We start from the raw sequence: 57,307 nt of genomic DNA, 5'->3' as shown, positions 1-57,307 counted from the left end.
TGACCGCGCGTCCTACGCCTTTGCGCTGGTGTCGGTGGCCGCAGTCGTCACGCTTGACAAGGGGCGTTTCAGCCAGGCGGCACTGGCCTTCGGCGGGCTTGGCGCCCGCCCCTGGCGCGACCCCGCGGTCGACGCCCTGCTTGTTGGCGAGACCCCGTCGGACGCCCTGTTCGCGGAGGCCGGCAAGCATCTGTTGCGCAACGCCGCACCCCGCGAAGGCACGGAATTCAAGCTGCCGCTGGCCCGGCGTGTGCTGAGCGCAGTCCTGAAGGAGGCGACGCAATGACCCTGGACCTGAAGATCGACAACGCCGACCATGAAAACCGCGCCGATGATCTGGCGCAGAACGTGCTGGGTCAGGACAACGCCCGGCCCGACGGGCTGGACAAGGCCACGGGCCGCGCGCTTTACGCTGCCGAAGCCCGCCCAGATGGCCTGTTGCACGGCTTTCTGGTGCGCGCGCCCGCCATCGGCGCGGTCGCCTGTCCCGATATCGACACAATCCGCAAAATGGCAGGAGTCCGTACGGTGCTGCGCGACGCCCGCATGATCCGCAACGCGGCACAGGGTGCCGCGAACGAGGCCCCGATCCAGGGTGTCGATAAGGCCGAATACGTCGGCCAGCCGATTGCCCTGGTCGTGGCCGATACCTTCGAACAGGCCCGCCATGCCGCGCAATCCCTGACGGTCGAGATCCAGCCCAAAGAAGTGCCGGTAAACCCGCAGGACGTGTCCCCGGAAGACCCCGATGACAAGCAAAGCGCCCAGGGCGATCTGGACGCGGCGATGCGCGATGCCGCCATCACGGTGGACGAAACCTACACGACCTCGTCGATGACCTCCGGCGCGATGGAGCCCCATGCCGCGACGGCCGATTGGGACGGCACCACCCTGACCCTGCGGGGCAGCTTGCAGATGCTGAAGTTCAACCGCAACGAACTGGCGGACAGCGTCGGACTGAACCCAGAAAACGTCCGCATCCTTGCCCCCTTCGTCGGCGGCGGCTTCGGGTCCAAGCTGGGGATCTCGGCGGATTGCGTGTCTGCCGCCCTTGCCGCGATGGAGCTTGGCCAGCCGGTCCGCGTGGTCCAGCACCGCCGCCATGTCTTCGAGGTCAACACCCGCCGCTCCGAGACCCGCCAGCACATCCGCCTTGCCGCCGACAGCGACGGCCGCCTGACGGGGCTGGGACATGAGGCGCTGGTGTCCAACATCACCGGCGAAGTCTTTGCCGAACCTGTCGTTCAGGCGAGCCATTTCGCCTATGCCGCAGCCAATCGCTGCCTTGGCCTGCGCATCGCGCGGATCAACCGCCCGGCTGCGGGGTCGGTCCGGGCACCGGGCGAAGCGGTCGGCGTCACCGCCTTCGAGGTCGCCATGGACGAGCTGGCCTGCAAGGCCGGCATCGACCCTGTCGACCTGCGCCTGCGCAACATCCCCGACAAGGACCCGGAAAGTGGGGTGCCATTTTCGTCCCATCGCCTCGAAAGCGCGTTGACAGAAGGCGCGGAGCGCTTCGGCTGGGCCGACCGCCCCGCTGCCCGCCGCCAGCGGCGCGAGGGCGAATGGTGGATCGGCACCGGCATGGCTGCCGCCTTCCGCGTCAACATGGTGATCGAGGCCGAGGCCCGCATCCGCCTTGAGGGCAACCGCGCCGTGGTGGAAAGCGACATGACCGATATCGGCACCGGCAGCTACGCGATCTTTTCCCAGATCGCGGGTGAACTGCTGGGCCTGCCGCTGGACCAGGTGACGGTCCGGCTGGGCGATACGGATCTGCCGCCCGGTTCCGGCTCTGGCGGCTCCTTCGGGGCCGCGTCGACCGGGACGGCCGTCTGGATGGCCGGGATGGACCTGCGCCGGCAAATCGCGGCACGCCTCAACTGTGACGAGGCCGCGCTGACCCTGAAGGACGGCATGGCAATCCACAACAATCAACGACACCCCCTGAGCGAAGTCCTCGGCGGCGAAGACCTGAGTGGGCACGGCCATGTCCAGCCCGGCGAGGCCGCCGAAAAGGTCCGCCAGGCGACCTTTGGCGCTCATTTCGCCGAGGTCGCGGTCAACGACGTGACCGGTGAGGTGCGGATGCGCCGGATGTTGGGCAGTTTCGCCTGCGGTCGGGTGCTGAACCCGCGCACGGCCCGTTCGCAGTGTCACGGCGGCCAGACCTGGGGCATCGGCATGGCACTGACCGAGGCGATGACCCATGACCGGCGTGATGGGCACATCGTGAACCGCGACTTTGCCGAATATCACCTGCCGGTAAACGCCGATGTGCCACCGCTCGAGGTCCACTTCGTGGAAGAACGCGATCCCTGGGCCGGTCCCATGCAGGCCAAGGGCATCGGGGAACTGGGCATTTGCGGCGCGGGCGGGGCGATCCTGAACGCGATCCACCACGCCTGCGGGGCGCGAATGCGAGACTTTCCGGCAACGCCCGACAGGGTCCTTGCCGCGATGGAGGGGATACCTGGCTGAATGACGACGACAGAAACCTCCGATACCGCAGATACGCCCGATACCTCCTCCCACGCTCTGAGCGAGGTGCTGGACGAACTGGAATCTGCCCTGCACGACGACGAGATCCGCTTTGAGGAGGTCGTCGACACCCTCGGGCGGACCTCTTTCGCCTCGTTGATGCTGGTGTTTTCGCTGATTGCCGCCTCCCCGGCCAGCGCCATACCCGGTGTTACCGCCTTTGTTGCGGTGCTGGTCTTTATCCTGGTCGCGCAGATGATGCTGGGCCGCCAAAGCCTCTGGCTTCCGAAATGGCTGACCAGGCGACGGCTGGGCACCGAAAAGCTAGGCAAGGGCATCGCCTGGCTGCGCAAACCCGTCCATTTTGTGGAGCGGTTCCTGAAGCCACGCCTGACCTTCCTGTTTCATCGTCCCTGGCTGTGGCTGCCGATGATCCTGATCATGGCCTTGACGCTGTTCATGCCCTTCATGGAACTCGTGCCGGCCTCCGGCTCCATCGCATCGGCCATCATCGCGCTGTTCGCCGCCAGCCTTCTGACCCGCGACGGGGGGCTTGCCATCGTGTCGCTGGGGCTTCTGGCGCTGCTGCCGGTCGGCATCTTCCTCTGGCTGGGCTGAGCCCATCGATCTGGCCGATGCCGGGGGTCCTGCAGCGGGTGAAACCCCGCCGTGGCCGGTCCTTTCCATCCCCATCAAGGGAACGGAAAAGGCCCTGTGTCGTTGGTCATCCAGACAGCCACGAAGGAATATGTCACATGAGCACCAAGGCAAAGGACGAACCCCGCAACGCCGCGCAATTGCGCGAGCAGATCGATCGCGGGGGTGCGGCGGACAAGGTCGCCTTCTCTGATCCGGCTGCCGCGCCGCTTGGCACGGATGACGAAGCGGCAGGCCACCCGCCGTCCCGCGAACAGGTGGCCCATGCGGCCCGCGCCGAAACCGGGCGCGCCGACCCGGCCGAGGAAAAGAAGGATCAGGCGGATCTTCTGCAAGGCAGCGGACCCGGAAAAGGCACCCTGATCGCGCTTTGCCTTGCGGTTGCGGCCATCGTCGTGGTGATGGTGATCCTGATCTGACGGCCCGCGCCCTCTCTCAGGAGGCCTCGGTCAACAGGCGCACGGGCGCGCCCTTGTAGGCCGGGGTCTGCGAATTCTTTTCGTGATAGGACAGCGGCACCAGGGGGTTGAGCTCGGGGTAATAACCCGCGATGCAGCTGTTGGGCAGGTCATAGGGAACGACCTTCAGGCCCGGCACCCGGCGCGTGATTCCGTCCTCGATCGCGGAAATCAGCGTCACGCGATCCCCTTCCTTCAGCCCCAGGCGCGCGATCTCTTCCGCGTTCAGGAGCACGATGTCGCGCTCTCCTTCCAACCCGCGCAGCCGGTCGGACATGCCGTAGATCGTCGTGTTGAACTGATCGTTGGACCTCATGGTGATCAGGGTCAGCACATCCTCGCCCGCCGGGGCCGCGCCAAGGGCGCTCAGGCAGTCGGGCGCCGTGAACTGGGCCTTGCCGCTTTCGGTCTTCCAGATCCGGTCGCGCACGGGATTGCCGCGGTAAAAGCCGCCCGGCTCGAACATGCGGGCATTGAAATCGGCGAAATCGTCGGGGTAGGTGCGGGCGATCAGATCGCGGATCAGGGCATAATCATCAATCCAGGCACCCCATTCCAGATGCGGGTTCGCCGGCAGGGTTTCCTGCGCAATCCCGGCGATGATCGCCACTTCGGAACGAACCGCGTCGCCCGGTGGTGTCGCCTCTCCCACAGAGCCATAGACGTGGGACAGCGACCCTTCCATTGAGACGGCCTGCGCACCGCCGGCCTGCATGTCCTTGTCGAGGCGCCCTAGGCAGGGCAGCAGATAGCCCGTCTGCCCCGGAAACAGATGCGACCGGTTGAGCTTGGTCGCGATGTTGACGGTCAGGCCAAGCTGCGGCCAGGCGGCTTCCATCCGTTCGCGGTCGGGCAGCGCGCGCAACAGGTTGCCGCCGAGCGACAGCATCGCCTTCACCCGCCCTTCAAGGATGGCTTCACAGGCATGAACCGCGTTCAGCCCGTTCCGCGTCGGTGCCTCGATCCCGAAAAGTTCCTTCAGCTTGTCCGCCGGCATATGAGCCGATTTCTCGCCGATGCCGACCGTGCGCTGGCCCTGCACGTTGGAATGTCCGCGAACCGGGGAAATCCCCGCGCCCGGCCGCCCCATGTTGCCGCGCAACATCAGCAGATTCACCAACATGCCCAGGTTCAGCCAGCCGTTCACGTGCTGCGTCAGGCCCATCCCGTAGATGCCGATGACGTTCTTGGCGTTCAGGTAGACCTCTGACGCGTCCTCGATCATCGCGCGGGTCAGGCCGGATTGCTCTTCGATCTCTGGCCAGCCATAGCTTTCGACCTGAGCGATGGTCTCGCGGTACCCCAGGGTTTCCGTCGCGATGAAATCCTGATCCAGCACGGTGCCCGGCGCGTCCCGTTCCGCAGCCAGGACAGATTTCATCATGCCGACCAGCACTGCGATGTCCCCACCGGGGCGCACCTGGTAAAATTGTTCCGAGATCTCCGTGCCATGCCCGGTCAGCATCTGGCCGACATTCTGCGGATCGACGAATTCCACCAACCCGCGTTCCCGCACCGGGTTGAAGGTCACGATGCGACAGCCCCGGTCGACGGCGTCTTTCAGCGTGTGCAGGAAGCGTGGGCTGTTCGATCCGGTGTTCTGGCCAAAGAAGAAGATCGCATCACAGTGGTCGAAATCTTCAAGCGTGCAGGTGCCGACCGGCGTACCGATGAAGGTCTGCAAGTTGACCGAGGTCGTCTCGTGGCACATGTTCGAGGACTGCGGCAAGTTCTGGTGCCCCATGGCCCGCGCGAAAAGCGCATACAGATAGGCCGCTTCGAGCCCCGCGTGACCAGAGGCATAAAAGACCGCGTCTTCGGGTTGGTCGAGCGCCTTGAGCCGGGCGCCGATATCCGCGTAGGCCTCTTGCCAGGTGACGGGCACATAGTGGTCCGTCTGCGGATCATAGCGCAGCGGGTCGGTCAGCCGCCCGGCCTTCTCCAGATCGGTATCATGCCAGTGGCGCAGATCGGTCAGGCTGTGGGTGGCAAAGAATTCGGCATTGGCGCGTCGCTTGTCGAGCTCCCACAGAGTGGCCTTGGCGCCGTTTTCACAAAACTCCGCCGGATGCGGCTTTCCGGGTTTGGCCCAGGCACAGGCGGTGCACATGACCCCGCCGGGCTTGTTCTGTCGGTAGAGGGTGCGCAATGCCTCGGCCGAAGGTTCGGATTGCCCGATGATCCTGGCAATTCCCTTCAGCGACCCCCAGCCCCCTGCCGCGATGCCGGTCGCCTGGTTCCCCCTGTCATCATCAGCCGCATCATGGGTTACGGGATCGTCGTCCTTTGCAGACATGGGGCACCTCTGAGTCCGGGGGAGTGTCCTTGTAAACGAAAAGGTTCCTGCCCCGGTTCCATGGAAGACGCCGCGCGCCGTTTCTTGTGATCGACGCGGCGCGCGGGTCAGGTCACAGCTTTGCCAACTCCGCCCCGAGGGACGAGGTGTTTTGACCGTGTCGTTTCTGCAAGGCACCCAGAACGCTGGTGATCCGGCGCCTTTCCCGACGGGAGCGGATCTGACGGGCATCGACGCTACAGGGTGTGACGTAGAAGGTGCCCTCCTCTGCCTCGACCTCGAATTCGCGGACCGCAGCGGCGATGTTGCGGGCCTGGTTGGTTGCCGCCACCGCAACCAGCTTCAACCCGCTGCCGGGATCGACCTCTCGCCCCAGATGCCCGCGCGCGCGGTCGATGACGTCCTGGAAACTGCCGATATCAACAAAGCCACCTGATGGGATCGGCCCCTGCCCGGTCAGTTCGGCGGGGGTCGTCACCTCCTCCCGTCGCAATTCGTTGCGATCGACAACGCTGGCCACCACCGGCCCGTCCTGCCCGTCGAGGGACACCAGTACGTCCAGCAGATATGCGGGCTCGGCACCCATGTTGCTGATCAGGCAGCGGGCTTCCGTGGTTTCCCCGCCGCCCCGATTGATCAGCAGGCTGGAGCGGCGCTGCTGGATATAGCCCTGCAGAAAGATATTCAGATAGACCAGCCAGACGAATGTCGTCGCCAGGCTGGCCAGGATCTGAAACAGCTCTGCATTGTCCTTGACGGTTTCCAGCATTGCGCGCCTCCCAGCAGGTCCGTCAGGACCGGTCCCAGAAGCGCAGCGCGGCGCAGGCCCTCAGGAAGGCATCCGGACCCGATGCGCCATCGCCGGAGGTGCCATCGAGGAACATGCCCGCGTCAGGGTCCTTCGGCAGACCGGCGGCCTGCAACAGCGGCATGGCCGGGGCGTTGGCCCAGAGGAACTTCTTGTGGGCAAAGGCATCCGCGACCCAGGTCTTGGCCGCATGCATCTGCGCAAGCGTCTCGGCCCCCTCGGACGAGGTCAGCACCGCAACCGCATCGAACAGCACCGACGGACCGCCATCGGTCTTTTCCTGCGCCGGGATGATCGAACCGTCCTTGGCCTTGGCGCCACCGATCCTTGGGGCAACCACGACGACCTTGGCACCGGCCTTTTCGGCGGCCTTCTTCAGGGCATCGACCTCTGCCGCATCGACCCCGTCACTGACCAGAATGCCGAGGATGCGCCCGGCAAAACTTTTCGGGCCGTTCTTCAGGATGCTGAGCGCCGGAGAGGGTTCGAGCCCGGTCAAGGGCTCCCGCGCGGCATCTGCCTTGTCGGGCAACTCCATACCGAGCGCGTCGGCAAGGCTGGTGGCCAGATCCATGTCGACATGCTGAAGGTGGCTCAGCACGCGGGACCGGATCGCCGGGGTTTCGACCTTGGACAGTTCAAAGGCAAAGGCATCCCGGATATGCGTCTGCTCGGTTTCCGTCTGGCTGATGTAGAACTGCCGCGCCTGGCTGTAGTGATCCGCGAAGGTTTCCGACCGCTCGCGTACCTTGGGAGCCGAGACCTCTTCGGGGTAGCTGGTAAAGCCCTTGGCGGGGTTTTCACGGGGTCCGGCGGCCTCGCCCGACCAGGAATTCGGCTCGTAGTTCGCGCGCCCCTTGGGATTGTGCATCGCCATGTGACCGTCCTGCTGGAAGCTGTGGAAGGGGCATTTGGGCGCGTTGATCGGCAGGTGGGTGAAGTTGGGGCTCCCAAGACGTTTCAGCTGCGTATCGAGGTAGGAGAAATTTCGCCCCTGCAACAGCGGGTCGTCGGTGAAATCCACACCCGGCGGCACGTTGGCGGTGTGGAAGGCGACCTGTTCAGTCTCGGCAAAGAAGTTGTCGACCATGCGGTTCAGCACCAGACGACCGACGATCTGCACCGGCACCAGTTCCTCGGGGATCAGCTTGGTCGCGTCGAGGATGTCGAAATCGAAACTGTCGGCGAAATCTTCGTCAAAGACCTGCAGGCCCAGCTCCCATTCCGGATAATCGCCGGACTGGATCGCGTTCCACATGTCTCGGCGGTGGAAATCCGGGTCCGCGCCGTTGATCTTCACCGCCTCGTCCCAGGTCACAGACTGCAGACCCTGCTTGGGCTTCCAGTGGAATTTCACGAAATGCGACTTGCCCTCGGCGTTGACCATCCGGAAGGTATGGACGCCAAAGCCTTCCATGAAACGGAAGGAGCGGGGGATGGCGCGATCCGACATGGCCCACATCAGCATGTGGACGGATTCGGGGCTGAGCGAGGCGAAATCCCAGAAATTGTCATGCGCGGTCTGCGCCTGCGGGAAGGCCCGGTCGGGTTCTTCTTTCGCCGCGTGGATCAGATCGGGGAACTTCATCGCGTCCTGAATGAAGAAGACGGGGATGTTGTTGCCCACGATGTCCCAGTTGCCCTCCTGGGTATACAGCTTGACGGCAAAGCCGCGCACGTCGCGGGCCAGATCGGCGGAACCCTTGTTGCCCGCCACGGTCGAGAACCGCACGAAGGCCGGGGTCCTTTCGCCCTTGCGCTGGAAGATGTCGGCCGAGGTCAGGTCGGTCAGTGGTTCGTAGGTTTCAAAGAACCCATGCGCGCCATAGCCACGGGCATGCACGACCCGCTCGGGGATGCGTTCGTGGTCGAAGTGGAACATTTTCTCGCGAAAGTGGAAATCTTCCATCAACGCCGGGCCGCGCGCGCCTTGGCGCAGCGTATTCTGGTCATCGGACACCGGAATGCCCTGAGCGGTGGTCATCGTGGGACGGTCGCCCCCGGCCACCTGACGTGTCTCGCCACCCGTGCCGGTAAAATCTTCGGTCTGGGATGCTGTATCCGTCTTGCTGGTCAGTTTCGCCATGCTGTCCTCCGGGTCCTGGATTGGGTCTGCGCCACCCGTGTCGATCGGGGCGGGCAGGTTGGTCTGCCTGTGTCGGCACCAGCCAGTTTCCTCACGATGCGCACCGCGCGCGCCACTCCGCACGAAGGGGGTGCAAAATCCCTTCGGCTCCGGATCGCATGAGCGACCGGCGACGTACCTGCGTGATGGTGAAACTGTCCGGCGTCTGGTGGGTCAACGGCAGAAAACCGGATCGGTTCCCAAGTTTGTCCGACCAACGTCATATCATGAAACGAATATATTTGCCGCCCGGCCCGCACGCGCATCCCACGGGGCGACAGGACCCGAAAACGCCCAATGGCTGGAGTGCTCGGATCCGGGTCAGCCCTGCAACGGAACGGTCATGTCGATCGTCAGCCAGCCGTCTGCATGGTGCCGGGTCTTTTCGGCCCCAAGCTGCTGCGTCGAGGCCTGTAGCAACCGGGACCCAAAACCTCTGGCCGAGCTGTCGTCGTAGGATGCGACCTCTTCGCGCCAACGGATATGCACCGCGTGACCCAGGTTCTGCCAATCCACCCTTACCGCACCGTCATGGCGCAGGGCGCCGTACTTTGCGGAATTCGTCATCCATTCGTGGATGATGAGAACCAGAGGGGTCAGAATTGACGTGGGAATCAGGACCTCGTCCCCGTCCAGATGCACCGCCTGGCAGCCCATGGCCGGGGCCAGGATCTGGTCGAACAGATGCTGCAACGACACCGGTTCGCTGGCATCCGTACCAAGCATCAGCGCGTGACCCCGGCTGAGCGCATCGATGCGCCCGCGCAGGTTCTCGACGAAATCCTCGCGGCTTTCGCTTTCCCGGTCGGCGCTGGACACGATGGCCGAGACCAGCGCGAAGAGGTTCTTCACCCTGTGGTTCATCTCTGCCAGATGCATTTCGCGTTCCAGCAGAAGCGTCTGTTCGGCGGTCGCATCCATGCTGACACCGACCATCCGACTGCGGCCCGGCTGGTCTATCCGCCGCCCGAGGCTGCGGATCCAGGCGTAGCTGCCATTGGCCCGACGCACCCGGAACAGCAGGCGAAAGCCTTCGTCTTCCGCGGAAAACTGCGTCAGCTTGTCCCTGAGCGCCTGGTGATCTTCGGGGTGGATGATATTCAGGATCTCGATGAAGGATCCGGCCTGCGCGGCGGAAAGGCCCAACAGACCAAGGCAGTTGTCGTCCAGGAATGTCTCGCCCGTTTCGGGGTCGTATTCCCAACGACCCAATCCCGCGACACCCACGGCAAGGTCCAGATTCTCGCGGTCAAACCTCATCTCTCGCCCGTCGCCACCCTGACTGGGGCACGAAACAACCGGTTCGTGCAATACTGCCAAATCACCGCGAAGCTGACCGCCCCCGGCCTGTCCAGATGTTAGCAGTATTAACCCGAAGTCAAGTTCTCAGGTTAGTTTCAGCGGCCCCTGCCCGTAAAGGTAAGCCGGATCGAAGGCACCGATCCGCTTCAATGCGGCCTTGTCCAGGATCATGACCTGCCCGCGCGAAATATCGGCCACGCCGGTTTCGCGCAGCTTGCGCACCACGCGGTTCATGTGGATCGCGGTGGTGCCGCAGGCATCGGCCAGCTCCTGCTGAGTGAGGGGCAGGGAAAAACCGTTCTCTCCGGCAAGACCGACGAAGGCCAGCCGCTCCCACATCTCGGCGATCAGATGGGCCAGGCGTCCGTCCGCGCTCAGATGTTCAAGCTTCATGATCCATTCCCGATGCATTGCGGCATCAAGCAGCGTCGAATACCAGAACATCCGCGCCAGGTTGGGCTCTGTCGTCAGCAGTTCGTTGATCTTCTCGTGCGCGGCATAGCCGATCTGGACCGCGCCGATCGACACGATGTCGTGGTCCAGGCGCTTCAGGGCGAAGGCATGCAGATCGATGAAATCGCCCGGCACATGCAGGGCCAGGATGTGCCGCTTGCCGCCTTCATGAATGACACGGGCCACCGTTCCTTCGATAAGAAAGGTGCTGCGGTCCAGGATATCACCCCGACGCAGGATCGTATGGGGGGCGGTAAAGTTCTCGACCCCTTCGATCAGGCCTTCCAGAATGGCCTTTTCATGCGCACTCAAAGCCTCTCGCGAGCGGCCTTGCAGGAACCGGCGTGTGTATCTGTAATTCGGCGCGTTCATTCTGAAGCCCTGATCCCCTGGTCCTGCGGCCCTCCGCGGCGAAACACTTAACATATATTAGTGCGCTTACATCGAACTACTGCGATGTTTCAACACAACGGGCAGGCAGGCCGCATCGTTCCCTGTCGGACGCATTTGGGTTCCGAATGATCTGCGCCGGTCATCGGCCCCCTGAATCCCGCCCCGAATGCCCCCGTGCACAGGCCCGCGGCAGGCCTGTACCGCGCCACCGGGCCGAGCGGCATGGGCGGTCAGCCGCTTGCACACGCCGGAACATTTACCGGCTGGTTTCGTTGAGGGCTCATGATCAGATGAAAGGCTTGAACATGGCTGACGATCCCAAGACCATCATACCGACCGAAGTCCAGCGCCACGAAGGCCGGACGATCAACCAGACGGCCCGGCAGATCGACCCTGCCAGCCGGCACCGGGTCGACGTGAATGCCAATGCGCAGGGCAGCATGAAGCAACCCGGTGATCCGTTGGACCTGACGAATGCCGATCAGGCGCACGGGGCCGATGAACCGGGCCAGGAGGCTTCGGTCAAGCAGCAGCCCGAGGCGCTGGAGGAGTCCGAGCCGCGCGACGACAAGAAGTCCGACTACATCCGACCCGCCGGTCCCAAGGAAATGGAGAACCCTCCGAAACGCTGGACGGAAACCGACGAGGAAGTCGACCAATCCTTCCCCGCCAGCGATCCCCCCGCAAATTATTGACGTGCCTGCCTTCGAAGGATGCCGCCCCCCTTGCGACGCTGCTGCAGGGCCGCGGTCTCCTTCGAAGACTTCCCTTATCGACATGTGCCGCCGTCGCTGCTATTCAGACGTATAGTAATTTCCCGGTGCGAAACGCCGCTTGCCGACCAGTGTGATCCTCGTTCACCGGCACAGGCCCTGACCCCCGGTGACACTTCACGTCGACAGGATGACAGCGATGAAAACAACTGCGATCACCCGCCGTTTGAGCGGCCTTGGCGGCGCCAAGTGGAGCGTGCATTTCAAGGCCGTGCAGCGCATTGCCGAAGGCCATGACGTCATACAGCTGACGATCGGCGAACCCGACATCCCCACATCCCCCAACCTGATCGAGGCCGCCTGCGACGCCATGCGTCAGGGCCGCACGACCTATTCCAAGGGCGAAGGCGAAGACGGTCTGCGCGATGCGCTGGCCGAACGTTACGGCGCCCGCATCGGACGCCCGGTATCGCGCGCGCAGATCATGTGCTTTCCCGGCACGCAGACCGCCCTTTTCACCGTGTTGATGGGCGTCGCCGAAGCGGGGGACGAGGTTCTGGTGGGCGATCCGATGTATGCGACCTACGAAGGGGTCGTGCGGGCCTCAGGGGCGGACCTCGTGCCTGTGCCCCTGCGCCCCGAGAACGGTTTCCGCATTCAGGCCACAGATATCGCTGCCCGGATCACCCCGCGGACGAGGGCCATCCTGCTCAACACCCCCCACAATCCCACCGGCGCGATCCTGACAGGCGAAGACATCGACGCCCTCGGCGCGCTGGCGCTGGAACATGATCTCTGGATCATCTCGGACGAGGTCTATGACGAGCTGATCTATGATCAGACGAAATTCGTCTCGCCGCTGTCGAGCGCGGCTCTGGCGGATCGGACGATCGTGGTTTCCTCGATCTCGAAATCCCATGCCGCACCCGGGTTCCGCAGTGGCTGGTGCGTCGGTCCCGAAGACTTCACCGCCGCGCTGCTGCCCCTGTCCGAGACCATGCTGTTCGGCAACCAGCCCTTCATCGCCGACATGACCGAACTGGCCATTCGCGACGGTTCGGACGTGGCACCGGGGATGCGGGAACGCTTTGCCGCGCGCGCGCGCTATCTCGCGGACCGTCTGGACCGGGAAAGCGACCTGAAGCTGCTGCCGCCCAGTGCCGGGATGTTCGCGATGATCAACGTGGCCGCGACCGGGATGGACGGCGATGCCTATGCCGAGCACCTGCTGGAGCACGCCAATGTCGCGGTAATGCCGGGCAGTTCCTTCGGCAGCACGCTGACCGATTGGGTCCGCCTTGCGCTGACCGTGCCGGATGCGGATATCGCCAAGGCCTGCGACCGGATCCTCGCCCATGCAAGCCAGTTGGCGCAGAAAAGCGCCTGACCCCCGAACAACGACAAGAAGACGCGGCGCTCATCGGAGGCCGCGTTTTTCTTATTGAGGCACTTCTTACTGTGGCACCTGGCGTTCGACCCAGGCGAACAATTGTCCGATGATCATCGCGATCACGATATAGACGACCGCCAACAGCAAGAGCGGCTCGTAAACGATAAAGGTATCCGATCGCACCCGCGAAGAGACCGCGTAGATGTCGATGACGGTGATCGTCGCGACCAGCGGCGTCGCCTTCAGTTGCAAGATCGTCTCGCCCCCAAGGGTCGGCAGCACGTTGCGGATCGCCTGGGGCAACCAGATCCGGCGAAAGATCGTGCGACGGGGCATGCCAAAGGCGCGCGCCGCCTCAAGCTGGCCCTTGGCCACGCCCGAAAAGGCGCCGCGCAGGATCTCGCCTTCGTATCCCGCATAGGACAGGGTCAGCGCGGTCAGCGCATAGGGCCAGGCCTGCCGCAGATAGGGCCAAAGCTCGGACGAGCGGATCCAGGGGAATTGCGGAAACAGCGAGCCGAGCCCGTAGTAAAGCAGCCAGATCTGCAACAGCAGCGGGGTGCCCCGAATGACGGTGCAGAACACCCGAGCCGGCCAGGCAAGATACCTTGGTCCGACCGCCTGGGCGAGCCCCAGCGGCACCGCCAGCGCAAAGCCCAGCACCACCGAAGCCACCAGCAGCCAGAGCGTGGTCCACAGCCCCTGAATGGCCAGAGGCATGTAGGCGGGGATCCAATCCCACCGCAGGCTTAGCGCGCACCACAGGACGAAGGCCGCGAATAGCACCATCATGACGATGCGATGCGGCTGGAAAAGATCCTTGAGGGGTATCATTGCGTGCCCTCTTTCAGGGACGGCCGCCCACGCCGCGCCCATTTTTCAAGCCGTGTGAAAAGCACACCGGACAGAAGCGTTACGGCAAGGTACAGCACCCCCGCGGCGATGAAGAAGGTGAAATAAGCCCGTGTGCTGCTGGCCGCCTGCCGGGTTTCAAGCGTCAATTCGTTGAACCCGACCACGGCCAATAGCGCGGTGTCCTTGGTGGCGATCAGCCAGAGGTTGGCCAGACCGGGCACCGCAAAGGCCATCATCGCGGGGATCGTGATACGGCGGATAGTGGTCAGGGCGGGCATGCCGAAGGCGCGCGCCGCTTCCAGTTGCCCCGTGGGTACGGCCTGAATAGCCCCGCGCAGGACCTCGGTCGAATAGGCGCCCTGTACGACACCCAGCACCCAGATGCCCGCCGCGACACCGCTGATTTCCACCACACCACCGCCCAGGGATTCCGAGACGCGGTTCACGATATCGGTGCCGACATAGTAAAGGATAAGGATCAGGACCAGTTCGGGAACGGCCCTGATCACCGTTGTGTAGATGGCAAGAAGGTCACGGATGACCTTCCCGCCGTAAAGCTTGCCATAGGCACCGAACAACCCGATCACCAGGCCAAGGACAAAGGCGCCAAGCGCAATCTGCAAGGATTTCGACAATCCCGTCAGAAGGTTGCGTCCCCAGCCCGGAGGCGACAGCGACAGCAGCTCTGCGGCTTGCGACAGGCCCAGTGCGTCAAGAAGTTCGGTCACGTATCGCTACCTCAGAAAATATCTTCTCCGAAGTATTCGATCGTGATCTTCGTGCGCGTGCCATCAGCGATGACGGCCGCGACGCCCATGTTCAGAGCCTCAAGAAGCTCGGGTTCCCCCTTGCGCACGCCGGCACCGACACCCAGGCCAAGGATCGCCGGGTCGTCCATCACCGAGCCCTTGATCTCGCAGCAGCCGGAGCCTTCGACGAAATCGGCCATCGCCATGGCATCCGCCTGGGTCGCGTCGATACGGCCGGAAATCAGGTCCTGGTTGGCTTCATCCTGGGTCTGGTAGACGCGGATTTCGGCATCGGTGAAATACTTCTGCGCATAGGCCTGGTGCACGGTCGAGGCCTGAACGCCGAGGATCTTGCCCGAAAGAGATTCCGGCGTCGGTTCGATGTCCATCGAGGAATCCGCGACGATCACGGTCGGGGTGTTGTAGTAGGGATCGCTGAAATCGATGGTCTTCATGCGGTCTTCGGTGATCGACATGGAGGCCATGATCGCATCGATCTGCTTGCTGTTCAGCGACGGGATGATGCCGTCCCAGGCCACCGGAGTGATCACGCATTCCAGTTCGGCCGCGGCGCAAACGGCATCGATCATCTCGATTTCCCAGCCAACCCAGTTGCCCGAGGAATCCGGCGACGAGAACGGCGGATAGGGTTCGGCCGCAACGCCGATCTTGACGGGATCCGCGACGGCCGTGCCGGCCATCAGGGTCAGAGCGACCACGCTAAGGGACTTGATCGGTTTCATGTTTTTCTCCGTGTTGGGGGTCTTGGTCATTGTTGTTTGGCGGTATCTGGGATCAGCCCACCGAGCTCAGGAACTGCTTCAGGCGGTCGGACTGCGGGTTGCCGAAGACCTCGGCAGGCGGGCCCTGCTCTTCTATCCGGCCCTGGTAAAGATAGACCACGTGGCTGGCGACCTCGCGGGCGAATTTCATTTCGTGGGTGACCAGCAGCATGGTGCGCCCTTCGGCAGCCAGGTCGCGGATCACGCCCAGGACCTCGCCCACCAATTCGGGATCCAGCGCCGAGGTCGGCTCGTCGAACAGCATCGCCTGGGGGTTTACCGCAAGGGCACGCGCGATGGCCGCCCGCTGTTGCTGACCGCCCGACAGGTAGGCAGGAAAGGCATCCGCCTTGTCGCCCAGACCGACGCGTTCCAGCAGTTCATGGGCCCGCGCGATGGCTTCGGCCTTTGGCGTCTTCAGGACATGCACCGGCACTTCGATGATGTTTTCCAGCAATGTCCGGTGGGTCCACAGGTTGAACTGCTGAAAGACCATGGCCAGCCGTGTGCGGATGCGTTCGATCTGCTTGCGGTCGGCCGGGCTGCCGTCATCCCGCCGCCGGATCTCTTCGCCGTCGATGACGATCTTGCCGGCGGTCGGCGTCTCCAGATAGTTGATGCAGCGCAGCATCGTCGACTTGCCCGAACCCGAACCGCCAACGATTGCAACAACATCACCCTTTTGTGCGCGCAGAGAGACACCTTTGAGAACTTCGAAGTCTCCAAAGCTCTTGAACAGACTTTCCACGCGGATCGCTTCGGACATCGACAGGACCCTTCGTTTCGCTTCAAGACAGGAAGATGACGGAAACACCCCTAACTATTCAACCGTATAATTCTGGCGCTGGTATTCCGTGGCCACCACGACACATGAACGCCCAAATGTTAGGCGAAGATATGTCGCGGCGCCAGAAGGCATGTCGCTTTGACGGCCTTTCCTCGGGTCAATCCAGGTCGCGCGGAACGCTGTCCTGAAAATCACGCAGGAAAATCCGCGAGCTGCCCTCGAAAGCCTCCAGCCGGGTTGAAAGGCGGAACGCCTGCTGATCCGTCTCGAAGACCGCCGTGACGCGGGTCGATACCTCGAAATCATCGCGACGCATGGTCCTGTCCCAGGTGATCTCCGCGCGGGCGCGGGCGACGTCTGTGGGCCTGATCGACCATGTTTCCTCAAGGGTGCAATCGTGGACCAAGCCGTGGCCGGAGTTCTCGTAGGCGCCGAAGTCGGATCGGATGCGTTGCACCACCCAGCCATCGCTTTCAAAGCGCTCGACATCCTCCGCCTCTGGCCGGTGCTCCAGCAAGGGAGACGGCGGCAGCGGGGCCGGTTCGGCGAACTGCCAAGGCGCGACATCGGCGGCCTCGGACAGTTGCGGAATGGCCAGATGACCCGCCGCAACACTCAGGGTGACCTGCCCCTGTGCGGGCCAGATGAAGGGCCAATAGGACGGTGAGAGCGCCAACCGCAGCCTGTGCCCGGGGGGGACCTTGTAGGCGGCCTGATCCAGCGTCACCACCGCATCCACGGCCTGCCCGGGCGTCAGGGCCTGCGCCGCGCCGAAACCATCCCGGAACCGCAGATCCAGCATACCCAGAGAGATCAGCGTCGATTGCCCGTCGGGCGCGACATCGCACAGCCGCGCGACAAGCTGGCCATAGGCCTGATCACTGGCCAGCCGCAGATGCAGTTCCGGCGCGCCGAGGATCGTCAGCGGTGCCTGCAACGGCGCGCCGTCGAAGCAGGTCGACCGCGCGTCATCGCCCTGCTGATCGCCGGGCAGTTCGATCGCCCCGAACCCATAGGGAAAATACTTGCCGCAGGCCGCGCCGCAAAGCGCATCCGTCCTGACCGGCACCTCGTCCCGCATCGGGCCCTGACCCAGGGTGCCTCGACCCAGCACAAGGGGTTGTGGCTGCACCTGCGGGCAGGGCCAATCCGGCAGGGCCAGCCATTTGCCGGGTCGGCTTGCGTAGTCGCGGGCCGGTGCGATCCCGTCCATGACATAGGCCCGGTAGGCCGGATCGTCCTCGACACCCGTCTCCGCCCCTTTCAGCCAGTGGTCCCACCAGCGCAGCGCCTCGCCCAGAAAATCGATGCGCGGGCCCGGCGCGGCCATATGCGGGTACTTGTGGTTCCACGGTCCGACGATGGCCTTGACGACACCGCTGGTGCCCCCTTCCAGCAGGCGCGCAGGCGTGTTGCGGTAGCCGTCGTGCCAGCCGCCGATGGACAGGACTGACGCCTCGATCTGCGAGAAATCTTCGCAGACGGAACCGTGGCGCCAATAGGCATCACGTTGCTGGTGGCGGGTCCATTCGGCGGCAAGGAAGGGGATGTTTTCCAGACGGTCCTGCCAGATCTCGCGCCAGGCCGCGCCCGATTGTGCCGGATCGGGGGGCAGGGAAAACCACGACATGACCGAGCTTGCCCAGCCGAGGTTCTCGGCCAGCTGGCAGCCGCCCTTGTAATGGATGTCATCGGCGAAACGGTCGACGGTCGAGCTTTGGGTGATGACCGCTTTCAGGGCCGGGGGCCGGCGCGCCGCGACCTGCAGGCCGTTGAACCCGCCCCAGGAGATCCCCATGATCCCCACCGCGCCCGTGCACCACGCCTGCGCCGCGACCCAGGCGATCACGTCCTCGATGTCGCAAAGCTCCTGTTCGGAATATTCATCGTCGAACAGGCCGCCGGATTCACCGCAGCCGCGCAGATCGACCCGCAGGCAGGCGTAGCCATGGGCGGCGAAAACGCTGTGCGTCGTCTCGTCCCGCGCCTCGGTGCCGTCGCGCTTGCGATAGGGCAGCAATTCAAGGATCGCGGAGGTCTTTTCGTCACTGACGGGCCGCCAGATGCGCGCCGACAGGTGGCAGCCGTCGCGCATGGGGATGTCTTCGCAGGGCCATTCCCGGATATCGTTCAGCTGATTTGCACACATGATCTTTTGCCCCGTTGACCGGCGCATTGGCAGCACCGCTTTCAATCGCCGGACAGTAAGGCCCGGCATTCAAGCGTTTTCTGGCGGCAATCCAGGGGATCGTCAAACGCTTGGCGGAACCTGCGCCCGCCGGACCGTGTTTGCCCGGCGATTGGAGAGCAGGGTTGCCCGGCGGCATGCAAAAAGGCGCAGAAGGCAAACCCTCTGCGCCTCTTGTCATCGCGGGTCGGGATCAGGCCGCGCCGGGCAGCGTGAAGAAGCTGGCCGGGGTCAGGATCGTGTTGACCTGTGCCACCAGGAAACCCGCATCGGCGCTGATCTTCAGATAGGCCTGCCATTCCGGATCCGCGGCCAGGGCAGCGCGCTTTTCGGCGCGATCCTGGGCGGACTCGTAGCACCAGACATGGACGTAGGAATTGACATCCCCGGTCTCGACCGCGCCGTACAGCACCGGCGCGCCCAGGTGGAACGACTGGGTCTTCCAGCCGTGGTCTGCGTACAGCTTCATGTGCTTCTTGATGGTGCCGGGGCGGCAGGTATAGGTGCGGTGGTCAAAGATCATGTGGTCAGCTCCTGCTGTGGTTTTTGGGGAAGCACCAGGCACACCAGCTCGGCCAGGGAATAGGCCAGCATGATGGCGCCGGAGATCGGGATGGCGGCGTAGAACAGCGATGTCGGAAGCTGCAGGATCGGCGTCATGGCCCGCGCGCTGCGCGTCAGGCTGAGCCCGTACCAGGTCATCGCCATCAGGAAGCAGATCGACAGCAAGGCGATGAGGATCAGCAACAGGCGGCGACCCACCGGGTTCAGGGCGACAGACAGCCAGTCGACCTGAAAGTGGTCCTTGTCCCGCCACAGTGCGGCGGCACCGGCGAAGACCATCCAGGCAAAGAGGCCCTGCACCACTTCGTCGAACCAGGGGAAACTGGCCAGGCTGAAGCTGCGCGCCACCACGTTGATGAACAGCAGCACGAAAAGGGCCGACAGGCAGAAGATCGGCACCGCCCGCAGGACCTGGCCAAAGCGGTATTCGAGTTTGCTCAGCATCGTCATTCTCCCAGGACCAGAGCGGGCAGCCATGTCGAGACGGCGGGCACGCAGACCACCAGCAACAGCACGAAACAGAGGCCGATCAGATAGGGCGCCAGCGCACGCGACAGCCGCGCTACACTGAGGTTGGCAATCGAGGACACCGCGAACAGGACCATGCCGACGGGCGGGGTCAGAAGGCCCACCATCGAGCACATGATCATGATGACGCCGAACTGGATCGGATCGACGCCGATGCCGGTGATGACCGGCAGGAACAGCGGCACGGTTAGGACGATAACCGCGATCCCTTCCAGGAACATGCCCAGCACCAGCAGCACGGCGACGACGATGGCCATGATGATCACCGGGTTTTCAGAGAAGCCCAGCATCGAGGCGACAAGCTGATTGGGGACATGCTGGTGGACCAGCAGCCAGCCGAAGAACCCGGCGGCGGCAATGACGAACATGACGCGGATCGTATGTTGCAGCGTGTCCCAGATGATCGCCGGCAGATCACGCGGCTTGATCTCGCGGTAGACCACCATCGACAGGAACAACGCATAGGCGCTCGCCGCGACGCCGGCTTCGGTCGGGGTGAAAAAGCCACCGAAGATGCCGTAGATGATGATGACAGGCGTCATAAGCGACAGAAAGGATTCCCGGAATCCCGACCAGATCGCGCCCCAGTCGATATGATCGCGGTGCGGCATCTTGTGCAGGCGCGCCATGATCCAGACCGCCACCATCAGCGCCAGCGCCATAAGCAGCCCCGGCACGACCCCGGCCAGGAACAGCTTGGCCACCGACACGCCGGTGATCGAGGAATAGAGGACAAAGGGGATCGAGGGCGGAAAGACCGGACCGATGGTCGAAGAGGCCGCCGTGATCGCGGCGGAAAAGTCATCGTCATAGCCCTTGTCGGCCATCGCCTTCAGCTCGACCTGGCCAAGACCGGCGGCATCGGCGACCGCGGCCCCGGACATGCCGGAAAACAGCAGTGAGGCCAGCACGTTGACCTGGCCCAGGCCGCCACGGATATGGCCAACACAGGCATCGGCAAAGCGGAAGATGCGGTTGGTGATCCCGCCGGTATTCATCAGGTTACCGGCAAGGATGAAGAACGGGATGGCCAGCAGCGTGAACCCGGTCGTCGCCGAGAACATGCGTTGTGGCAGCATGGCAAGGATGCGGAAATCACCCTGCAAAGCATAGAAGCCGACCGCCGTCAGCCCCAGCGACACCGCGATTGGCAGGCCGAGGGCAATGAACAGCAGGAGGACGGCGAGGATCAGGAAAGTTATCATGCGCGATGCGGCTCCGGTGGTGGGGCCACGCCATGATCCGGCGCGGCCCCCTTGAGGGATCAGGAAGGTGTCAGCTTCGAAGTCAGTCGAGGAAGCTGAGGAAGGTTTCCATGTTCTCCTTGCCGGAGTATTCCGCCACGCGTTCGCGGGCCGGACCCATCAGGGCGACGAAGGGTGCCAGATCGGGGCGGGTGACTTCCATGCCCGCGTCCTGCAGGGCCTGGATGTCTTCTTCTTCCTGGGCCACGACGGCGGCGCGCATCATGTTGCCGGCCTTGACGCTTTCTTCGCGCAGGATCAGCTGCTGTTCCTCGGTCAGGCCGTCGAAGACGTCCTTGTTGATGACATGCACCATCGAATTGTAGACGTGCTGGGTCAGCGCCAGGTACTGCTGAAAGTCATTCAGCTTGTTGTGGTAGATCACGCCGATCGGGTTTTCCTGACCGTCCACGACACCCTGGTTCAGCGCATTGGGCAGCTCGGGGAAGGCGATCTGCGTGGTTGCGGCCCCCAGCCCTTCGAGCGCAGCGACGATCTGCAGTTCCGGCGGCGTGCGCAGGCGCAGGCCTTCCACATCGGCGGGCGTGTTGATCGGGTGCTTGGAGTTGGTGATGTTGCGGAACCCGTATTCCCAGTTCGACAGGATCACGAGGCCCTCCTCCTCGATCTGCGGGCCGACCCATTCCATGAAGGGCCCGTCCAGAACCTCATGCGCTTCGTCGTAGCTGGCGAAGGCGAAGGGGGTCATGACGGTGCCGAAGGCCTTGACGTACTTGTCCAGCCCGCCCTGCGTCGGCAGGTTCATGTCGACCGCGCCGAGGATGGTCTGTTCCAATTGCTCGGGCGGTGAGCCGAGTTCGTTGGCCGGGTAAAGATCGACCGCAATCGCGCCATCGGTGCGCTCTGCGACATTGGCGGCGAATTGTTCAGCCGCGGCCTGGGCCGGGTGGGTATCGGCGGCGAAATGCGCCATCCGCAATGTGATGTCCTGCGCGCTGGCGCTGACGGTCATGAGAGCGACGGCAGCGCCTGTCGCGAGAAGTTTGGTGAGCATCGTGGTCTCCTCCCTGGATGCAGAATATGGACGCGGTCGTACCGACCGGCGGCGTCCCGCGCCGGGTCTCATCTTGGGCCTTCGGTCAGGCGGATTCGGTATCCGGCAGCTGTGCGATGACGCCCGAAAGGTCTTCGTAGGCCTTGATGACGGCCGTGCAGCCCTCTTCGCCGTGCCCCAGGATCGAGGCCAGCGCATAGGTCTGGTGCACCGATTGCGCCATGAACCCCGGCAGCCCCGCGCGCTCCAGCCATTCAGCGTAATAGCGCACGTCCTTCTGGGCATTGGCGAGGGACATATGCGGGGTGAAATCACGGCGCAGGGTCAGTTCGCCGTACAGATCCATCATGCCCGACTTGCCCCCGGCGGCGGAAATGATCCCGATCACCTTGGTCATGTCCAAACCCTCTTTCGCCGCCAGGGCAAAGCCTTCGCAGAAGGCCGCCACATTGGCGAAGGAGATGAAGTTGTGGATCAGTTTCAGACGGATGGCATGACCCGCCGGCCCGACGTGAAAGATGTTTTCCGCATAGGCGTCAAAGACCGGGCGCAGCCGTTCCAGCAGGGTCTCGCTGCCACCGAAAAGCACGTTGACCTCGCCCCGGTCTGCATGGGCAGGGGTGCGGGTCATCGGCGCCTCGGCATAATCGATGCCGGCCTCTTCGCAGGCGGCGCGCATGATGTCGACATGTTCAGCCGACACCGTGGTGTGATCCAGCAGGACCGAACCCGGCCGCATCGCCGCCAGCGCCCCGCCCTTGCCCAGGACGATGGATTGCTCGGCCTCGGCGGTTGTGACGCAGATCGCCAGCACATCGACCTGCGCCGCCATCTCGGCGGCATTGGCGCATTCCACCGCGCCGCGCTCGACTGCAATCGCGACCTTGGCCGGATCAAGGTCCGACACCAGCAACCTGGCTCCGTTCAGCAGAAGGTTCTTGGCCAGACCCTGACCCATGCCACCCAAACCGATCAGGCCGATAGTTTCCGAAATCATCTATGTCTCCTCGCATTTGCCTCAACAGTAATCATATGTCGGGTTGTCTGACAACATATTTCCTGATATTGTTTTCCAATCGCGGCAAGGACCCTTATGTTAAGGGGGCTGCAACCGCCCGAGGGACATCACATGCCAGACGCCGCCCCACTTTTTGAGCGTATCGACCGCCCGCGCCGCCTGCCGGACGAAGTGGCGACATCCATCATCGACGCCATCGAGAACCGGCAGCTCAAGACCGGCGACCGCCTGCCCACCGAGGCGGAATTGTCCAAACGGTTCGGCGTCGCCCGCACCGTGGTCCGAGAGGCGATTTCCCTGCTGCGCTATGACGGGATCGTGGATTCGCGCCGTGGGGTCGGGGCCTTCATCGCCGATCCGGCGCATAAATCGACCTTCCGGATCAGCCCCGCCTGCTTCGAAAAGCGCAAGCGCATCGTGCAGCTGCTGCAATTGCGCACGGGCGTTCAGGCCGGGGCCAGCGCGCTGGCCGCCGAGACCCGCAGCGACGATCAGATGCAGGAAATCCGCCGGATCTTTGCCGAAGTTGAAGCCGCCGACAATCTTGGCCCCGATGTGGCCCTGGAACTGCGGGTGGACAATGAATTGCTGCTTTACCGGCGCATCGCAGAGGCTTCGGGCAACGAATATTATATCGAAGTCACGATGATGATCGAAACCAATATCCAGAATAACCTGCGGTCGGCGTTTCTGAAGAACGCGGCGGCCTCCGAATTCGGGCCGGCGGTCATCGCGGAACACCGGGCCGTGGTTCAGGCGCTTGAGAACCGCGAAGCCGAAGCCGCGCGTCTTGCGACCCGGGCCCGTTTCGAAAAGGCCGCCAACGGTCTGGCACAACGCGAAGATTTTCTCTGATCGCACAGGATTTCGAAGCGACAGAGAGTGGGAGAGAAGACATGAAAGATACGGTACCAACAATGCATGGCGGCGCCCTGCTGGTGAACTGCCTTGCCGAACAGGGCGTCAAACGGGTGTTCTGCATCCCCGGCGAAAGCTTTCTTGCCGCGCTGGACGGGTTGCACGACAGCGGCATCGAAACCGTCGTCGCCCGCCAGGAAGGCGGGGCGGCCATGATGGCTGAAGCCGCCGGCAAGATGACCGGCGCGCCCGGCGTGGCCTTCGTCACCCGTGGACCCGGCGCAACCAACGCCAGTGCCGGCGTCCATGTCGCCTTCCAGGACAGCACGCCCATGGTCCTGTTTGTCGGTCAGGTCGCCAGCGATCAGCGGGATCGCGAAGCCTTTCAGGAGGTCGACTACCGCCAGATGTTCGCGCCGCTCGCCAAATGGGTCGCGGAAATCGACCGCGCCGACCGTATCCCGGAATATGTCAGCCACGCCTTCCATGTCGCGCAGAACGGCCGCCCCGGCCCCGTCGTGCTGGCCCTGCCCGAGGACATGCTGTCCGGCCCGGCCAGCGGAACGCCCCTTGCCCCCGCCGTTCTGACATCCGGCAAAGCCGCCGAAGACGACATTGCCGCCGTGCTCGACCGCCTTGAGGCCGCCGAGCGCCCGCTGGTCATCGTGGGCGGTGGCGGCTGGTCTGCCGAAGCCGCGGTGGCGATCGGCAATTTTGCTGAAACCATGGGGCTACCGGTCGGCGCCTCGTTCCGCTGCCAGGACTACCTTGACAATCGCCACCCGAATTACGTCGGGGACGTGGGTATCGGCATCAACCCGGCGCTGTCGCAACGGGTGCGGGACGCCGATGTTATCTTGTCGCTTGGGGCCCGGCTGGGGGAAATGACGACCTCCGGCTATACCCTGCTCGAGGTGCCGCAGCCGAAACAGGCCCTGCTGCATGTCCATGCCGATCCTGACGAGTTGGGCCGCGTCTACCGCCCCGAACTGGCCGTGGCCGCCCGCCCCGGCCCCTTCGCGATCCAGTTGGCCGCCGCCGCACGCGCGCGCAATGGCGGCGACTGGCTGACCGGCGCAAGGGCCGATTACACAGATTGGCAGGTCCCGCAGGAAACCCCCGGCACCCTGAAGATGGAGAACGTCATCACCTGCCTGAACGAGATGCTCGGCGATGATGCGGTGCTGACCAATGGTGCCGGGAATTACTCCGCCTGGCTGCATCGCTACTATCGTTATCGCGGCTGGCGCACGCAGCTTGCCCCGACCAGCGGGACCATGGGCTATGGCCTGCCTGCCGCCATCGCCGCCAAGCTGGAAAACTCGCAGGCAGAGTCGATCTGTCTGGCAGGGGATGGCTGTTTCCAGATGGTCAGCCAGGAATTCGGCACCGCCTGCGAACAGGGCGCGAATGTGATCGTGCTGCTGTGCGACAACGGCATGTACGGAACGATCCGGATGCACCAGCAACGACATTATCCGCAGCGCCCCTCTGGGACCTCGATGAAGAACCCCGACTTCGCGGCCCTGGCGCGCAGCTATGGCGGCTTCGGCGCGACGGTCACAACGGATGCCGAATTCGCCCCCGCACTGAAGGCCGCCCGCGCCGCCAATCTGCCCGCGATCCTGCACCTGAAGACGGACCCCAGGGCGCTGTCGCCGAAAATGCTTCTGGAATAGGGTCAGACGCCTCGGAAGATCCTGAAACGCGGGCCGGCATCCCAACCGGCCCGTTTCTTTGCCTCAGGCCCCGACCGGAAGCGGCGGCAAGGTGCTGCGCTGATAGGCAAAGTGCTTTTCCGCCATGCCCCGGTAGGCACGCCAGCCATCCGCGGTGTTCTGAGCCACCGCATCCGACAGTACCGCAAGCGGCGCGCCGGTGGACCGGGCCAGGATCAGGGTCTGCGCGGCTTTTTCGAAAAAATAGAGATCCTCGAAGGCATCCGCGACCGTTTCTCCGACGATGGTGACGCCGTGGTTCCCCATCACCAGCACGGATTTGTCGCCGATCGCATCGGCAATCCGCTCGCCCTCTTCCTCGGCATCGGCAATGCCGCCGAAGGCCAGGTCATAGGCGACCCGCCCGTGGAAACGCGCGGTATTGTTGTCGATTGGAACCATGGCGGGATCGGCAAGACAGGCCAGCGCCGTCGCATAGGGCGAATGGGCATGCAGGATGACCCGCGCCTCGGGCAGCCGGCGGTGCAGCGTGCCATGCACACACCAGGCCGAGGCATCCGGCGCGCCGGGCCGGTCCAGAACCGACTTGTCGCGGCTGTCGAGCAGCAGCAGATCCTCGGGCGCGATGGTCGCGAAATGCTGCCAGCAGGCGTTCAGAAGGAACTGCTGGCCATCCGCCGAAACGGCTGCGCTGAAATGGTTGCCGACGCTCTCGCTCCAGCCAAGGGCATGGCAGATGCGAAAGGCATCCGACAGATCCTGGCGCAGGGAAAGATCGGCATCGGGGAGGCTGGAAACGGGCGCGTTCATTCCTTGAACCGCCCTTCGCTGACCAGGGCACGATAGGTCGACCGCATCTCGCTGCGATCCACATAGCAGCCTCGCAGGTAGCGGTCCCCGCTGGTCGCGGAATAGGCGGCGCGCCCATGCACGATGCGGTGATTGTCAAAGACCATGCATTCACCGCCCTTCATAAGGAAATGCATCACGTATTTCTCTTCCTGCAACATCCGCCCGAAGCGGCAGAAGGCCGGATAATAATCGTCGAGCACCTTCTGGTCGAGGTCGAAGATATCCGCCATGTGCTGGCTGATCGTCAGACCTGAAACCGCCCCGTGCTGATCCAGCTCGATCACCGTCTGGCGCGACCGGGCATCATAGGTGTCATGTTCGCAGAAGAAGGGGATCTCGGTCTCCGACAGCAGCTTGAAGCCTTCCGGGTCGCGGGTGCGGAAGTCGTTCGCCACGGCGACACCATCGGCATAAAGGCTCTCTCCGCCCTCCACCGTGTTGGCGCGGCAATGCAGGAACTGGATGCCCGGCGCGAATTCCTCGGCGGGGGTGTCGGTGTGCAGCTCCAGCGCGCCGGCAGTATAGGCGGTGTTGGTCGGCTTGATATGGGTGCGCACGTCGAAATAGGTGCCAAAGAAGGTCGGGCGCACGAAACCGATCAGCTCGGCGGTCTGGGTCAGACCTTCGTCGCTGTCGGGCATGTCGCTGACAATGGCAAAGCCGTGCACCAGCAGGGATTCGATCCATGCCGCGCGGGCCTTGGGGTCCGCAACCAACTGGGGCTGCGAGAAGCGCGGCACCGACGGGTAGTGATCGCTGAACCAGGCCACGCGCTCCATGTCGGCCGGGTCGCGGCGCGGTTTGCCCGTGCCATAGGTGGACAGCCATTCGACCGGGGTCTGCGTGACCTCGTCTTCGTCCTGCCAGCTGACGACCAGCATGTCGCCCTGAACCTCGGCATGGGTCGCGCGGGGCGCGGTGTCGAGATGGAAGATGTCGAAGCTGCGTTCGCGCGTCACCGTGCTGAAGGAGCCAAGGCAATTGTCGCGCAGCCAATAGTAATTGAAGTAGTACGACTGACCGTCGGACAGGAGGATATCCAGGCCTTTTTCACCTAGCGAGGTAACGGTCGACGCAATCATCGACGGGCTGAGATCGTTCATTTGCTGTTCTCTCGGCGTTTCTGGATGTAAGGGGGAGAAGAGGGTTTCATTGCCCCGAGCATCCCACGAGATACGGATTGACGACAGATCGGTTCGTATGAAGACAATATAAGTCGCAGCTTAAGCTGGAGCCCATGGACCGCCTGCCCCCCCTTCGCCTTCTCGTGACCTTCGAAGCCCTGTCGCGGCATGGCTCGATGCGCGATGCCGCCGCCCGGCTGAACGTGACCCAACCCGCGGTCAGCCAGGCGCTCCGCGCGCTTGAGGAACACGTGGGGGTCGCGTTGATCGATAGGTCGGTGCGCCCCGCCCGGCTGACCGAAGCGGGCGAGATGCTGGCCCGGGCCGTGCGCGAAGGGCTGGCGCGGATCTCGGCCACGCTAGAAGATATCCGGGCGCTCAATACCGAAGACGAACGCCAGGTGACCCTGTCCTGCACGCTTGGCATGGCGACCTATTGGCTGATGCCGCGTCTGCCGTCATTTTATGCACGCCACCCCGAGATCACGGTGAACGTCCAGGCGCCGGCCACGGATCTGCCGGTGCTGACACCGGGGATCGACGTGGCCCTGCGCTATGGCACCGGCGGCTGGCGCGAGGGGCTGACACGCAAGCTGTTTGACGAGCTGATCTGTCCGGTCGGCGCTCCCGCCCTGATAGAACGCCTGCTGGCGGATGGCATCGGCCTCGCCACGGCACCCTTGATTCATGTCCGCAGCCCGCATAATCAGCACTGGGCCGGTTGGGAGGATTACTTGCAGGCATGCGGCACCTCGCGCCCTCGCGGTGGCGGGCAGAGTTTCAACAATTACGTACAGGCCGCGCAGGCGGTTTACGACGGACGTGGTTTGATGCTGGGCTGGCGCTCGATCACCGGGCGCGCCGTCCAGGAAGGCGCGTTGAAGCTTTGGCCGGGCGGCACCGTGGATCTCGGGACGGCCTATTATGTGACCACGACCAGCGTGCCGTCGCAGGATACGCGCGCTTTCGTCGATTGGGTCTGCGAGGAAACAGATAGACAATGATCCCGATGCAGACCATCACCGGGCTGCGTGACCCCAGCGTGCCAAGGACTCCGGCCGGGTTTCTGGCCCAAGCAGATCGACCCCATTGGGGCAAATGTCATTGCTTTACTGAGTTTTTGATCTGTCTCAGGTTCATCGCCAACCCCAGAACAACAAAGAGAGCCGAAGGCCGTGCGCCAGACGAAAACCGAAAATATCGCCCCAGACGCATTGAGGCCCGGTCCCCGTCAAAGCACGTTCCTGCCCCGTTGGAAATCGCCCGCTGGCCAGGCCGGCCTTTCGATCACGCGGTGCCACCCTTGAAGGCGCCCGGCCTGATACACGCGCCCCGCCGTCAACACCGCGCGACCCGCAGCCGGAGGGCCGGCTGATGACCGCAACCCCAGGCCACCCCCGCCCGATCACCGAAACCGAAGACCTGCGCATCGCGCTGTCGGATGGATGTCACCTGTCGGCGCGCCTCTGGATGCCCAAGGACGCGGCAAGCGATCCGGTCCCGGTCATCCTGGAATACATCCCCTACCGCAAACGCGACGGCACCGCGGCGCGCGATGCCCTGATGCACCCCTATTTCGCCGCCCATGGCTATGCCGCCGTGCGGGTCGATATCCGCGGATCCGGCGACAGCGATGGCCTGCTCGAAGACGAATATTCCGCTCAGGAGCTTTCCGATGCCTGCGAGGTGATCGCCTGGCTTGCCGCCCAGCCCTGGTGTTCGGGCAGCGTCGGAATGATGGGAAAAAGCTGGGGCGGCTTCAATTGCCTGCAAACGGCGGCCCTGCGGCCCCCCGCGCTGAAGGCCGTGGTGACGGTCTGTTCGGCGGCCGACCGGTTCGCGGATGACATCCACTACAAGGGCGGCTGCCTGCTGGGGGAAAACTTCGGCTGGGGGACCCTGATGCTGTCCTACATGGCCCGGCCGCCCGATCCGACCCTGCGCCCCGACTGGCGCGAAGAATGGCTGAAGCGGTTGGACGGACTGGAATACCTCGCCCCGCGCTGGACCGAACACCAGGCGCGGGACGACTACTGGAAACACGGATCGGTCTGCGAAGACTACGCCGCGATCGCCGCGCCGGTGCTGGCCTTCGGGGGCTGGGCCGACAATTACATGAACACCGTCCCCAAGCTGGTCGGCAACCTGTCGGTGCCCTGCAAGGGGATCATCGGACCCTGGGGCCACCAATATGCCCATACCGCCGAACCCGGCCCGCAGATCGGCTTTCTGCAAGAGGCGCTGCGCTGGTGGGATCGCTGGCTGAAAGACGTGCCGAACGGCGCTGAAAACGACCCGGACATGCGCAGCTACATGCTGGATTCCGCTGCCCCCGATGCCTGCACGCCGCATCGCGCCGGGCATTGGGTCGCGACACCCGACTGGCGCAACCGCCCGCAGAAGACGACACGCCTGCATCTGACCGATGCGGGGCTGGGCGACGAGGCCGCGCCCCTGTCCGCAACCGTGCAGACCCCCCAGCACCTGGGCCTTTTCGCCGGCGAGTTCTTTCCGCTTGGCCAGAATGCCGAATTGCCCGGCGATCAGGCACCGGATGATGCGCTGTCGACCTGCTTCGACGGCGCGCCGCTAGACGCACCGATGGCTCTTCTGGGCGCGGCCGACCTGCACCTGCGCCTGACCTCGGATGCGCCCCGCGCGCATCTGGTGGCGCGGCTTTGCGATGTGGCGCCGGACGGATCCTCGGTGCGGATCGCCCACGGGATGATGAACCTTTGCCACCGCGACGACACCTCGGCGCCTGCCGATGTGCCCACGGACGGCCCCTTCGACGTGGTGCTGCGCCTCGATCACATGGCCTATCGACTGGCCGCCGGGCACCAGCTGCGGATCGCGCTGTCGACGACCTACTGGCCCTTCATCTGGCCAACGCCGACCGCGACGCGGCTGACGCTGCATTCGGGTCACCTTGCCCTGCCCCTGCACAGCGGCGGCACGGACGACGAATGGCAGTTCCCGGCGCCCGAAAGCGCGGCGCCCTGGCGGTTCCGCCAGCACAGCCCCGCCGATGCGTCACGCCGGATCGACCATGACCTGATCACCGGCCAACGCAGCCTGATCGTGACCGAGGACAGCGGCGATGCCGAAGACCTCGACCATGGCCTGATCTCTGGCGAAACCAGCACCGAGCGCTGGACGATCACCCCTGACGCCCCCCTGTCCGCCAAGGCGGAAATCACATGGGAACAGCGCCTGTCGCGGGGTGATTGGGGCGTCCGAATCCAGGTCGAGGCACAGATGCAGGCCGACGGCGACACCTTCTCCCTGAAAGCCCGGCTAAGGGCCTTCGAAAACGAGCAGGAGATATACGCGCGGGACTACGACGAACCAGTGCCCCGGCGCCATGGATAGGGACAGACAGCCCCGAACATGCGCCGCCGGGCGACGCGGAAAACCATCAATTCAACAACAAGAACAGGGAAAAAAGACATGAACGACAAAGTGAAGAACCTTCGTGGCACGACGGCCCTGCCGGGCCTCAGCCGCCGTAGCTTCCTGGGGCGCGCTTCGGCGGCAGCCCTGACCGTGGCGGGTGCGAACCTGATGCTGGCCGGCAAGGCCCATGCCCAGGAACCCGTCAAGGGCGGCACGCTCAAGATGGGCATCGGCGGCGGCGAAAGCACCGACAGCCTTGATCCGGCCCTGGCCGCAAACGCGGTGACCTTCCACCTGCTGCGCACCTTCGGCGAAACCCTTGTCGACGTCACCCCCGACGGCTCGCTCGACATGCGCCTGGCCGAAGAAATCGACAGCTCTGAAGATGCCATGACCTGGCGCTTCAAGATCCGTCAGGGCGTCGAATTCCACGACGGCTCGATCCTGTCGCCCGACGACGTGCTTGCCACGCTGGAACGCCATTCGGATGCGGAATCGCAATCCGGCGCGCTTGGCATCATGCAGGGCATCGATTCGATGAGCGTCGATGGCGACTGGCTGATCGTGAACCTGGTTTCGGCCAACGCCGACCTGCCCTACCTGTTCTCGGACTACCACCTGCAGATCCAGCCGAACGGCGGGCGCGACGATCCGGCGACCACCATCGGGGCCGGTGCCTACAAGATCGTCAGCCACGAGGCCGGCGTGCGTTATACCTTCGAAAAGCACGAGAACTACTGGGATGACACGCGGGGCCATTACGATGGCGTCGAGTTCCTCGTCATCAACGATTCCACCGCCCGGATGGCCGCGCTGCAATCGGGTCAGGTGCATATCGCCAACCGCGTCGAACCCAAGGTCGCCGGCCTGCTGTCGCGCGCACCCAACATCGACATCAAGAATGTCTCGGGTCGTGGGCATTACGTCTTCAACATGCATTGCGATACCGCACCCTTCGACAACAAGGACCTGCGTCTGGCGCTGAAATACGCCATCAACCGTCAGGAAATGGTCGACAAGATCCTTCAGGGCTATGGCACGATCGGCAACGACATTCCGATCAACTCGGCCTATCCGCTGTTCGACGACAGCCTGCCGCAGCGCGCCTACGATATCGAAAAGGCTGCCGAACACTACAAGGCCTCCGGCCATGATGGCAGCCCGATCGTCCTCAAGGTCGCCGATGGTGCCTTCCCCGGCGCCGTCGATGCCGCAGCCCTGTTCCAGCAATCCGCCGCCGCCGCCGGCATTCCGCTGGAAATCCAGCGCGTGCCCAACGATGGCTACTGGTCCGAAGTCTGGAACGTCGAACCCTTCTGCGCCTCCTACTGGGGCGGCCGTCCAGTGCAGGACCAGATGTATTCGACCGCCTTCCTGTCGACTGCGGACTGGAACGACACCCGTTTTTCCAACGAGGAATTCGACGCGCTGCTGCTTGAGGCACGTGCCGAACTGGACGAGGAAAAGCGCATCGGTCTCTACGCCCAGATGGCCGAAATCCTGCACGAGGAAGGCGGCGTGATCTGCCCGATGTTCAACGATTTCGTCGAAGGCATGACCACGGACCTTCAGGGCTGGGTCGTCGATGGCGGACAGGACACGATGAACGGCCTCGCACCGCACAAGACCTGGTTGGTCGGCTGACGTGCTAGGACATCCAATCCTTAAACTTCTGGCCCAGCGTATCACGCTGGGCCTGCTGCTGCTGCTGGCGGCATCGGTGCTGATCTTCATGGGCACCGAGATCCTGCCGGGCGACGTGGCCCAGTCAATCCTAGGGCAAAGCGCCACTCCCCAGGCGCTGGCCAATCTTCGCGAACAGCTGGGCATGAACGAACCGGCGACGACGCGCTATTTCGAATGGCTTTTCGGTGTCCTGCACGGGGATCTCGGAACCGCGCTGACGAATGGTCAGGATATCGCCACGGCCATGGCCGCGCGGCTTTCCAACACGCTGTTCCTGGCCTGTTCGGCAGCCGTGATCGCCGTGCCGCTTGCCATCATCCTCGGCGTGATCGCGGTGCGCTATCGCGGGCAATGGCCCGACAAACTGATCTCGGGCATCACGCTGACCTCGGTGTCGATCCCGGAATTCATGCTGGGCTACATCGCGATGTACTTCCTGACGGTGAAGTTCCGGCTGCTGCCCTCCGTCTCGACGATCCACGAAGGCATGAGCCTGATGGACAAGTTCGAAGCGATCGCCATCCCGGTCCTCGTGCTGGTGCTGGTGGTGCTGGGCCACATGATGCGGATGACACGCGCCGCCATCCTGAACGTCATGCAGTCAGCCTATATCGAAACCGCCGAGCTGAAGGGCCTGCGCCCGATCACCGTGATCGCGCGCCACGCCTTTCCCAATGCCATCGCGCCGGTGGTCAATGTCGTCATGATCAACCTCGCCTATCTCGTGGTCGGGGTCGTCGTGGTCGAGGTCGTCTTCGTCTTTCCCGGCATGGGGCAATATCTGGTCGACCATGTGACCAAGCGTGACGTGCCCGTCGTCCAGGCCTGCGGTCTGGTGTTCGCCGCCGTCTATATCGGCCTGAACATGCTGGCCGACATTGTTTCCATCCTTTCCAATCCACGTCTGAGGCATCGCAAATGAGGCGCATCCCCCTATCCGCCCTCATCGGGCTGCTCTTCGTGGCCCTGTATTTCATCGGCGCGATCTTCGCGGGTCTCATCGCGCCCTATGGCATGGCCGAGGTCGTCGGCGACGTCTGGGAACCTGCATCGGCGCAGCATTGGCTGGGCACCGACAGCATCGGGCGCGATCTTCTCAGCCGTCTGATCTATGGCGGGCAGACCACGATCCTGATTGCCACCGCCGCCACCCTGCTCAGCTTTACCGTCGGGGCCACCCTGGGCCTGACGGCCGCCGTCATGGGCGGTTGGGCCGATCAGGCGCTGTCGCGTTTCATCGACCTGATCATGTCCATCCCGGCGCTGATCTTTGCGCTTGTGGTCCTGTCGGTGATGCCGGTGACCATCGGTGTGCTGATCCTCGTCATGGGGCTGCTCGATTCCACCCGCGTCTTCCGGCTTAGCCGCGCGGTCGCCGTCGATATCAACGTCATGGATTATGTCGAGGCCGCAAAACTGCGCGGCGAAGGCAACAGATGGGTGATCTTCCACGAGATCCTGCCAAATGCCCTGTCGCCGCTGGTGGCCGAAATGGGCCTGCGTTTCATCTTCATGGTGCTGTTCATTTCGACGCTGTCGTTCCTCGGCCTTGGCGTGCAACCGCCGCTGGCGGATTGGGGCGGCATCGTGAAGGAGAACAAGGACGGGATCATCTACGGCATTCCCGCCGCACTGATCCCCGCCTTCGCCATCGCGACGCTGGCCATTTCGGTCAACCTCGTGGCGGACTGGATCCTGAACATGACCACCAGCCTGAAAGGGGGCCGCGATGGATGATATCCTTCTGGACGTCCGAGACCTTAAGATCGGCGCGACTGTCTATCCGGCCGGCGAAGCGCCGAAGGACTTCACCATCGTGCATGGCGTGTCCTTCAAGCTGGCAAAGGGCAAGGTGCTGGGGCTGATCGGTGAATCCGGCGCGGGCAAGTCCACCATCGGACTGTCTGCAATGGCCTATGGACGCGGCGGCGTGCGGATCACCGGGGGCCAAGTGCTGCTGAACGGCCGCGACATCCTGGCCGAGGGGCCGCAGGGCCTGCGCGCCCTGCGCGGCGGAGAGGTCACCTATGTCGCCCAATCCGCCGCGGCCGCCTTCAACCCGGCGATGCGGCTGATCGACCAGGTTGTCGAAACCACCGTCCGCCGAGGCCTTGCCGACCGGGCAGAGGCCGAAAAGCGCGCCGTCGACCTGTTCCGCCAACTGGGCCTGCCCAATCCCGAGACCATCGGCAAACGCTATCCGCATCAGGTCTCCGGCGGGCAGTTGCAGCGCGTCATGACGGCGATGGCGCTTTGCCCGCGCCCGTCGCTGGTGGTCTTCGACGAACCCACCACGGCGCTGGACGTGACGACCCAGATCGACGTGCTTGCCGCGATCAAGAAGGCGATCCGTGAAACCGGCGTTGCCGCGCTCTATATCACCCATGACCTTGCGGTGGTGGCCCAGGTCTCGGACGAGATCATGGTGCTCAAGAGCGGGCAGACCGTCGAACACGGCGATGTGCGTCAGATCATCGAGGCCCCGCGCGAAGACTACACCCGCGCGCTGGTCTCCGTCCGCTCCATCGACCACGAAGGCAAGCCGCCCGCACCGGACCCCCTGCTGCAGATCAGCCACCTGACCGCACGCTACCGGGGCCTGCGTCAGGATGTGCTCAGCAATGTCTCGGTCGAGATCGCACAGGGCCAGACCCTTGCGGTCGTCGGGGAAAGCGGTTCGGGCAAATCGACCCTGGCGCGCGCGATTACCGGCCTGCTGACCCCGTCGGAGGGCGAAATCACCTTTGCCGGGCGCAAGCTGTCGGACAAGCTGGAAACCCGGTCCCGCGACGATCTGCGCGAATTGCAGATGATCTACCAGATGGCCGATGTCGCGATGAACCCGCGTCAGACCGTCGGCACGATCATCGGCCGGCCGCTGGAGTTCTACTTCGGCCTGCGCGGCGAAAAGAAGCGCAAGCGCGTGCAGGAGCTTCTTGAGCAGATCGAGATGGGCAGCAACTTCATCGACCGCTATCCGGCCGAATTGTCGGGGGGCCAGAAACAGCGTGTCTGCATCGCCCGCGCCCTGGCCGCCAAGCCCCGGCTGATCATCTGCGACGAGGTCACCTCGGCGCTGGATCCGCTGGTAGCAGATGGCATCCTGAAGCTGTTGCTGAACCTGCAGGCACAGGAAGACGTGGCCTACATGTTCATCACCCACGATCTGGCCACGGTGCGCGCCATCGCCGACAGCATCGCGGTCATGCACCGGGGCAAGGTCGTGCGCTACGGCCCAAGGGCTCAGGTGCTTTCCCCGCCCTTCGACGATTACACCGACCTGCTGCTGGCCTCTGTCCCCGAGATGAAGGTCGGCTGGCTGGAAACCGTCATCGAGGACCGTAGCGGCACACCGGCCTAGGCCCGCGCCCCTCGACACCCTCGCCCGCTGCCGGATCAGGCTGGCGGGCGAGGGTCATCACGCCCCCGGCGCATTGCCACGTCGCCGCGACGACCTGCCCGCAACAGAACTGCCCGCAACAGAACTGGCCCCATTGGGCCAAATGCCGTTGCTTTACTGATTTTTGGATCTGCCTCAGGCTGGACCACGAAAATCAGGCTCCATACCTCACACAAGGATACTATCCATATGAAAATCGGCTTCGTCGGTCTTGGCAATGTTGGCGGCAAACTTGCAGGCAGTTTGCTTAGAAACGGTTTCGACCTTACCGTCCTTGATCTTGACGAAGCGCTGGTGGCGAAATTCGCCGCCCTCGGCGCGAAACCCGGCACCGACCCGCTGACCCTGATGCAGGATTGCGACGCGGTCATCACCTGTCTGCCCTCGCCCGCCGCCTCGGCGCTGGTAGTCGAAGCGATGCTGCCGGCAGTCACCGCCGACAAGATCTGGATGGAGATGTCGACGACCGACGCCGGCGAGGTCAAGCGCCTGTCGGATCTGGTCAAGGCACAGGGCGGATCGGCCATGGAATGCCCGGTTTCTGGCGGCTGCCACCGGGCCGACACCGGCAATATCTCGATCTTCGCGGGCTGCGACCGCGCCACCTTCGAGCGCATGTTGCCGACCCTGACGACCCTTGGTCGCCGGGTCCTGCACACCGGCGATATCGGCACCGCCTCGGTCCTGAAGGTCATGACCAACTACCTGGCCACCGCCAACCTGCTGACCTGCTGCGAGGCGCTGGTAACCATGAAGGCCGCCGGAATGGACCTGAACACGACCTACGAGGCGATGAAGATTTCCTCCGGGACCTCTTTCGTGCATGAAACCGAAAGCCAGGTCATCCTGAACGGCTCGCGCGACATTTCCTTCACCATGGACCTGGTGAAGAAGGACATCGGCCTGTTCCAGAAGATCGCCGATCAGGCCGGCGTGCCGCTGGAAATCAGCCCGCTGATGGTCGAGATCTTCAACGACGGCATCGCCCGCTTTGGCGAACGCGAACTGTCGCCCAACATCATCCGCCGTCTCGAAGAAGCCACCGGCCTGTCCATCACCGCGCCGGGCTTCCCCACCGAGATGACCGACGACGAACCCGAAGAGCAGGGCTACGAGGTGATCCCGACCGGTCTGGCGGCCCCGCTTGCCACGCTTCTGGCGGCACAGGGCAAGGCGCAATCCGCCGCGGAGTGACCGCCTGCCCCCGTTCCGGGGCCAGCACAAACAGGAAAGGGCGCAAGATCACTCTTGCGCCCGTTTTCCGTTTTGCAGTGGGGTTTATCCGCTTCAGACCGCGAAGGGCGGGCGCACCTTGACCTCAAGGTAGTCTTCCAGACCAAAGCGACCGCCTTCACGCCCATTGCCCGATTGCTTGAAGCCACCGAAGGGCGAACCGTAGTCCGTTCCGCGCCCGTTGATATGGATACCGCCCGCCCGCAGACGGCGCGCGACGCGCAGGGCGCGGGCCTCGTCCCCGGTCGACAGATAGGCATCAAGGCCATAATCGGTGTCATTGGCCAGGGCGATCGCCTCTTCTTCAGTGTCGAAGGGGGCCATCACCAGCACCGGGCCAAAGATCTCTTCCCGCCACAGGGTCATCTCGGGCGTGACGTCGGCAAAGATCGTCGGGCGGACGAACCAGCCGGTTTCCAATCCCTGCGACAGGCCTTCGGGACGTCCCGGCCCTCCGGCAAGCAGGCGCGTGCCCTCGTCGAGGCCCTTCTGGATCATCGCCTGCACGCGGTCATACTGGATCTGATCGAACAACGGGCCGATGTGATCACCCTCCAGTGCGGGATCATCGACCACCTGGGCCTCTGCCGCGCTGCGCGCAACCTCGAGCGCGCGGTCATAGGCGCTGCGTTCCACCAGCATCCGGGTAGGCGCATTGCAGGACTGGCCGGTATTGTCGAAACACTCGGCCACGCCTTCGGCCACGCGGGCATCCACATCGGCATCCGCGAAGATGACGTTGGGGGATTTCCCGCCCAGTTCCAGCGTCACGCGCTTGATCGTGGCGGCCGCATCCCGCGACACCGCACTGCCCGCGCGGGTCGACCCGGTAAAGGACATCATCGCGACATCCTTGTGCGTCGACAGCGCCGAGCCAACCGTGGGACCCGCCCCGTAGACCAGGTTGAAGACACCTGCGGGATAGCCCGCCTCGTGGATGATCTCGGCATAGATCTGCGCGGAGAGCGGCGTATGCTCGGACGGTTTCAGGACGCAGGTCGCCCCGGTCGCCAGCGCCGGCAACACCTTGAGCGCGATCTGGTTGATCGGCCAGTTCCAGGGCGTGATCAGCCCGCAAACCCCGATGGGCTCGTAGCTGACGATATCGCCATTGGGCAGGGTCTCTTGCTCGTCGTGGGCCTCGAGCGCGGTGATGAAGGCTTCCAGGTGGCCGATACCGGCATCGGCCTGCACCGCACGCGACATGGTGGAAGGGGCGCCCATTTCCATGGTGATCGCCCGCGCCAGGTCATCCAGCCGCGCCCGCGTGACCTCGGCCAGGCGGCGCAGCAGGGCAAGGCGCTCTTCCTTGCTGGTCAGCGAAAAGGTCTCGAAGGCGGCCTTGGCGGCGGCAACGGCCTTGTCGACATCCGCCGCATTGCCAAGCGAGACGACCCCGACCTTGGCATTGGTCGATGGCGTCAGGATCGGCATGTCCTCGGGTGCGTCAGGGGCGACCCATTCACCGTTGATATAGAATTTGTCTAGCGTAATCATGTTCTTCCTCCGTCAGGGGGTGACGTGCGACTGATCCATGTTCAGATGGAGGTCGGTTTCGGTATAGGGCATCCGCGCAATCGCCTCGTCGTCCAGCTCCAGCCCAAGACCGGGTTTGCGTGACGGGATGACATAGCCGTCTTCCCAATCGATGCCACCCTTCACGGCCTGCATGTAGGGACCATCGAACGTGCCGATGCTTTCCAGGATCAGGAAATTGGGCGAACAGGTGGCGATCTGGATATTGGCGGCGGCGACGATGGGTCCGCAGTACAGGTGCGGCGCGATCTGGGCCTGCCGGGTTTCGGCCATCCCGGCGATCTTCTTGGCCTCCAGCAGGCCACCGACGCGGCCAAGGTTCATCTGCAGGATCGAGGCCGCGCCGGTTTCCAGCAGCCGCGCGAATTCGTACTTGGTGCACAGCCGCTCGCCTGCCGCCACGGGGATGGAGGTAAAGGCGGCGACCTGCGCCATGTCGGCGGGGCTTTCGGGGGGCAGTGGCTCCTCGAACCACAAGGGATCAAAGGGTTCCAGCGCCCGCGCCATGCGCTTGGCGCCGGACACGGTGAACTGCCCATGGGTGCCGAACAGCAGATCGGCCCGGTCACCCACGGCGGCGCGGATTTCGCGGCAGAAGGCGACGCTGAGGCTGATGTCCTCAAGCCGGGGCTGGTGACCGTCAAAGATCGTATAGGGACCGGCGGGGTCGAATTTCAGCGCCGTGAAGCCCTGATCGCACATGTCCGACGCGATCTGCGCCGCGATGCCGGGGTCGTTGTAGCTGTTGGGCATGTCCGGGTCGGGATAGACATCACCGGCCTGCGGATAGATATAGGAATAGCTGCGCAGCCGGTCATGCACACGGCCCCCCAGCAGGTCGTAGACCGGCTTGTCGGCGGCCTTGCCGAGGATGTCCCAACAGGCCATCTCGAGCCCGCTGAAAGTACCCATCACGCTGACATCCGGACGATGCGTGAACCCCGCGCCATAGGCCTTGCGGAACAGCAATTCGACCTGCTGCGGATCGGCGCCTTCGAAATGCCGCGCGAACATGTCGCGTGCCATGGCGCAGCAGACATCCGGGCCGAAGGTCGCGTTGTAGATCTCGCCCACCCCGGTGATGCCGCATGCGGTCGTCAGTCGCACGAAGATGAAATAGCGCCCGCCATGGCGGGGCGGGGCATTGCCCACCACGAAGGTTTCCAGTTTCTCGAGGCGCATCAGCCCTCCCTTGTCCGGTACGGGTCAACCCGCATCCTGTAGAATCAGATCCGCCGCCCTGAGGGCAAGCATCATCGTCGGCGCATTGGTATTGCCTGAGGTGATATTTGGAAACGCCGAAGCATCCACCACCCGCAGGCCCGCCACGCCATGGACCTTCAGCCGCGCGTCGATCACCGAATCCTGCGCCCCCTGCCCCATCCGGCAGGTGCAGGTCGGGTGATAGACGGTCGAGGCCCGGTTGCGGAATTCGTCCAGCATCGCCGCTTCGTCCATCGTATCGAGGGACGGCAGCTTGGCCCCGGCCGTCACCGACCGCAGCGTACTTGTCTGCGACAGCGCGAACAGGATGCGGCTGGCGCGAATGGCCGCCGTCCGGTCCGCCTCTGTCGCCAGCGAATTGGGGCGGATCGCCGGGGCGTCCATGTGATGTCCCGTGCGGATCCGGACCGAGCCGCGACTTGTCGGGCGGCAGGGCTGCGCTGACAGCAGATAGCCCGGATCGCGATCAAGTTCGATCTTGCCTTCAGGTGTGACCTCATAAGAGGCGGGGTTGCAGAACAACTGCACATCCGGCACCGCCGCCGCCGCATGGGACCGGACGAAGCCGCCGACCTGATTGACCGGCACCGCCAGCGGGCCGCGCCGCGTCAGGATATAGCGGAGTCCCGCCGCCAGCCGCCCCGTGCGCCGCCCGAGAATGGCGTTCAGGGTCTTTTGCGAGGCGCGGAACTGATAGGAAACCGCCAGGTGATCCTGCAACCCTTCGCCCACTTGCGGCAGATCCTGGCGCACCTCGATCCCCTGCGATTTCAGCAGGTCCGCAGGCCCCAGCCCCGACAGCTGCAACAGCTGTGGCGAATTGATGGCCCCGGCGCTCAGGATGACTTCCTTGCGGGCGACAACACGGTGCGTCTGGCCGCCCTGCTCATAGGTCAGCCCGCTTGCCCGCGCGCCGTCGAAGTCCAGCCGCACCACATGGGCGTGTTCTTCCAGCGTCAGGTTCTGCCGCTTCAGCGCCGGGCGCAGGAAGGCATCGGCAGCGGACCAGCGCATTCCGTTGCGCACATTGCTACGGTAGAAGCCCAGCCCTTCGGTCTGTTCCTGATTGATATCGTCCAGCGTGCGATAGCCGGCCTCACGGGCAGCAGCCAGGAAGTGATGCGAAAAGGGGTTCATCTGGTCGCTCAGGTTCTGGACCCAGACCGGGCCGCCGCTTTGCGGCCTGTCGGACTGCGTCTCCATCCGGGCATAGGCCGCGCGCACCGCCGCCCAGTCCCAGCCTGCCGCCCCCGCGGCGGACCAATCATCGAAATCATGCGCCTGGCCGCGCACATAGGCCATGGCGTTGATCGAGCTGCAGCCCCCGATGACCCGACCGCGCGGCCAATAGCTGGCGCGCCCGTTCAGGGTGTCCTCCGCGTCCGTGTGATAGCCCCAGTTCAGCGCCGGATTGGCATAGTTGACGGCATATCCGACCGGCACCTTGACCCAGAACCGCCGATCGCTGCCGCCCGCTTCCAGCACCAGGACCCGCAGGGAAGGGTTCTCTGAAAGGCGGTTGGCCAGCACGCAGCCCGCCGATCCCGCCCCGACGATTACATAGTCGTAGTCCTTGCTCTTCATCGCATCGCCTTCCCCATGGCGCCTTCGCCCGCCCCCTCAGGAAGACAGCAGCCTGTCGGAAGTACAAACAACGGCTTTGACCGCTGAGGCCCCATAGGTTTTTGAGCAGATCACGTTGCCAAACCGTTTCACCCCCCCCATGATCGCGCCGAATTAAAGCGGATCCCCCATGCGCCGGTTGCCCCATGTCACCTGGCTGCGCTCTTTCGAGGCCGCAGCCCGCCACAGTTCCTTCAGCTCTGCCGCAGAAGAGCTCAGCCTGACTCCCGCCGCCGTCAGTCAGCAGATCCGGCTGCTGGAACAGCACCTCGGCATCCAGCTGTTCAAGCGGTTGGCCAAGGGCGTGCAGCTTACGGATGTCGGGCTGGCCTATGCCATCCCGATCCGCAAATCCTTTCTGGAAATGCAATCGGCGACCGATGGGCTGTTCCGGATTCAAAGCAAATCCGTGGTGCGGGTGCGCTGTTCGATTTCCTTCGCCGCGCTGATCCTGGCGCCCCGCCTGCATGAATTTTCCCGCCTGCACCCGGACATAGATGTCGAATTGTCGACGGCCGTCTGGTCCGACCGGATCACCGGGGCGGGCATCGACCTTGATGTCCGCTTTGGCGAAGGCGGCTGGCCGGAACAGAATGTGCATCCGATCCCCGTCCGCGACGCGACGATCGTCTGCCATCCGGATTACGCCGAGAACCTTGGCACGACGCTGAGCCATGCAACGATGCAGGAGGCCGCTATCGTCACCATCGTCGGCTCGGAAACCGATTGGGACCGGTTGTTCCTGCAATACGGTATCGAAGGCCCGCGCCACGCCCATTGGATCAAGGCGGATTCCTCGCTGATCGCGCTTCAGATCCTGTCCGCCGGGCACGGCTGCGCCATCATCAGCCGCAGCTTTGCAGAACGCGATCTTGAGGCCGGGCGCCTCGTCGCGCCCTTCGACCTGGAACTGGCGATGAATTCGAACTTCAACCTGGTAGAGCGCGACGACATCCGCGGGCGCCCCGATATCACCGCCTTCGTCGACTGGCTGCTGGGGCAATCCCTCTAGGCACCGGCGGGGCCGACCTTCTGATCCCGCTGCGCCCGCAGGGCACGGGGTGTCATCCCGAAATCCAGCCGAAAGGCGCGGGTCATGGCACTGGGGTCGCCATAACCGCAGCGCACCGCGATCTCGGCCACCGACAGGGACGACCCTTCGACCAGCCGCCGCGCTTCGCGCAGGCGCAAGGCCCGGTACAATTCGCGCGGCCGGATGCCATAGCGCAGCCGGCAGCGCGATTCGAGCCGCTTGCGCGAGATGCCGAGATCCGTCGCGATCCGGTCAATCGGCAGCGGGGTTTCGATATGACGCAGCATGATCGCCATGGCCGCCTCGGCCGTGCGTCCGGGAAGGGGCGGCGCCAGGGTGCCCGGCGCATCGGTGCTGCCATCCAGAAACAGCGCCGCGACCTCCAGCCGCATCAAGGCGCCGTGGTGGCGTTCGATCAACCCGAGCACCAGTTCGAAACTGGTCAGCGCCCCGCCGCAGGACAGGATATCGCCGTCATCGACCACCCGGTCCGCCAGCACCTCGACCTCGGGAAAGCGTTCGGCCAGGGCGATCTGTTCCTCGCGGTGGAGAGTGGCCCGCCGCCCGTCCAGCAGTCCCGCCCCGGCCAGCAGCCAGCTGCCGGTGTCCAGCGCCGCGACGCGAGCGAAGCGTTTGCGCGCGCCCCGCAACGCCAGCCGACAGGCCGGCGTGTCCAGCGTCGGGGCGTTGTAGCTGGGCATGACGAACAGGTAATCGCCCCCCGCCGCCCGGTCCAGCGCGCTGTCCACCCGCACCGTCAACCCGCTTGAGGACGCCACCTCGCCTCCGTCGAGGCTGAGGTAGCGCCAGCGATAACGGGTCTCTCCGCTCAGGGAATTGACCGCGCGCAGGGGTTCGACCGCATTGGCCAGACAATGGTTCGAAAAGGCCGGGAACAACAGCACCCCGACCTCGACCACATTGCGGGATTTTGTCCGGGGCTGCATGATTGCGGGCCAGTTCTGCATGATATAACCGCCCGAGACCTCGCACTCTGCCGCAAAGCAATCAAGGGGTCGCACATGAATTTCGGATTGACCGACGAACAGGAGATGATCGTCTCCACCGTCCGCAGCTTCGTCGAAAAAGAGATCTATCCGCATGAGGCCGCGGTCGAAAAGGCCGGGGCCGTCCCGGCCGAGATCGCCCAGGACATCAAGCAGAAGGTGCTCGACCTCGGCTTCTACGCCTCGAATTTCCCCGAAAGCGTCGGTGGCCCGGGCCTGAGCCACGTCGATTTCGCGCTTGTCGAACGCGAACTGGGCCGCGGCTCCATGGCGCTGACGCATTTCTTCGGGCGTCCGCAGAATATCCTGATGGCCTGCATGGACGACCAGATCGACCGCTACCTGCTGCCGGCGGTGCGCGGCGAAAAGATGGATGCGCTGGCCATGACCGAACCCGACGCGGGATCGGATGTGCGGGGCATGAAATGCACAGCCACCCGCGACGGCGACGACTGGGTGCTGAACGGCTCCAAGCATTTCATTTCCGGCGCCGATCACGCGGACTTCTTCATCGTCTTCGTCGCCACCGGCGTCGACGAAACACCCCGCGGCCCCAAGAAGCGCATCACCTGCTTCCTCGTGGATCGCGGCACCCCCGGGTTCGAAGTCGCGCGCGGCTACAATTCCGTGTCCCACCGCGGCTACATGAACTGCATCCTCTACTTCGATCAGTGCCGCCTGTCCGATGCCCAGGTCCTGGGCGAGGTTGACGGTGGTTTCGACGTGATGAACGAATGGCTTTACGCAACCCGCATCACCGTGGCGACCATGGCCGTGGGCCGCGCGCGCCGGGTCTATGACCACGCGGTTGACTACGCCGCCGGGCGCAACCAGTTCGGCCAGCCGATTGCCAAGTTCCAGGGCGTCAGCTTCCAGATTGCTGACATGATCACCGAAATCGACGCCGCCGACCTGCTGACGCTCTCCTCGGCCTGGCGGCTGGATCAGGGGCTGCCGGCGAACCGCGAAATTGCCTCGGCCAAGCTTTATGCCTCGGAAATGCTGGCCCGCGTCACCGATGCCACGCTGCAGATCCACGGCGGCATGGGGTTGATGGACGAACTGCCGATCGAACGGTTCTGGCGCGATGCCCGCGTCGAACGGATCTGGGACGGCACCTCGGAAATCCAGCGCCATATCATCAGCCGCGAGATCTTTCGCCCGCTGGGGGCCTGAGGATGCAGCCCCTGTCCCGACTTCTGTCGCCCCGCGCCATCGTGGTCGTGGGCGGCGGCACCTGGTGTGCGACCGTGGTCGCGCAATGTCGTGAAAGCGGATTTGACGGGCCGGTCTGGCCCGTCCACCCGACCCGAACCGAAATCGGCGGGGTCCCGGCCTACCCGTCGCTGGACGCGCTGCCGGGGGTGCCGGATGCGGCCTTCGTCGGGGTCAATCGCGCCCTCAGCGTCGATATCGTCGGCCAGTTGGCGCGGATCGGCTGCGGTGGCGCCGTCTGTTTCGCCGCCGGCTATGCCGAGGCCATCGCCGAAATGGCGGATGGCGCCGATCTGCAGGCCCAGCTTGTCGCTGCCGCAGGGCCGATGCGCATTCTGGGGCCGAATTGCTATGGCCTGGTAAACATGCTTGACCGGGTCGCGCTTTGGCCCGACCGGCACGGGCTGTCACCGCTGGACAGCGGCGTGGCGATCATCGGGCAATCCTCCAACGTGCTGATCAACCTGACCATGCAGCGCCGTGGTCTGCCGCTGGCCGCCGTGGTCGCCGTGGGAAACCAGGCGCAAAGCTCCATGGCCGATCTCGGCATCGCGCTGCTGGAAGATCCGCGCATCACCGCCCTTGGCCTGCATATCGAAGGCATCACCGATCTTGCGGCCTTCGAGGCGCTTGCCACCCGCGCCCGCGCCCTTGGCAAGCCCATTGTCGCGCTCAAGGTCGGCAGTTCCAGTCAGGCACAGGCGGCGGTGGTGTCCCATACCGCGTCCTTGGTGGGCAGCGACGTGGGCGCGCGTGCCCTGCTGGCGCGGCTTGGCATGGCGCAGGTCGAGACCCCCGCCGAACTGGTCGAGACGCTGAAGTTGTGTCACCTGACCGGCGGATTGCCCGAGGCCACGGTCGCCTCTGCCTCCTGTTCGGGAGGCGAGGCATCGCTGATGGCCGATCTCGGGGAAAAGGCCGGGCTAAGCTATCCACCGCTTCAAGCGGCACAGGAAGCCGCGCTGCGCGCTGTGCTCGGGCCCAAGGTCGCGCTGGCCAACCCCTTGGACTACAACACCTATATATGGGGCGACGGCGATGCGCTTGGTCGCTGTTTCACGGCTCTGGCACAGGGTGGCGCGGCGCTGACCTGCGTCGTGCTGGACATGCCGCGCGATGACCGTTTCAGCGCCCCCGACTACGATCTGGTGCTGGACGCCATGGTCGCCACGCGCAAGGCCACCGGACAGGCGCTGGCCCTTGTATCCATGCTGCCAGAGGGGCTGTCGGATGCGCTTTGCGCCCGGCTGATCGCCGATGGGATCACCCCGCTTTGCGGCATGGGCGAAGCGGTCGCGGCGATCCGCGCCGCCGCCTCGGTCGGGATTGTCGGCGCGGCGCCTGCCCCGGTGCTCCTGCCCGGCCCTGAACCCGAAGGGGGCGATCAGGGCAAGGCCCCCTTGAGCGAGGCAGAAGCCAAGGCGCTGCTGTCCCGCGCCGGTCTGCGCGTGCCCCAGTCCCGCCGCGCCGGCAGCCCCGAAGAAGCCGGCGCGCAGGCGGAACAGATCGGCTTTCCGGTCGTGCTGAAGGGCGAAGACATCGCGCACAAGACCGAATCCGGCGCAGTCGTCCTTGGCCTTGCCAGCGCGCAGGATGTTCAGGCCGCCGCCCGGTCGATGCCCTGCGACCGCTTCCTGGTCGAGGAAATGGTAACCGGCACCGTGGCCGAACTGTTGCTGGGTGTCACCCGCGATCCGGCCCATGGCTTCGTGCTGACCCTCGGGCTTGGCGGTATCCTGACCGAGCTGATCGGGGATACCGTGTCGACCCTGGTGCCGAGCAGCCGCGATGAAGTCCGCAAGGCACTGACCCGCCTGCGCACCGGGGCCTTGCTGACCGGCTACCGAGGCCGCCCGTCTGCCGATACAGAGGCGGTACTGGATGCGGTGATGGCGTTGCAATGTTTCGTCACCGACCACGCCGCCGTGCTACAGGAAGTCGAAATCAATCCGCTGATGTGCAGCCCCACCGGCGCCATCGCCGCAGATGCCCTAATCCGTATGGGAGACCCGAAATGACCAGGAATATCCGTGTAGAGCGTCGCGGCGCCGTGCTGGAAGTCACCCTTGACCGGCCCAAGGCCAATGCCATCGACATGGCCACCAGCCGCGAGATGGGCGAGACCTTTCTTGCCTTCCGCGACGATCCCGAACTGCGCGTCGCCATCGTCACTGCCGCGGGGGAAAAGTTCTTCTGCCCCGGCTGGGATCTGAAGGCCGGCGAAGCCGCCGATGCCGATTACGGACCCGGCGGCTTCGCCGGCTTGCAGGAACTGCCGCGCCTCAACAAACCCGTGATCGCCGCCGTCAACGGCATCTGCTGCGGCGGCGGGCTGGAACTGGCGATGTCGGCAGACATCATCCTTGCCGCCGACCACGCCACCTTTGCCCTGCCGGAAATCCGCTCGGGCACCGTGGCCGATGCGGCCTCGGTCAAGCTGCCCAAGCGCATCCCCTATCACATCGCGATGGAGCTTCTGCTGACCGGGCGCTGGTTCGACACCAGCGAGGCCCTCGGCTGGGGCCTGATCAACCGCGCGGTGCCCTCGGCCGACCTGATGACCCAGGCGCGCGCCATGGCCGATCAGCTTGCCTCCGGCCCGCCGTTGGTCTTTGCCGCGCTGAAGGAAATCGTGCGCGAGGCCGAGGACATGAAGTTCCAGGACGCCATGAACCGCATCACCCGCAGCCAGTTCGAAACCGTCGAACGGCTCTATACCTCGGAAGACCAGAAGGAAGGCGCCCTTGCCTTCGCCGAGAACCGCGATCCGGTCTGGAAGGGCCGCTAAAGGAAAGGCAACGCCATGCCATTGCAAATGAACCGCAAGGTCTTCATCACCGCCGCCATCACAGGGGCCGCTGCTTCGCAGGACAAAAGCCCGCTTGTCCCGCGCTCGCCCCGCCAGATTGCCGATGCCGCCATCGACGCCGCCCGCGCCGGGGCGGCCATCGTTCATTGCCACGTCCGCGATCCCGAGACCGGCGCGCCATGTCGCGACCTTGACCTTTACCGCGAGTTGACCCGCCTGATCCGGGCGGCGGACGTCGACATGGTGCTGAACCTCACCGCCGGGATCGGCGGCGATCTGACCCTGGGCGATCCCGAAGCCCCCCTAGACCTCGACACCGCCAATACGGACATGATCGGCGCCAGCGACCGCATGGCCCATATCCGCGCCTGCCTGCCCGAGATCTGCACCCTCGACTGCGGCTCGATGAACTTCGGCGATGGCGATTACGTCATGACCAATACCACCAACATGCTGCGCGCCATGGGTCGGGAGATGACCGAACTCGGTGTGAAACCGGAAATCGAGGCCTTCGACACCGGGCACCTGTGGTTCGCCACGCAACTGGTGAAGGAAGGCGTGCTGACCGATCCCGCCCTGGTGCAGCTTTGCATGGGCATTCCTTGGGGCGCGCCGAACGATCTGCTGACCTTCCTGTCGATGGTCCACAACGTGCCCGCCGGCTGGACCTGGTCGGGCTTCAGCCTGGGCCGCGACCAGATGCCCTTTGTCGCCGCATCGGCCCTTGCGGGGGGCAATGTGCGCGTCGGACTTGAAGACAACCTCTACCTCGAAAAAGGCGTGTTGGCGACCAATGCGCAACTTGTCGAAAAGGCCACCGGCATCCTGACCGGCCTCGGCGTCGGCCTGCTTGGCCCGCAAGAGGTCCGCGACCTTCTGGGCCTGACCAAGCGCGTTCCCGGAGACCTTTCATGACCAGCGAAAACCGCCGCGCCGCGATCGTCGGCGGCGGGGTCATCGGCGGGGGCTGGGCTGCGCGGTTCCTGCTGAACGGCTGGGATGTCGCCGTCTTCGACCCCGACCCCAAGGCTCAGGCGCGCGTCACCCAGGTGCTCGCCAATGCCCGCGCCGCCCTGCCCGGCATCTACGACCGCGCCCTTCCCCCGGAAGGCGCGCTGACCTTCGCGACCTCGATCGCCGAGGCCGTCACCGGCGCCGACTGGGTGCAGGAAAGCGTCTCTGAACGGCTCGAGCTGAAACACCGGGTCTATGCCGAGATCACCCAGGCCCTTCCGACGGGCGGTTTCATCGCCTCCTCGACCTCGGGGATCAAAGCCTCGGACCTTGGGGCGACCGATGCGCCGGTGGTCGTCGTGCACCCCTTCAACCCGGTCTACCTGCTGCCGCTGGTCGAACTTTCGGGCGCCCAAGACCTGCGCGACCGGGCCGAAGCGGTGATCCGCGACCTGGGCATGTACCCCATGCAGCTTGCGACCGAGATCGACGCCTTCATCGGCAACCGGTTCCAGGAAGCCGTCTGGCGCGAGGCCCTTTGGATGATCCGCGACGGCATCGCCACCACCGCACAGGTGGACGAGGCGATCCGCATGGGCTTTGGCCTCAGGTGGGCGCAGATGGGCCTGTTCGAGGTCTATCGCATCGCCGGGGGCGACGCCGGGCTGTCGTCCTATTTCGCGCAATTCGGACCCTCGCTGCAATGGCCCTGGTCACGGCTGACCGATGTGCCCGACCTCGACGCGGCGCTGGTGGACCGCATCGTGGCGCAGTCGGATGCCCAGACCGCCGGGCGCAGCGTGGCCGACCTGGAACGACTGCGCGACGACAACCTGGTGTCGATCCTGCGCGGCCTGCGCCAGTCGGGCTCTGGCGCCGGTCAGGTCATTCTGGAACACGAAAGCCGCCTGACGGTCGGCGGGGAACACGACGGCCTGCCGATCACCGCCCGCCGCGCCGTGCCCGTCACCTGGACCGATTACAACGGCCACATGAACGAGGCCGCCTATCTCGATCTGGGAAGCTGGGCCACCGACGGGCTTATGCGCCTGGTTGGGGCGGGGCCCGACTATATCGCGTCGGGCAAGAGCTTTTTCACCGTGGACAGCCGCATCCGGTACCTGGATGAGGTGCAGCGCGGCGAGATGCTGACCGTCACCACCCAGGTCATGCAGGCCGAGGGCAAGAAGATGCGCCTGTTCCACCGCATCCTGCGCGACGATGCGCTGGTCGCGACGATCGAGACGCTGCTGCTGCATACCGACCTGCAGACCCGGCGCAGTTGTCCGCCAGAGGCGAATGTCGCCGAAGCCCTGATGGACCTCGCCAAAGCGCATTCCGGCAGACCCGCCGAGGGCTGCGGTGGCGCGGTCGGCCAACGCGCCTGACAGGCGCTTCCCCTCGTAGCGCCGGTCAAGCCCGGCGCTACTTCTGCCTAGGCGGCTCCGCCCCCGGCAGACAGATCGACGCCCAGAATCAGCCCGATCTTTTCCAGCCCCACGGCGGCAAGATCGGCGCCCTCGACCGCGCCTGGACAGGCCCCGCCTTCCAGCCACAGACCATCCATCAGCGCGTTGCAGGCCAGGGCAAGGTGGCGAATGCCAAGCGGCGTCGCGGGGCGATCTTCGGCCGCAAGCGTCTGGGAAATCAGATCTTCCAGCCGGTCGCGGAATTCCAGATAGGTCCGGTCATGGGTCGCCTTGATCGCCGGTTCATTGGCAATCTGCGCGATGAAGGTCGCCCATAGGGTCACGTTGCGTTCCGACATCACCGGCGGGCTCAGGCTGGCGCGGATGACCGAGGCCATGCGGGCCTTGGGGGCCAGGTCGCTGCGATCGGCCAGGGCCAGAGACAGCTCTGTCATCTCGCTCATATGCGCCTCGTAGGCGGCGTTGATCAGATCTTCCTTGGTGCTGAAATGATGCCGGATCAGCCCGAGCGAGACATTGGCACGGGCCGCGATCGACCGCACCGTCGCCGCGCGATAGCCGCCCTCGCCGATCAGTTCCAGCGCCGCCTCGATCAGCTCGGCGCGGCGCTGTTCGGGGCTTTCGCGCACGAAGGATCGGCGCGGTTTGCCTGGGGGGGTGTCCTGCATCATCAGACGAGCCTAAAGTCCGCCGCCCGCCTTTGCCAGCCCCGGCAGGCCGAAGTTGCACGCCTGTCGATGATTTGGGAATTTTTCAGACAGCGCTGATGTTTAGACTACGGCAACGCGCCCATCTGTCCATCAGGCGCGCGCCATTCTGCGGCGTCCAAGGACCCCTGCGACCGGCATTGGCGACGGCGGTCGCAGGGGTCCTCAGACCCCGCAGAGTGAGACCGTCATGCCGAGCGTCTCGGCAAGGGCCGCCTTCGCGGCCAGTGCGCGGTCGGCTTCGGGCGCGGAGCGCGCATAGACGACCTGGATGTGGTTGGCCTTGTGCCGCGCCATCATCTGATCCCGGCTGACCCCGGTCAGGACAGCATTCATGATCGGCCATTCGTAGTTCGTCGCCCGCGCGCGGCGTTCCTGCTCTTCGGGCGGCAGGGACACGGCACGGCCCCGACCCAGATCCATGTGAAGCCTGCCATCCTGAAGGAAGATGCGGCTCCAGATGATCTCGCCCGGCCTGGCATAGCCCTTCAGGGTGCCGCCTCCGGCCGGAAAGAACATGGCGGGCTGACGCAGGCTTTCCGACCCGGACCAGCCGCCCGCATGATGCGCCGGCGGGGCCGCGCCGGAGATTTCGAACACCCAGACGAACTCTTCCACGCCGCTGCTGTCGTCCCCTGCCCCCCACCGCAGATCATGCAGCGTGGTTTCGACCGGCTGACCAAGCGCCCGGTGGATGCGATTGGTCAGGATCCCGTCCAGCGCGGCGCATTCGTCGACTTCGTTGAAATGCACGATGGCTTCGCCTGACCGAATGACCGAGCCATCCGCGCGACGGACCTCGGGGCGGTCGTCGTTGTTCAGCATCCCCTCGACCAGGTCGGAGGCGGGCAGCAGGTCCTTCAGGCCCTGCTGGTATTGGATGCCGATCGCCTCGCACCCGAAGCTGTCCGCAAGGCGCACCGCTGCGATATACATCCGGCACTGGTCAAGGACCTGCCCTTCAGTCAGCTCTGTCGCGGGATTCTCGCCCAGATGGAAGGTCATACCCTTCGCAAGCATCCAGTCATAGACGGTGCGGGCCTCGGCCAGCGGGACCTGTAGCGTCGCGTGATAAAGCGCCGACTGCGACAGCCGTTCCTTGAAGACCCCCATGGGCATCAGCAGTTCGTCCGGGATGATGGCATTGTACATGCCCATGCAGCCTTCGTCGAACACCCCGAGGATCGTCTTGCGCGTCTTCAGATCCGCCACGATGCTCGCCACCAGATCCCGGTCCTGTGTCATGCCGTCGAAGGCGCGGACATGGGAATGGTCATGGGTGATCTTGCCGGTCTCCAGCCATTCCTTCAGGCCCGTCAGAAAGAAGTCATCGTCGAAATTCTCGCTCCAGAGCGAGGCATAGGGGACGCCCGCCTTGGTGAGCGAACCGTTGAGGTTCAGCAAACCGACAAGGCCGGGCCACTGGCCGGACCAGTTGGCAAGGGTCAGGATCGGACCGCGATGGGTCGTCAGGCCCGGCAGGACGTGGTGCGAATACTGCCAGACGGCTTCGGCCACGATCAGCGGGGCGTCCGGGTCGATGCCGGCAAAGACATCCATGCCCTCGCGCTGGCTGGCGATAAAGCCGTGGCCTTCGGCCTTTTCGGGATGGGCGCGGGTCAGGTCATGGCCGAGGTTGGCCAGCACCTCGGCCAGCTTGGCTTCCATGGCCTTCTGGGCAGGCCAACATTGCAGGTTGGCGCTTTCGCGCAGATCGCCGCTGGCGACAAGTTGGATCGACGTCATGAACTGGGTCCTTCGGTATCAGAGGGGGATTGCGCGCCGCGCGGGGCCATCAGGCTGCGATAGGCGGCGTGGTCATCCTGCATGCGGCGCATGACGCGATACTTGCGGTCATGGTAGGATCCGATCGCCCCGCCGCGGGGCAGGATCACCCGGAACCCGCCCGCCATGGCAGTCATCGCAGCCCGGGTGTCGGGCTGATCGCCCGCCGCCACAGCGCCCAGCATGGCAGAGCCCAGCAAGACGGGTTCCTCCCCTTCGGGCACAAGCACCCGGCAGCCGGTCGCATCCGCATGTTCGCGCAGGTAGAGCGCGTTTCGCGCCAACCCGCCGCTTACCACGAGGGTATCGATCTGCGCGCCCTTGGCCCGCATCGCCTCGAGAATATGACGGGTGCCATAGGCCAGGGCCTGCACCGTCGCGAGGTAATCCAGCGCAAGATCATCCGCATCTCCGGCAAGGGTCAGGCCCGAGATCGCGCCCTTGCGCCAGGGTTCGGCCAGCGGCGACCGGTTGCCGTGGAAATCCGGCAGGACGTGGCGATCCGCCGTCAGCGTCGCGGTTTCCCCGGACATGCCGGCCAGATGCGCCTCGATCAGGGTGGCGATGCGCGTGCCGCCTGCCTGACCGGCCAGATCAGCCGATGCCGCATGGCGGGCGACAACCGCATCCATCAGCGCCCCTGCCGCCGACTGGCCGCCTTCCAGGGCCCAGAGATCCGGCAGCACCGCCCCATGGTAGGGCCCCCAGACACCGGGCACGAAACGCGCCTGTTCCGAGACCGCAATATGGCAAGTCGAGGTGCCCGCGATCACGGCCAGACGGGTTTCAAGGCCCTGCCCCGTCTCGATCCCCAGCCCCAGCGTGCCAAGCGCCCCGGCGTGGGCATCGATCATCGAGGCGGCGACCGCTGTCCCGGCTGGCAGACCAAGCTCGGTCGCGGCGCGGTCGGTCAGGCCGCCGCAGAAGGCGCCGGGGGCCGCCAGATCCGCGCCGATGGCGGCGTGATTGTCGCGGGTCAGTTCCTGCAGGCCGATGGCGGTCAGGAAATCGTCATCCCAGCCCTCGCCTGCCGTGCCCTTGTGGCCAAGATAGCTCCACTTGCAGACGGTCGAGCACAGCGACCGCACCTGCCCGCCGGTCGCCCGGTGCACCAGCCAGTCGGGCAGATCCCAGAACTGCGCCGCCTGTCCCCAGGCGTCGGGCAATGCGCGTTTCAGCCAGCGCAGCTTTGGCAGCTCCATCTCGGGGGAAATCCGCCCGCCGACATGGGCGAGGGGCGCGCCGCCGATGGCGTTGATCGCCTCGGCGTCCGCAATCGCGCGGTGATCCATCCAGAGCATGACATCCTGCCCCGCCGCCCCATCGGGATCGACGGACACGGGCGCGCCCCGCGCATCGCTGACCACCAGCGAACAGGTGGCGTCGAACCCAAGGCCGCGAACCGTCGCCGGTGACACCCCGGCCTGCGCAATTGCTGCACGGACCGAGGCACAGACCGCCGCCCAGATCCCGGCGCTGGATTGCTGCGCGAAATCGGGCCGCGGCCGCAGGGTCGAAATCCCGGCACTGCCGGCGCCCAGAAGGGTCCCCGCACCGTCGAACACACCTGCGCGCGCAGATCCCGTGCCGACATCGATACCAATGTAATGGGTCATCGCATCACCAGCTTGTAAAGCCGCCGTCGAGCACCAGGTTCGCCCCGGTCATGTAGCTCGAGGCGTCAGAGCCGAGGAACTGCACGATCGGCCCGAATTCCTCGAGCTCGGCCTGACGGCCCATGGGCACGCGTTCCAGGAAGGCATCGATGAATTCCTTGTCGAAGGAACCGGTCTTGACCCCGCCGAAGGTCACAAGGTTCACCCGCACGCCCTTCTTGGCCCAATAGGTCGCAAGGTAGCGGGTCATGTTCAGCAGGCCGGATTTCGACGCCGCATAGGAGATCGCCTTGATGAAGGGCTTCCCGTCGCGTTCCTCGCGGTAGGAATAGAGCGCCTGATTGGGCGAGACCATGCCGTACATCGAGCCGACCATGATGATGGATCCGCGCCCGGCCTCGGCCATCTTCGTGCCGATCACCTGCGAACACAGCATGCAGCCGGTCAGGTTGGTGTCGATCACATCGTCCCAGTATTTCTTCGGGTAGACCTCGAACGGGGCATTCTGATCCGCGTCGCCATCGGGCTTGGAATCGATGCCGGCGTTGTTGATCAGGATATGCGGGGTTTCCCAGTCGGCGATCACGCGGTCGGTGGCCTCGATCAGACTGTCCTTGTCGCGCACGTCGGACTTGTAGACGCGGATGCGGTCGGACAGGCCGGGGAACTGGGCCTCGACCTCGTCCTTCGTGCGGTCGCGCCGCGCGAAGATCGCCACCTTGGCACCGTTTTCGGCCAACTGCTTCGTGAACTGGCTGCCAAGCTGCCCGAGGCCGCCCGTGACCACGGCCACCTTGCCCTCGACAGAGAAGAAATCGATCATGATTGCGTCCTTTTACGGTTTGAATGCGTTCTGCGCGTCGCCCTTGCCCGGAGACCGGGCCAGCTTGCGCAGGGAGTTGAAGATGGTCAGGGCGATCACCCCGATCACGAAGATGCCGAGCACACAGGCCACCGGCCGGTCGAAGAAGCCCATCAGGTTGCCGCGCGAGATCTGCATCGACATGATGAAGTTCCGCTCCAGCACCGGGCCCAGCACCAGCCCCAGGATCACTGGGGCGATGGGGAAGTTGTTGCGCTCCATCACGTAGCCGACCAGGCCCGCGATCAGCATGATGGCGACCCCGAACAGGGTGTTGTTGATCGCGTAGGAACCGAGGAAGCAGCAGACCAGGATCATCGGCACGATGACGTTGCGCGGCACGGCCAGCACCAGCCGGGCGCAGCGGATCGCGATGTAGCCAAGCGGGAACAGCAGCAGGTTGGCGACAAAGAAGCTCATGATGATGGCCGTGGGCATCGTCGGGTTCTCGACGAACAGGCGCGGACCGGGGGACACGCCCTTCATGTAGAGGACACCGACCGCGATGGCCGTCACCGCATCGCCAGGAATGCCGAAGACCAGCGCCGGGATCCAGGCCGATGACAGGCCGGCGTTATTGGCCGATGTGGCCTCGATCAGGCCCTCGGGGTGGCCCTTGCCGAACTTCTCCGGCGTCTTGGAAAACCGCGACGAGACGCCGTAGGCGATCCAGGCCGCAAGGTCCCCGCCCACGCCGGGCAGCGCGCCAAGCGATGATCCCAATGCCGTTCCGCGCAGCAGGCTGAGGGGGTATTTCTTCAGCAGGGGCCAGATGCCCTGGTAGGGACGCTGTTTACCGCTGCCGGGGCTGGCCTGAGGCAGGTCGCCCGTACCGGCGTTCGACAGGCCGCGCAGGATTTCGGAAAAGGCGAACATGCCGATCATCACGGGGATGAAGCTGATGCCGCCCGACAGCTCGACCGAGCCGAAGGTGAACCGTGGCTGGCCGCTGGTCACATCCAGCCCGACGGTCGCGATCAACAAGCCTATCGCCAGCGACACGGCGCCCTTCACCGGGCTTGCGCCCGAGACCAGCGCGCAGGTCAGCAGGCCGAGCAGCGCGAGCCAGAAGAACTCGAAGCTCGAAAAGTTGAGCGACAGCCGGGCCAGCGCCGGGCCGGTGATCAGCAGCACCATCGCCCCGATCAGCCCGCCTGTGGCCGAGAAGAAGAAGCCGATGGACAGTGCCCGCACCGCTTCGCCTTTGCGGGTCATGGCATAGCTTTCCTCGGTATAGGCCGCCGAGGCAGGTGTACCGGGAATGCGCAGCAAGGCCCCCGGGATGTCTCCGGCGGTGATCGCCATCGCCGTGGACGACACGATCAGCGCGATGGCCGGCAGCGGCGCCATGTAGAAGGTCAGCGGCACCAGCAGCGCCGTGGCCATGGTCGCCGTCAGCCCCGGCAGCGCCCCGATGAACAGGCCGTAGACGGCCCCGCCAAGGATCGCCAACAGCACATGCCCCTGAAGAACCAGCGACAGGGCTTCGGAAAGGGTGGCGAAGCTCATGGCAGGATCCCTTCCAGCGGGCCGACGGGCAAGGAGACACGCAGCAGGCCTGAGAAGACGTAGTAAAGCAGCAGGATGAAACCGGGCGAGACCACTGCGATGACGGGCCAGCGGGCCCCCATCAGCGCCATAAGCACGGCCATGAACAGGATGCCGAACAGCGGAAAGCCGAGCGGTTCAAACAGGAAGATCCCCAGCAGCAGCCCGGCGAAGGCCCACAGCGCCGCGAGGCTGTCACGCCCCCGCCCCTTCCAGTCATCGAGATCCAGAAATGCCGCTGGCACTCTCAGCCCGCCGATCAGGATCACCGTGCCAAACAGCACCAGGGCGATCCCGACCCCCATGGGCAACAGGTCGGCGCCAAAGCGGACTCCGGGCACCTTTGGCAGGCCCCTGGCGCCCCAGATGACAAGCAACCCGAAGGCGGCCAGCAGCGGGCCGAAAAGACGGTCTGCGATCCTCATGTTCAGGATCCTTTCAAGGAAGTGCGAGATCGGGGTGGAAAAAGCCTGCCGGACAGGGTGCCGGCAGGCGGTCGCGACAGGAATTGGCCCGCGCTCTAGAGCTTACTGGCTCAATCCGGCGCTTTTCATCGCGCCCGTCAGCCCTGCGGCCGAAGATTTCACCGTCTGCTCGAAGGTGGCGGCATCCTGGTAAGCGACCGAGAACCCGCGCGAGGACATCATCGAGACGAAATCGGGATCTTCGGTGATTTCCTTCAGGGCCGCTTCGACCTTGGAAACGACCTCGTCCGGGATCCCCTTGGGGCCGGCGACAGCACGGAAGGGCAGCGGCGACCAGTCGGTGCCGAAGATTTCGGTCGTGGTCGGCAGATCGGGATAGAGGGAGCTGCGCTCGGAAGAAATCAGGGCGACGGTCTTGGCCTCGCCCGCATCTACCAGCGAATGCGCTTCGGCCGGCGAGGTCGAAACCACGTCAATCGCGCCGGAGGCCAGTTGCTGC

At 64.6% G+C, this 57,307-nt stretch carries 49 protein-coding genes (2 of these 49 running past the window's edge); 21 read left to right on the top strand and 28 right to left on the bottom strand.

Features of this window, described 5'->3' with window-relative positions; all coding sequences use genetic code 11:
- The 4 genes from PSAL_RS18330 to PSAL_RS18315 form a co-directional block, all read left to right on the top strand.
- Positions 1 to 286, top strand: the 3' portion of a protein-coding gene (locus PSAL_RS18330) for an FAD binding domain-containing protein (RefSeq protein WP_119840430.1). Its footprint begins 689 nt before the window's first position; only the last 286 of its 975 coding nucleotides appear in the window; its start codon lies beyond the left edge, outside the window; it ends in the stop codon at positions 284 to 286.
- Entirely contained in the window at positions 283 to 2,481 is a 2,199-nt protein-coding gene (locus PSAL_RS18325; RefSeq protein ID WP_119840431.1) for a xanthine dehydrogenase family protein molybdopterin-binding subunit, read from the top strand. The genes PSAL_RS18330 and PSAL_RS18325 overlap by 4 nt, the downstream gene beginning before the upstream one ends.
- Positions 2,482 to 3,099: an exopolysaccharide biosynthesis protein gene (locus tag PSAL_RS18320; protein ID WP_119840432.1), complete on the top strand. Its 618-nt coding sequence runs from the start codon at positions 2,482 to 2,484 to the stop codon at positions 3,097 to 3,099.
- A 137-nt stretch (positions 3,100 to 3,236) separates the two neighbouring features.
- Positions 3,237 to 3,557 carry a hypothetical protein gene (locus tag PSAL_RS18315; protein ID WP_119840433.1) on the top strand — a complete coding sequence of 107 codons (321 nt, stop codon included), beginning with the start codon at positions 3,237 to 3,239 and terminating at the stop codon, positions 3,555 to 3,557.
- 16 nt (positions 3,558 to 3,573) lie between these two features.
- On the opposite strand, the gene PSAL_RS18310 is transcribed toward PSAL_RS18315, so the two are convergent.
- The 5 genes from PSAL_RS18310 to PSAL_RS18290 form a co-directional block, all read right to left on the bottom strand.
- Positions 3,574 to 5,892 (bottom strand): FdhF/YdeP family oxidoreductase, encoded by a 2,319-nt coding sequence (locus PSAL_RS18310; RefSeq protein ID WP_119840434.1) that lies wholly within the window; start codon positions 5,890 to 5,892, stop codon positions 3,574 to 3,576.
- 112 nt (positions 5,893 to 6,004) lie between these two features.
- Positions 6,005 to 6,661: a hypothetical protein gene (locus tag PSAL_RS18305; protein WP_119840435.1), complete on the bottom strand. Its 657-nt coding sequence runs from the start codon at positions 6,659 to 6,661 to the stop codon at positions 6,005 to 6,007.
- A gap of 22 nt (positions 6,662 to 6,683) precedes the next feature.
- Complete coding sequence (locus tag PSAL_RS18300; protein WP_119840436.1) at positions 6,684 to 8,786, bottom strand: catalase; 2,103 nt, start codon at positions 8,784 to 8,786, stop codon at positions 6,684 to 6,686.
- Between the two features lie 360 nt (positions 8,787 to 9,146).
- Positions 9,147 to 10,085, bottom strand: a complete 939-nt coding sequence (locus PSAL_RS18295; protein WP_119840437.1) for a sensor histidine kinase — start codon at positions 10,083 to 10,085, stop codon at positions 9,147 to 9,149.
- 126 nt (positions 10,086 to 10,211) lie between these two features.
- Entirely contained in the window at positions 10,212 to 10,892 is a 681-nt protein-coding gene (locus tag PSAL_RS18290; RefSeq protein ID WP_231388706.1) for a Crp/Fnr family transcriptional regulator, read from the bottom strand.
- 386 nt (positions 10,893 to 11,278) lie between these two features.
- On the opposite strand from PSAL_RS18290, the gene PSAL_RS18285 reads away from it, so the two are divergent.
- Entirely contained in the window at positions 11,279 to 11,668 is a 390-nt protein-coding gene (locus PSAL_RS18285; RefSeq protein ID WP_119840439.1) for a hypothetical protein, read from the top strand.
- Positions 11,669 to 11,885: 217 nt separating this feature from the next.
- Positions 11,886 to 13,073: a pyridoxal phosphate-dependent aminotransferase gene (locus PSAL_RS18280; protein WP_119840440.1), complete on the top strand. Its 1,188-nt coding sequence runs from the start codon at positions 11,886 to 11,888 to the stop codon at positions 13,071 to 13,073.
- Positions 13,074 to 13,139: 66 nt separating this feature from the next.
- Here the strand turns inward: PSAL_RS18280 and PSAL_RS18275 are convergent, their stop codons facing one another.
- The 10 genes from PSAL_RS18275 to PSAL_RS18230 all read right to left on the bottom strand — a co-directional run bounded on the left by PSAL_RS18275 (position 13,140) and on the right by PSAL_RS18230 (position 22,785).
- Entirely contained in the window at positions 13,140 to 13,910 is a 771-nt protein-coding gene (locus tag PSAL_RS18275; protein WP_119840441.1) for an ABC transporter permease, read from the bottom strand.
- On the bottom strand, positions 13,907 to 14,659 hold the full coding sequence (locus tag PSAL_RS18270; protein ID WP_119840442.1) for an ABC transporter permease: 753 nt from the start codon (positions 14,657 to 14,659) through the stop codon (positions 13,907 to 13,909). The genes PSAL_RS18275 and PSAL_RS18270 overlap by 4 nt, the downstream gene beginning before the upstream one ends.
- An 11-nt stretch (positions 14,660 to 14,670) precedes the next feature.
- Positions 14,671 to 15,423 (bottom strand): transporter substrate-binding domain-containing protein, encoded by a 753-nt coding sequence (locus PSAL_RS18265; RefSeq protein WP_119840554.1) that lies wholly within the window; start codon positions 15,421 to 15,423, stop codon positions 14,671 to 14,673.
- Between the two features lie 52 nt (positions 15,424 to 15,475).
- Positions 15,476 to 16,228: an ABC transporter ATP-binding protein gene (locus PSAL_RS18260; RefSeq protein ID WP_119840443.1), complete on the bottom strand. Its 753-nt coding sequence runs from the start codon at positions 16,226 to 16,228 to the stop codon at positions 15,476 to 15,478.
- Positions 16,229 to 16,406: 178 nt separating this feature from the next.
- The gene (locus PSAL_RS18255; RefSeq protein ID WP_119840444.1) at positions 16,407 to 18,398 is read right to left on the bottom strand and encodes a CocE/NonD family hydrolase; all 1,992 of its coding nucleotides are present in this window, start codon (positions 18,396 to 18,398) and stop codon (positions 16,407 to 16,409) included.
- Positions 18,399 to 18,630: 232 nt separating this feature from the next.
- Complete coding sequence (locus PSAL_RS18250) at positions 18,631 to 18,960, bottom strand: NIPSNAP family protein (RefSeq protein WP_119840445.1); 330 nt, start codon at positions 18,958 to 18,960, stop codon at positions 18,631 to 18,633.
- Positions 18,957 to 19,445, bottom strand: a complete 489-nt coding sequence (locus tag PSAL_RS18245; protein ID WP_196222865.1) for a TRAP transporter small permease — start codon at positions 19,443 to 19,445, stop codon at positions 18,957 to 18,959. The genes PSAL_RS18250 and PSAL_RS18245 overlap by 4 nt, the downstream gene beginning before the upstream one ends.
- A 2-nt stretch (positions 19,446 to 19,447) precedes the next feature.
- On the bottom strand, positions 19,448 to 20,734 hold the full coding sequence (locus PSAL_RS18240; RefSeq protein WP_119840447.1) for a TRAP transporter large permease: 1,287 nt from the start codon (positions 20,732 to 20,734) through the stop codon (positions 19,448 to 19,450).
- A gap of 82 nt (positions 20,735 to 20,816) precedes the next feature.
- Entirely contained in the window at positions 20,817 to 21,788 is a 972-nt protein-coding gene (locus PSAL_RS18235; protein ID WP_196222866.1) for a TRAP transporter substrate-binding protein, read from the bottom strand.
- Between the two features lie 85 nt (positions 21,789 to 21,873).
- On the bottom strand, positions 21,874 to 22,785 hold the full coding sequence (locus PSAL_RS18230; protein ID WP_119840449.1) for an NAD(P)-dependent oxidoreductase: 912 nt from the start codon (positions 22,783 to 22,785) through the stop codon (positions 21,874 to 21,876).
- Between the two features lie 132 nt (positions 22,786 to 22,917).
- Here PSAL_RS18230 and PSAL_RS18225 point away from each other — a divergent pair, with 132 nt between their 5' ends.
- Positions 22,918 to 23,661 (top strand): FadR/GntR family transcriptional regulator, encoded by a 744-nt coding sequence (locus PSAL_RS18225; protein WP_196222867.1) that lies wholly within the window; start codon positions 22,918 to 22,920, stop codon positions 23,659 to 23,661.
- 41 nt (positions 23,662 to 23,702) lie between these two features.
- Entirely contained in the window at positions 23,703 to 25,343 is a 1,641-nt protein-coding gene (locus PSAL_RS18220) for a thiamine pyrophosphate-binding protein (protein WP_119840451.1), read from the top strand.
- Positions 25,344 to 25,406: 63 nt separating this feature from the next.
- Here PSAL_RS18220 and PSAL_RS18215 read toward each other — a convergent pair whose 3' ends face one another.
- Entirely contained in the window at positions 25,407 to 26,153 is a 747-nt protein-coding gene (locus PSAL_RS18215; protein WP_119840452.1) for a class II aldolase/adducin family protein, read from the bottom strand.
- Entirely contained in the window at positions 26,150 to 27,298 is a 1,149-nt protein-coding gene (locus PSAL_RS18210; RefSeq protein WP_119840453.1) for a TauD/TfdA family dioxygenase, read from the bottom strand. The genes PSAL_RS18215 and PSAL_RS18210 overlap by 4 nt, the downstream gene beginning before the upstream one ends.
- Positions 27,299 to 27,432: 134 nt before the next feature.
- Here PSAL_RS18210 and PSAL_RS18205 point away from each other — a divergent pair, with 134 nt between their 5' ends.
- The 7 genes from PSAL_RS18205 (at position 27,433) to PSAL_RS18175 (ending at position 36,995) form a co-directional block, all read left to right on the top strand.
- Positions 27,433 to 28,323 (top strand): LysR substrate-binding domain-containing protein, encoded by an 891-nt coding sequence (locus PSAL_RS18205; RefSeq protein ID WP_119840454.1) that lies wholly within the window; start codon positions 27,433 to 27,435, stop codon positions 28,321 to 28,323.
- Between the two features lie 370 nt (positions 28,324 to 28,693).
- On the top strand, positions 28,694 to 30,691 hold the full coding sequence (locus tag PSAL_RS18200; RefSeq protein ID WP_119840455.1) for a CocE/NonD family hydrolase: 1,998 nt from the start codon (positions 28,694 to 28,696) through the stop codon (positions 30,689 to 30,691).
- Positions 30,692 to 30,769: 78 nt separating this feature from the next.
- Positions 30,770 to 32,359 (top strand): ABC transporter substrate-binding protein, encoded by a 1,590-nt coding sequence (locus PSAL_RS18195; RefSeq protein WP_119840456.1) that lies wholly within the window; start codon positions 30,770 to 30,772, stop codon positions 32,357 to 32,359.
- Position 32,360: 1 nt separating this feature from the next.
- Complete coding sequence (locus PSAL_RS18190) at positions 32,361 to 33,323, top strand: ABC transporter permease (protein ID WP_231388705.1); 963 nt, start codon at positions 32,361 to 32,363, stop codon at positions 33,321 to 33,323.
- The gene (locus tag PSAL_RS18185) at positions 33,320 to 34,138 is read left to right on the top strand and encodes an ABC transporter permease (RefSeq protein ID WP_119840457.1); all 819 of its coding nucleotides are present in this window, start codon (positions 33,320 to 33,322) and stop codon (positions 34,136 to 34,138) included. Before PSAL_RS18190 ends, PSAL_RS18185 begins: the two co-directional genes overlap by 4 nt.
- Complete coding sequence (locus PSAL_RS18180) at positions 34,131 to 35,762, top strand: ABC transporter ATP-binding protein (protein ID WP_119840458.1); 1,632 nt, start codon at positions 34,131 to 34,133, stop codon at positions 35,760 to 35,762. Before PSAL_RS18185 ends, PSAL_RS18180 begins: the two co-directional genes overlap by 8 nt.
- Before the next feature lie 228 nt (positions 35,763 to 35,990).
- Positions 35,991 to 36,995, top strand: coding sequence for an NAD(P)-dependent oxidoreductase (locus PSAL_RS18175; protein ID WP_119840459.1), 1,005 nt, complete (start codon positions 35,991 to 35,993; stop codon positions 36,993 to 36,995).
- A gap of 93 nt (positions 36,996 to 37,088) precedes the next feature.
- Here the strand turns inward: PSAL_RS18175 and PSAL_RS18170 are convergent, their stop codons facing one another.
- Genes PSAL_RS18170 through PSAL_RS18160 form a run of 3 tightly spaced genes read right to left on the bottom strand, consistent with a single transcriptional unit; the run spans position 37,089 to position 41,378 of the window.
- Positions 37,089 to 38,531, bottom strand: a complete 1,443-nt coding sequence (locus PSAL_RS18170; RefSeq protein ID WP_119840460.1) for an aldehyde dehydrogenase family protein — start codon at positions 38,529 to 38,531, stop codon at positions 37,089 to 37,091.
- A 12-nt stretch (positions 38,532 to 38,543) separates the two neighbouring features.
- Positions 38,544 to 39,752, bottom strand: coding sequence for a mandelate racemase/muconate lactonizing enzyme family protein (locus PSAL_RS18165; RefSeq protein WP_119840461.1), 1,209 nt, complete (start codon positions 39,750 to 39,752; stop codon positions 38,544 to 38,546).
- Positions 39,753 to 39,776: 24 nt separating this feature from the next.
- Positions 39,777 to 41,378: a GMC family oxidoreductase gene (locus PSAL_RS18160; RefSeq protein WP_119840462.1), complete on the bottom strand. Its 1,602-nt coding sequence runs from the start codon at positions 41,376 to 41,378 to the stop codon at positions 39,777 to 39,779.
- 169 nt (positions 41,379 to 41,547) lie between these two features.
- Here PSAL_RS18160 and PSAL_RS18155 point away from each other — a divergent pair, with 169 nt between their 5' ends.
- Positions 41,548 to 42,429: a LysR substrate-binding domain-containing protein gene (locus tag PSAL_RS18155; protein ID WP_119840463.1), complete on the top strand. Its 882-nt coding sequence runs from the start codon at positions 41,548 to 41,550 to the stop codon at positions 42,427 to 42,429.
- Here the strand turns inward: PSAL_RS18155 and PSAL_RS18150 are convergent.
- Positions 42,426 to 43,397 carry a GlxA family transcriptional regulator gene (locus PSAL_RS18150; RefSeq protein WP_119840556.1) on the bottom strand — a complete coding sequence of 324 codons (972 nt, stop codon included), beginning with the start codon at positions 43,395 to 43,397 and terminating at the stop codon, positions 42,426 to 42,428. The genes PSAL_RS18155 and PSAL_RS18150 overlap by 4 nt on opposite strands.
- A gap of 75 nt (positions 43,398 to 43,472) precedes the next feature.
- Between PSAL_RS18150 and PSAL_RS18145 the strand changes: the two genes are divergently transcribed.
- The 5 genes from PSAL_RS18145 to PSAL_RS18125 are packed head-to-tail and all read left to right on the top strand — an operon-like array spanning position 43,473 to position 49,823.
- Positions 43,473 to 44,633, top strand: coding sequence for an acyl-CoA dehydrogenase family protein (locus PSAL_RS18145; RefSeq protein ID WP_119840464.1), 1,161 nt, complete (start codon positions 43,473 to 43,475; stop codon positions 44,631 to 44,633).
- A 2-nt stretch (positions 44,634 to 44,635) separates the two neighbouring features.
- On the top strand, positions 44,636 to 46,690 hold the full coding sequence (locus PSAL_RS18140; RefSeq protein ID WP_119840465.1) for an acetate--CoA ligase family protein: 2,055 nt from the start codon (positions 44,636 to 44,638) through the stop codon (positions 46,688 to 46,690).
- Positions 46,687 to 47,460, top strand: coding sequence for a carnitinyl-CoA dehydratase (locus PSAL_RS18135; protein ID WP_119840466.1), 774 nt, complete (start codon positions 46,687 to 46,689; stop codon positions 47,458 to 47,460). The genes PSAL_RS18140 and PSAL_RS18135 overlap by 4 nt, the downstream gene beginning before the upstream one ends.
- Positions 47,461 to 47,475: 15 nt before the next feature.
- Positions 47,476 to 48,396, top strand: coding sequence for a BKACE family enzyme (locus PSAL_RS18130; protein WP_119840467.1), 921 nt, complete (start codon positions 47,476 to 47,478; stop codon positions 48,394 to 48,396).
- On the top strand, positions 48,393 to 49,823 hold the full coding sequence (locus tag PSAL_RS18125) for a carnitine 3-dehydrogenase (protein WP_119840468.1): 1,431 nt from the start codon (positions 48,393 to 48,395) through the stop codon (positions 49,821 to 49,823). The genes PSAL_RS18130 and PSAL_RS18125 overlap by 4 nt, the downstream gene beginning before the upstream one ends.
- 47 nt (positions 49,824 to 49,870) lie before the next feature.
- Here PSAL_RS18125 and PSAL_RS18120 read toward each other — a convergent pair whose 3' ends face one another.
- From PSAL_RS18120 to PSAL_RS18090, 7 genes are all read right to left on the bottom strand, one after another.
- On the bottom strand, positions 49,871 to 50,536 hold the full coding sequence (locus PSAL_RS18120) for a TetR/AcrR family transcriptional regulator (protein WP_119840469.1): 666 nt from the start codon (positions 50,534 to 50,536) through the stop codon (positions 49,871 to 49,873).
- Between the two features lie 201 nt (positions 50,537 to 50,737).
- Complete coding sequence (locus PSAL_RS18115) at positions 50,738 to 52,318, bottom strand: fucose isomerase (RefSeq protein WP_119840470.1); 1,581 nt, start codon at positions 52,316 to 52,318, stop codon at positions 50,738 to 50,740.
- Positions 52,315 to 53,973 carry an FGGY-family carbohydrate kinase gene (locus tag PSAL_RS18110; RefSeq protein WP_119840471.1) on the bottom strand — a complete coding sequence of 553 codons (1,659 nt, stop codon included), beginning with the start codon at positions 53,971 to 53,973 and terminating at the stop codon, positions 52,315 to 52,317. The genes PSAL_RS18115 and PSAL_RS18110 overlap by 4 nt, the downstream gene beginning before the upstream one ends.
- 4 nt (positions 53,974 to 53,977) lie before the next feature.
- Positions 53,978 to 54,796 carry an SDR family oxidoreductase gene (locus PSAL_RS18105; protein WP_119840472.1) on the bottom strand — a complete coding sequence of 273 codons (819 nt, stop codon included), beginning with the start codon at positions 54,794 to 54,796 and terminating at the stop codon, positions 53,978 to 53,980.
- Positions 54,797 to 54,808: 12 nt separating this feature from the next.
- On the bottom strand, positions 54,809 to 56,344 hold the full coding sequence (locus PSAL_RS18100; protein WP_119840473.1) for a tripartite tricarboxylate transporter permease: 1,536 nt from the start codon (positions 56,342 to 56,344) through the stop codon (positions 54,809 to 54,811).
- Positions 56,341 to 56,808, bottom strand: coding sequence for a tripartite tricarboxylate transporter TctB family protein (locus PSAL_RS18095; protein ID WP_119840474.1), 468 nt, complete (start codon positions 56,806 to 56,808; stop codon positions 56,341 to 56,343). Before PSAL_RS18095 ends, PSAL_RS18100 begins: the two co-directional genes overlap by 4 nt.
- A gap of 102 nt (positions 56,809 to 56,910) precedes the next feature.
- Positions 56,911 to 57,307, bottom strand: the final stretch of a protein-coding gene (locus PSAL_RS18090; RefSeq protein ID WP_196222868.1) for a Bug family tripartite tricarboxylate transporter substrate binding protein. 587 nt of this gene lie beyond the right edge of the window; the window shows 397 of its 984 coding nt (coding positions 588-984); the start codon falls outside the window, past its right edge; the stop codon is at positions 56,911 to 56,913.

Origin of the sequence: Pseudooceanicola algae (assembly GCF_003590145.2) — a bacterium.
Taxonomy (GTDB): domain Bacteria; phylum Pseudomonadota; class Alphaproteobacteria; order Rhodobacterales; family Rhodobacteraceae; genus Pseudooceanicola; species Pseudooceanicola algae.
This window is presented reverse-complemented; position numbering and strand designations above follow the sequence as displayed.

What these genes read in the sequence shown, in the direction of transcription:
- PSAL_RS18140 (WP_119840465.1), top strand. Translation starts at nt 44,636, where the DNA reads ATGCAGCCCCTGTCCCGACTTCTGTCGCCCCGCGCCATCGTGGTCGTG.
- PSAL_RS18110 (WP_119840471.1), bottom strand. Translation starts at nt 53,973, where the DNA reads ATGACCCATTACATTGGTATCGATGTCGGCACGGGATCTGCGCGCGCA.
- PSAL_RS18100 (WP_119840473.1), bottom strand. Translation starts at nt 56,344, where the DNA reads ATGAGCTTCGCCACCCTTTCCGAAGCCCTGTCGCTGGTTCTTCAGGGG.
- PSAL_RS18125 (WP_119840468.1), top strand. Translation starts at nt 48,393, where the DNA reads ATGACCAGCGAAAACCGCCGCGCCGCGATCGTCGGCGGCGGGGTCATC.
- PSAL_RS18150 (WP_119840556.1), bottom strand. Translation starts at nt 43,397, where the DNA reads ATGCAGCCCCGGACAAAATCCCGCAATGTGGTCGAGGTCGGGGTGCTG.
- PSAL_RS18180 (WP_119840458.1), top strand. Translation starts at nt 34,131, where the DNA reads ATGGATGATATCCTTCTGGACGTCCGAGACCTTAAGATCGGCGCGACT.
- PSAL_RS18260 (WP_119840443.1), bottom strand. Translation starts at nt 16,228, where the DNA reads ATGTCCGAAGCGATCCGCGTGGAAAGTCTGTTCAAGAGCTTTGGAGAC.
- PSAL_RS18320 (WP_119840432.1), top strand. Translation starts at nt 2,482, where the DNA reads ATGACGACGACAGAAACCTCCGATACCGCAGATACGCCCGATACCTCC.
- PSAL_RS18285 (WP_119840439.1), top strand. Translation starts at nt 11,279, where the DNA reads ATGGCTGACGATCCCAAGACCATCATACCGACCGAAGTCCAGCGCCAC.
- PSAL_RS18130 (WP_119840467.1), top strand. Translation starts at nt 47,476, where the DNA reads ATGCCATTGCAAATGAACCGCAAGGTCTTCATCACCGCCGCCATCACA.
- PSAL_RS18315 (WP_119840433.1), top strand. Translation starts at nt 3,237, where the DNA reads ATGAGCACCAAGGCAAAGGACGAACCCCGCAACGCCGCGCAATTGCGC.
- PSAL_RS18255 (WP_119840444.1), bottom strand. Translation starts at nt 18,398, where the DNA reads ATGTGTGCAAATCAGCTGAACGATATCCGGGAATGGCCCTGCGAAGAC.
- PSAL_RS18275 (WP_119840441.1), bottom strand. Translation starts at nt 13,910, where the DNA reads ATGATACCCCTCAAGGATCTTTTCCAGCCGCATCGCATCGTCATGATG.
- PSAL_RS18210 (WP_119840453.1), bottom strand. Translation starts at nt 27,298, where the DNA reads ATGAACGATCTCAGCCCGTCGATGATTGCGTCGACCGTTACCTCGCTA.
- PSAL_RS18250 (WP_119840445.1), bottom strand. Translation starts at nt 18,960, where the DNA reads ATGATCTTTGACCACCGCACCTATACCTGCCGCCCCGGCACCATCAAG.
- PSAL_RS18105 (WP_119840472.1), bottom strand. Translation starts at nt 54,796, where the DNA reads ATGATCGATTTCTTCTCTGTCGAGGGCAAGGTGGCCGTGGTCACGGGC.
- PSAL_RS18185 (WP_119840457.1), top strand. Translation starts at nt 33,320, where the DNA reads ATGAGGCGCATCCCCCTATCCGCCCTCATCGGGCTGCTCTTCGTGGCC.
- PSAL_RS18295 (WP_119840437.1), bottom strand. Translation starts at nt 10,085, where the DNA reads ATGAGGTTTGACCGCGAGAATCTGGACCTTGCCGTGGGTGTCGCGGGA.
- PSAL_RS18115 (WP_119840470.1), bottom strand. Translation starts at nt 52,318, where the DNA reads ATGACGTCGATCCAACTTGTCGCCAGCGGCGATCTGCGCGAAAGCGCC.
- PSAL_RS18225 (WP_196222867.1), top strand. Translation starts at nt 22,918, where the DNA reads ATGCCAGACGCCGCCCCACTTTTTGAGCGTATCGACCGCCCGCGCCGC.
- PSAL_RS18305 (WP_119840435.1), bottom strand. Translation starts at nt 6,661, where the DNA reads ATGCTGGAAACCGTCAAGGACAATGCAGAGCTGTTTCAGATCCTGGCC.
- PSAL_RS18175 (WP_119840459.1), top strand. Translation starts at nt 35,991, where the DNA reads ATGAAAATCGGCTTCGTCGGTCTTGGCAATGTTGGCGGCAAACTTGCA.
- PSAL_RS18195 (WP_119840456.1), top strand. Translation starts at nt 30,770, where the DNA reads ATGAACGACAAAGTGAAGAACCTTCGTGGCACGACGGCCCTGCCGGGC.
- PSAL_RS18235 (WP_196222866.1), bottom strand. Translation starts at nt 21,788, where the DNA reads ATGCTCACCAAACTTCTCGCGACAGGCGCTGCCGTCGCTCTCATGACC.
- PSAL_RS18325 (WP_119840431.1), top strand. Translation starts at nt 283, where the DNA reads ATGACCCTGGACCTGAAGATCGACAACGCCGACCATGAAAACCGCGCC.
- PSAL_RS18155 (WP_119840463.1), top strand. Translation starts at nt 41,548, where the DNA reads ATGCGCCGGTTGCCCCATGTCACCTGGCTGCGCTCTTTCGAGGCCGCA.
- PSAL_RS18240 (WP_119840447.1), bottom strand. Translation starts at nt 20,734, where the DNA reads ATGATAACTTTCCTGATCCTCGCCGTCCTCCTGCTGTTCATTGCCCTC.
- PSAL_RS18265 (WP_119840554.1), bottom strand. Translation starts at nt 15,423, where the DNA reads ATGAAACCGATCAAGTCCCTTAGCGTGGTCGCTCTGACCCTGATGGCC.
- PSAL_RS18215 (WP_119840452.1), bottom strand. Translation starts at nt 26,153, where the DNA reads ATGAACGCGCCCGTTTCCAGCCTCCCCGATGCCGATCTTTCCCTGCGC.
- PSAL_RS18220 (WP_119840451.1), top strand. Translation starts at nt 23,703, where the DNA reads ATGAAAGATACGGTACCAACAATGCATGGCGGCGCCCTGCTGGTGAAC.
- PSAL_RS18205 (WP_119840454.1), top strand. Translation starts at nt 27,433, where the DNA reads ATGGACCGCCTGCCCCCCCTTCGCCTTCTCGTGACCTTCGAAGCCCTG.
- PSAL_RS18165 (WP_119840461.1), bottom strand. Translation starts at nt 39,752, where the DNA reads ATGCGCCTCGAGAAACTGGAAACCTTCGTGGTGGGCAATGCCCCGCCC.
- PSAL_RS18170 (WP_119840460.1), bottom strand. Translation starts at nt 38,531, where the DNA reads ATGATTACGCTAGACAAATTCTATATCAACGGTGAATGGGTCGCCCCT.
- PSAL_RS18160 (WP_119840462.1), bottom strand. Translation starts at nt 41,378, where the DNA reads ATGAAGAGCAAGGACTACGACTATGTAATCGTCGGGGCGGGATCGGCG.
- PSAL_RS18120 (WP_119840469.1), bottom strand. Translation starts at nt 50,536, where the DNA reads ATGATGCAGGACACCCCCCCAGGCAAACCGCGCCGATCCTTCGTGCGC.
- PSAL_RS18245 (WP_196222865.1), bottom strand. Translation starts at nt 19,445, where the DNA reads ATGCTGAGCAAACTCGAATACCGCTTTGGCCAGGTCCTGCGGGCGGTG.
- PSAL_RS18310 (WP_119840434.1), bottom strand. Translation starts at nt 5,892, where the DNA reads ATGTCTGCAAAGGACGACGATCCCGTAACCCATGATGCGGCTGATGAT.
- PSAL_RS18230 (WP_119840449.1), bottom strand. Translation starts at nt 22,785, where the DNA reads ATGATTTCGGAAACTATCGGCCTGATCGGTTTGGGTGGCATGGGTCAG.
- PSAL_RS18300 (WP_119840436.1), bottom strand. Translation starts at nt 8,786, where the DNA reads ATGGCGAAACTGACCAGCAAGACGGATACAGCATCCCAGACCGAAGAT.
- PSAL_RS18135 (WP_119840466.1), top strand. Translation starts at nt 46,687, where the DNA reads ATGACCAGGAATATCCGTGTAGAGCGTCGCGGCGCCGTGCTGGAAGTC.
- PSAL_RS18095 (WP_119840474.1), bottom strand. Translation starts at nt 56,808, where the DNA reads ATGAGGATCGCAGACCGTCTTTTCGGCCCGCTGCTGGCCGCCTTCGGG.
- PSAL_RS18145 (WP_119840464.1), top strand. Translation starts at nt 43,473, where the DNA reads ATGAATTTCGGATTGACCGACGAACAGGAGATGATCGTCTCCACCGTC.
- PSAL_RS18280 (WP_119840440.1), top strand. Translation starts at nt 11,886, where the DNA reads ATGAAAACAACTGCGATCACCCGCCGTTTGAGCGGCCTTGGCGGCGCC.
- PSAL_RS18200 (WP_119840455.1), top strand. Translation starts at nt 28,694, where the DNA reads ATGACCGCAACCCCAGGCCACCCCCGCCCGATCACCGAAACCGAAGAC.